This is a genomic window from Belliella aquatica (assembly GCF_014637795.1).
Classification (GTDB): Bacteria; Bacteroidota; Bacteroidia; order Cytophagales; family Cyclobacteriaceae; genus Belliella; species Belliella aquatica.
Genome location: NZ_BMFD01000005.1, coordinates 173,015 through 230,685, shown reverse-complemented (window position 1 = coordinate 230,685; position 57,671 = coordinate 173,015). Strand labels below are relative to the sequence as shown.

Below are 57,671 nucleotides of genomic sequence, written 5' to 3'. Positions count from 1 at the left end.
TTCTGTTTGCGAGAGCATGCAAGAGGTGAGTTGGAGTAGCTGCACTTCCATGAATGAATATTCTTTGATTACTTTTTACATGTTTGACAGCTTCTGCTGCGCTTGTGTACTGATACATAGCTATATAGTTTTGTAGTTTTTGATGTATTTATAAATTTCTCCTGCCCAAAGCGTAAGAGATGATAAAGCGATCCATTTGACAAATTCGATGAAATTGACAGGCCTAAAATCAAATAGTTGAGCAAAAATCGGAACTTCAATGATCAATACTTGAATAAGGATAGAGATGATCAAAGCATAATTTACCCATTTATTGCTGAAAAGCCCGATTTTGAAAATAGATTGATCAAGATTTCGCATATTGAAAACATTGAAAAGCTGGGTAAAAGCAATGACAATAAATACCATTGTCCTCGCTTTTTCTATACCCAAGGGCAAATAAATTTTGAAAGCGGCTATTGCCAAACCAGTCATGATCAAGGTATTGATTAATAGGAATGGGATAATATTTTTTGTGAGAATATTTTCTTTTGGATTGATCGGAGGTGATTCTAGTTCATAACCTTTTCCTTTTTCTGCGGCCAGGGCTTTGTCACAAAACCCATCAGTGACAATATTGATCCATAGAATCTGTGTTGCAGTCAAAGGAATAGGTAAGCCAAAGGATATAGAAGTAATCAATGTCAAAATTTCAGCAAAATTAGTAGTGACTAGGAAAAAGCTAGTTCTTCTCGCATTATTGAATACTATTCGCCCTTGCTCAATGGCTTGAACGATTGTGGAGAAGTTATCATCTGCCAACACCATCATAGAGGCATCTTTAGCAACATCTGTTCCCATGATCCCCATTGCAATCCCAATATTTGCCTGTTTGAGTGCGGGAGCATCATTCACACCATCCCCAGTCATAGCTACAAGCTCGCCTGCTTCTTGTAGTGCCTTGGCAATCTTCAACTTCATTAAAGGAGTCAGTCTCGAAAAAACATCAGCTTCCTGAACTGCTTTTTTGAATTTCTCTTTAGTCATTTGCTGAAGTTGGGTGTCTGTGTAGACTATCTCTCTTCCCGATTTGACGATTCCCACTTTTTTGGCAATTGACAGAGCAGTATCTGCGTGGTCACCTGTAGCCATGATTACCCGAATGCCTGCTTTGTGACAGGAAGCTACAGCATCGATTACCTCAGGTCTTGGTGGATCCATCATTCCTGCTATACCTACAAATTCTAAATATTCGTCTTTTTCTAAATCTGCTCCGATTTTCCTTGCCAGTGCCAACACCCGAAGGCTATCTCTAGACCAAGATTGAATTTTACTAAGAATTAATAATTTTGCATCACCATCTAAGGCATTCCCTTTTCCATTTTTGTCAAGAAAGGATGTGCATCTGTCTAATATTGGCTCAGTAGCTCCTATATAAAACCTCAATTCATCATTGTCTTTTAACAGTTGTGTAGATCTGTACTTAAGTTCAGAACTGAAAGCTATATCCTCGATTATACGTAGAGATTTTTTCTTTCCAGCTTTATTCCCCAATACTAAAAAAGCGGCTTCTGTAGGGTCTCCGATAACTTTGAGTAGATCGTTTTCACTAACTTCTATAGCAGATTGATGGCAATGTGCAGCGATTTCTAATAATATCTCAAGAGAATTAGCGTCTTTTTCATCACCCAAAAAAGTACCTTTGCTTTCCCAGCCTTCACCAGTCACTTCTACATCTGAAATACCATGTGTCCACACTTTTTTAATCGTCATGGTGTTTTGGGTGAGTGTCCCTGTTTTGTCAGTGATGATAGTACTCACAGACCCCAGACTCTCAGTAGCTGTCATTTCTCTAATAATGGCGTTTTTCTGAGACATTCTATAAGATCCCACTGCCAATACAATAGATAATACAGCAGGAAGCCCTTCTGGAATTGCAGATACTAAGGCTGCTATAGAAATCAACAATAATTCGCTTGTCTCTACTTCAAGCACCAAATAACCAATTATAAAAAGCAGAATAGCACTTCCTATTGCGATGAAAGCCATTTGCATGGCTAACTTATCCGTTTTCTTTTGAAAGTTTGTCTTCTTAGGAATGATACCCTTCAGACTGGAGGCAATTTGTCCAATTTGGGTTTGTAGCCCTGTGGCGGTGACTACAGCTCGGATACTCCCACTAGACACAAATGTGCTTTTCCAGACCATATTTTTCTGGTCTGAAAATCCACATGGGCCTTCGTGAACTTTTTCAGATTTCTGAACAGGGACTGATTCACCTGTTAGTGATGCTTCGGATGTTCTTCCGTTTTTTTCATAAATTATTCTTGCATCAGCAGGGATGTTATCTCCCTCTTCCAAGACAAGAATATCTCCTAGAACCAAATCTTCAGAATTGACCTTCAAGAGCTGTTTGTTTCTAATGACTTTACATTGGGGAACCAAAAGCCCTTTAAGCGCAGCTAGCGCCCCCTCGGCCTTGTATTCTTGGACAAATCCAATAATAGCATTGATTAGAATAATCCCCAAAATCACATAGACATCAACATAGTGCTGTGTCAGAAAAGATATTCCAGCAGCCACAAGGAGGATATAAACCATCAGGTTATTAAACTGCTTGATGATTAATTTGAAGAGTGATTTTTTATCCGGATCAGGAAGAGTATTCTTACCAAAATGTGCAAGTCTTCTCTTGACCTCCTCTTCAATCAGTCCATTTTGATCTGAGTTCAATTGCTTAAGTAGAACTTCAGATTGAATCAAATAAGGATCTTTGATTGGAGAGATCATTTCGATAAAGCTGATTTTACTAAAATAAATTCGGTAATGTTATCTTGGTCTAATATCCCCAAGAAATGCCCGTTTTCTATGACAAAAGCAACCTTTCTCTTTTTGATCATCATGTTTTTCCATGCCTCTTCCAATTCCATTTCGGTCTCGATTTTGTATGGGCTAAAATCAGCTACAACTTCAATTTTGGTGTTTTCATCACCATTCTGAAGTCCTTGGATAATTTGATCTTTACTCAATGTACCGACAGCGACGTCATCTCTGACTACGACAAAGTGTGTAGCTTGGCTATCCAGTAATTTTTGGATAGCTTTTGAAAGCGGAGCATCAAAAGCTAAGATCTGGAATTTCAGCATCATGGCATCTTTGACTTTGAAGCCCTTAAGGAAACTTGCCTGCTGCGTGTGATTGACTTCGGCTGCAGCACCAAGAAAAATAAAGATCCCAATTAGGACAAGGATTGGATTATTAAAAAGTCCATAAAAGATAAATGCTAAAGCGAGTACCTGCCCGATACCACCAGCTATTTTGGTAGCTTGGGCTCTTGGAAGTTTGATTGCTAATAAAGCTCTCAATACTCTACCTCCATCCATAGGAAATGCAGGAAGTAAATTAAAAAGCGCTAATATAAGGTTGGCTACAGCCAAATACATTAGAAAGGAATTTGCGTCAATATGCATAGCCTCAAAGTTTTGGAAATCGGTTCCAACAACTGTGAGTATGATGGCTAGAAATAGAAATATACCAACATTAACAAGCGGACCAGCTAGGGCAACCCAAAGTTCTTGTTTTGGGTCTTCAGGAAGTTTTTCGAGTCTTGCAACACCGCCAATGGGCAGTAGCGTGATATCTTGCGTACTGATTCCATATTTTTGTGCAGCGAGAGCATGACCGAATTCATGTAATATTACGCAGAAGAATAGTCCAAATACAAAGAGTAGTGTCCAGAGAATATCTTCAACTGGAGCATTAGCCCTAAGGTTAGAAATGACGATCCATAATAACAGCAAGGAAAAAGTCCAATGGATAAAAACTTTGACACGCTTGTAGGTTCCGAGATAGAGCGAAAGTTTCATGAGCTAATTTTTAATCATTTAAAGACTCCTTAATATAAGAATTGGAGCTTTCTTCTCACAAAGAACGGGTTAATCCTTTCCAAATTTCATGACAAAAATCAGTTAATAGGCTGATTTCACTTAATTTTAAAATATTGTATTTTATTTTGAATCAGGAGGGTATTATTATTCTGTTTGGGGAATAAGCAGAGAATGAATCATTTAATCAGAATAATATTTCGAAAACCTTACTTTTCATTACTGCTCAAATCTTCTATTTTTCTTATATTCGCAATCAGAAATTTAAGTATAAACTTAAATTGACTAATTTGGCTTTAACCTTCGTAGAAAGCATATAATATAAACCCAATTCATACATGTCAGTTGTAACAGAAATTTATAAACCTAAAAATCATATCCGACTTGTAACAGCCGCGTCACTTTTTGATGGACACGATGCTGCAATCAATATCATGCGTAGAATCATCCAATCTACTGGTTGCGAGGTGATACATTTAGGACACAATAGATCAGTTTTGGAGATTGTGGATTGCGCCATTCAAGAGGATGTCCAAGCTATTGCCATTACATCCTACCAAGGCGGACACGTTGAGTTTTTTAAATACATGTATGACTTGTTGAAAGAAAAAGGGGCGGGTCATATCAAAATTTTTGGAGGTGGAGGAGGAACTATCCTGCCCGAAGAGATCAAAGAACTTCATGAATACGGAATCACAAGAATCTACGCACCTGATGACGGAAGGTCAATGGGCTTGCAAGGTATGATCAATGACCTTGTAAAAAAATCTGATTTTCCGGTAGGAAAAAATCATAAAGGAGGAGAAGCACTGGATAAAGACAATAAGCAAGAACTCGCAAAATTGATTTCTGCTGCTGAAAATTTCCCAGAGGAAAGTAAATCGATCTTGGAAAAGGTGAGAAAACTCTCTTCGAAAAGTAAAACGCCAGTTTTGGGTATCACAGGGACAGGTGGATCAGGGAAATCCTCCTTGGTAGATGAATTAGTGCGAAGATTTTTAATTGATTTTAAGGAAAAAAATATTGCAATTATTTCTGTCGATCCATCAAAGAGAAAAACAGGAGGAGCTTTGCTTGGCGATAGAATCAGAATGAATGCGATTCATCACCCTAATGTGTACATGCGTTCTTTGGCTACGAGGCAGTCGAATCTGGCTTTGTCAAAGTATGTTCAGGATGCAGTAGATATCGTGAAAGCTGCAAATTTCGATTTGATTATATTAGAAACATCTGGAATTGGGCAATCAGATACGGAAATTATTGAACACTCTGACATGTCTCTATATGTAATGACGCCTGAGTACGGTGCAGCTACTCAGTTGGAGAAAATCGATATGTTGGATTTCGCTGATGTCATAGCTCTTAATAAGTTTGACAAAAGAGGAGCACAAGATGCGCTTCGAGATGTCAAAAAGCAGTACAAACGCAATCATAATCTCTGGGAAATTGCAGACGAGGATATCCCTGTGTTTGGCACGATAGCCTCGCAGTTCAATGATCCAGGAATGAATTCTTTGTACAAAGGGATTATTCAAAAGTTGGTAGAGAAAACAGGAGTTGACTTGAAGACTTCCTTTGAAGTGACAGGCGAAATGTCCGAGAAGATATATATTATCCCACCTTCAAGAACGAGATATTTATCTGAAATTTCTGAGAATAACAGAAATTATGGCAAGTGGGCAGAAGAGCAAAAAGAAGTCGCTCAGAAGCTTTTTAGCATTACGAAGTCCATTGAGGCGATTGCCATGACCAACATTGAAGACAAGGATCGATTGGTAAAAGAACTACAAGAAGTCTATGCTCAAGTAGAGTTGGAATTGGATCCGAAGAATAAAAAATGGCTTGAAGATTGGCCTGCGAAAGCGCAAAAATATAGAGATGAATACTATGTTTTTAAGGTAAGAGACAAAGAAATCAAAGTAAAAACCCATACTAAGTCACTTTCAGGGAGCAGTATTCCTAAAGTTTCCCTTCCGAGATATGAAGCTTGGGGAGATTTGTTGAAATGGGGTTTGACGGAAAATGTACCAGGAGAATTTCCATACACTTCAGGTGTATTTCCATTTAAGAGAGAGGGCGAAGATCCGACAAGGATGTTTGCAGGAGAAGGAGGACCTGAGCGAACGAACAAGCGTTTTCACTATGTGTCTAAAGGTTTGCCAGCAAAGAGGCTTTCAACAGCTTTTGACTCGGTGACACTTTACGGAGAAGACCCAGATTACAGACCTGATATTTATGGTAAAATCGGTAATTCTGGTGTAAATATCTGCTGTTTGGACGACGCAAAGAAGCTGTATTCGGGCTTCAATCTAGCAGATCCAATGACATCTGTATCGATGACTATCAATGGTCCTGCTGCGACGATGACGGCATTTTTCATGAATGCAGCCGTTGATCAACAATGTGAAGTTTACATCAAAGCCAATGGCTTGGAAGAAGAGGTAAATAAGAAAATAGATTCTATCTATAAGGATAAGGGCGTTCAGAGACCTCAATATCATGGTCAAATTCCAGAAGGAAATGATGGACTTGGGTTGATGCTACTCGGTGTAACAGGTGACGAAGTATTACCTGCTGATGTTTATGAAAAAATCAAAACTGAGACAGTTGCAAAGGTCAGGGGAACTGTTCAAGCGGATATCTTGAAAGAAGATCAAGCGCAAAATACTTGTATTTTCTCGACTGAATTTTCATTGAGATTGATGGGAGATGTGCAGCAGTATTTTATCGATCAGAATATTAGAAATTTCTATTCAGTTTCAATTTCGGGTTATCATATTGCAGAAGCTGGTGCAAATCCAATTACCCAATTGGCACTGACACTTTCTAATGGATTTACCTATGTGGAGTATTACGTTTCGAGAGGAATGGATATCAATAAGTTTGCTCCAAACCTTTCTTTCTTCTTTTCGAATGGCATTGATCCAGAATATTCTGTAATCGGAAGAGTAGCAAGAAGAATTTGGGCGAAAGCCATGAAATTGAAATATGCTGCCAATGAACGTTCGCAGATGTTGAAATATCATATTCAAACATCTGGGAGATCCCTTCATGCGCAGGAGATAGATTTCAATGATATCAGGACGACGCTTCAGGCACTTTATGCAATTTATGACAACTGTAATTCATTGCATACGAATGCTTATGACGAAGCCATCACTACCCCTACAGAAGCATCTGTAAGAAGAGCGATGGCAATTCAGTTGATCATCAATAAAGAACTCGGATTGACCAAAAATGAAAATCCACTTCAAGGTTCCTTCATCATCGAAGAACTCACTGAGTTGGTCGAAGAAGCTGTTTATGTAGAATTTGATAGAATTACTGAACGTGGCGGAGTATTGGGTGCGATGGAGACGATGTATCAGCGTGGTAAAATTCAAGAAGAAAGCTTGCATTATGAAATGCTCAAGCATACGGGTGAATATCCAATCATTGGTGTGAATACCTTCTTATCTTCTGAGGGATCACCAACGGTTACTCCAGGGGAAGTCATTCGAGCAAACGTAGAGGAAAAAGAAGCTCAAATTATTACGCTTCACAATCTTCATAAGAAAAATGAAGATAAATCCGAATCATGGATAACAGCACTTCAAGAAGCAGCAGTTCGCAATGAAAATATTTTCGAAAAATTAATGGATGCAGCAAAGTATTGCTCCTTGGGACAAATCACTCGTGCACTTTACGAAGTAGGAGGGCAGTACCGTAGGAATATGTAAGAGAAGGAGAGGCTAGATTTAAGATATAAGAAGTAAGATTCAAGACATAAGATTTCCATTTGCAGAGAGTATTCTATTTATAATTCTGAGTTCTTCATTTTAAATTTAAAAAATGGTGAATGCAGAACTCAGAATTATTGATAAGGGGATAATCTATCTATATGCCAAATCTTTAAGCTTTCAAACCTTCCAACTAATTTAAAAATTTCAATTCAAAAACCATGAGCAAAAGAAACGTAACTGTCCGAATGAAAGCGGATTACGAATATGAGGCTGTCAATCAGCAGGGAAATGTAGTAGAGATAGATATGTATGATGCTCCTAACAAAAAGGCTCAGTCACCTATGGATCTTTTGTTATCAGCTTTAGCAGGTTGCGGATCTGTGGATGCAGTAGGGATGATGAAGAAAAAGCGAAAAACTATTGTCGATTTTTATGTAGAAGCCGAAGGTGATAGAAATGATGGGATTCCAGCATTTTACAAATCGATTCATCTGAGATTTGTCTTAGTTTCTCCAGATGCTACGGAGGAAGAGTTTAAGAAAGTCGTTGCATTATCAGTAGAAAAATATTGTTCTGTAGCCTCTTCTTTAAAATCAGAAATTACATTTAGTGCTGAAGTGATAAGACCCTAATGAGAGTTGTAAAAGAGTTTGTAAAAGAGGATATCAGAATATCAATCTTTTCATGGAACAATAAGTACTTAATCAAATTCGAATTAGGTCCAATGGAACAAACTTTCAAAGTTCCTGAAATGGATATCTTAGAAGAAGCTGACTTAGATGTATTCTGTGAGGGGGAATTTTGGGATGCCGTGAATATTAGATTCAAAGAAATGGGTCAAAGTCTTCAAAAACAGCTTGAAAATCTTTAGCTTTAGGAAAACTCCTAGAGAAATATGAAGCGATTTGGTTTCCTACCTCTTTTTATTCTGATTTTTACATTTTCCTGTGGCTCAAAAGAAGAGAAGTTGTCTTCCGAGATGCCTATGGAAATTCAAACCTTTATTTCCCTAATTGAGTACGATTTTGAGCTTTTAGAACAAGAAATAGAGAAAATTGAGACAACGATTTTAGATCTTTTTTCAAACAAAGAGGATGTTTTAAAAAATGCTGATAGGTTAAAATATAAAATTGAGGGTACTTTTGCCAATGCAGCACCTAATGCTGATCCAAAGAAAAGTACGCTGTATATCCCTACAACTGGATTGGATAAAGAGGCTGTGGAGGAAATGATTTATTTGACCAATCCACTTGATGATGTTTTTAAGAAAGTTTTGAAGGATAATGATGTCATCACTCAAGTTTATTTTAATAGTGCAATACAGCTGAATAGACTTTATCCTCCTTATGACGCTCGAACCATGTTAGATCCTGACTTGGATGTTACATCTTTTAATTTTTACTATAAGGCAGACGAAAAGAATAACCCAAACAGAGATTTAGTATGGGTAGATGAAATTTATATAGATCCAGTAGGAAAGGGTTGGGTTTTATCTCTATTGAATCCAATATATTTTGAAGATCAATTAAAGATGGTTTTGGCTTTTGATATTTCGATAAACTCAATACTTGAAAATTACTTAGCAAAGACAAGTCGTCAATTGGTGATTATCGATCAAACGGGGACTGTGGTCGCAGGTAAGCCAAAAGCAATAGAAGCACTTTCTTTGCCACCTCTTAAAAATCACACTTATTTACAGACAATTACACTAGATAGTTTTCGACCTGAAGAATATAATTTATTCAAGAGTAAGAGCAGAGAAGTTAGGAAAATGATATCCCATTTGATGCTAGCAGGAGGAACTAACTATGATCTTGAAGAAGGATTAGAAATTTATGAAGTTAAATCCTATGATATGAAAAGGTTGAATTGGTTGATCCTAGATGTGGCAATTAAATGATAGAGTTTGATTCAAGATTTTCAAAAAGTTATAGCACCGCATATCGTTGGTTTGTAGCAACTGGTGTTGTTGTGGTGATGCTAATTTTCTTTTTAGCATTCAATTTTTTTAATGCGCTAACAGACAATCAGTTGGATGCGAGAGAGCAGTTTCTTAATAAACAGGTAGAACTTGCGGCAAAGGAAATTCAAAATAAGTTTGAGACAACCTACGAAGATTTAATCTTTTTCGTGAATAATCTCGAACCGTGGACCTATGAAAGAGGCGGGAATGAAGAATTAGCTTTTGAAATGCGTGCGAGAAGGATTTTCAATAACCATAGGAATATATTGGATACCCTAATTGTTTCTTTTCCAAACAAAACAGTATCCTTTCATTTTGATGAAAAGAATAATTTCAATAAGTCAATTTTAGACTCTGAAGATTTTATACTTGAAAGCAGGTCTAGTAAAATCAAATTTGAAAATCCATCAAAAGGAGTTGAAATCATTGGTATTTTTAATTTGGATAGATTTCTGGGTGATGAATTAGGAAATTACTATTTAGGATTGTCAAGTGAAAAGCTATTGTATAGAAATGGTGAGCTTTTTGGTTTATATGAATATCTCCCCAGGCCAGGGTATAAAATCCTACCATCTACATCTGAAAAATTAGACAAAGATGTGAAGAATGGTCTTAGAGGTGGTTATCAAGGTTTTTTGATCAATGAAATTGAAGGTAAACAATTTGAAGCCATTATTTTTCAATATCCTTTCAATTTATATCCACTGGAGGACACCTTATCTGTTGTTTTCATTCAAGATAAGCGGATAGCTACAGCGGGCATTTATAGTACCTACTTTTATCTTTTGATTGGATTAATGTTTTTACTGCTATTGGTAATTTTGATATTATATCGATTTATAAAAAATGCGAGGATTTCTAATGAAATATTAAAAGAGAATTCTGAAAAGATCAAGGGCCTATTCAAACAACAAAGCTTGCTACTTCAGGAATCCAAAGGATTTATCTATTTTCAAGATTCTCAGAGAAAAATGACTAGTGTAAGTTCTGAGGTCAAGGATGTCTTAGGGTATGAAGCGGATGGTTTTAGAACAAGTTTTCATAAATATATTTCTAAGGAGGATTTAAATAGGCTCAATAGTGTAATTACTGATTCTATAGAAAAGCGTTTAGATAACTTTTCTATTGAGTTTGACTTTTTACATAAAAACGGTGAATGGTTGAGAGTTAGAGTTTTTGAAAAATTATTTTTTGATGATCAGGGACAATTTACTGGAAATGTAGGGATTTGTACTGATTGTAATGATCGCTATTTGTCGGAGCAAGAGTTATTGAAGAGTAATAATAGATTGGTTTCTGTACTTAAAAGTCTACCCGACATCATTTTTATATATAGTAATGAAGGTGTTTTTTTAGATTATTTTGTACAAGATGATTCTTTGCTGATTAGTTCGGCACAAGATTCCATGGGTAAAACGATTATGGAAATTCTTCCGGAACCATTGAATCATAAGATCATGGAAGGTTTTGAAAAAGCTAGGAAAACTGGAAAGCTCGAAACAATTGAGTTTGAAGCTATTTCTAGGTCTGGAAAAAAAATCTATGAAACTAGACTTTTTAAATTGGATGAGGAAAGGATGATTTCTATAGCAAGAGATATCACGGGCCAAAAGCTTTGGGAAAAGGGTCTCCAAGAAGCAATGGAATCTGCAGAGCTTTCTAATCGGGCAAAGTCTGAATTTCTCGCAAATATGAGCCATGAAATCCGAACTCCTATGAACGGGCTTCTTGGGATCATAGGATTGATGGAAAAAACCGAGTTAAGTAAAAATCAAAAAGAATTTTTGCAAGTCATAAAAGATTCTGGGCAGTCTCTTTCAGGAATTATTAATGATATTTTGGATTATTCTAAAATTGAATCGGGCATGATGAAGCTTGAAGGTTCGGTATTTCATTTCAAAAAAGAAGTAGAGAAGATTTTAAAAATTTTTACTGCTTTGATTCAAGAAAAAAACATTAAGCTCAAATACCAATTTGGGCCTTTAATGCCAGAGTATATTGAGCTTGACAAAGAGAAGTTAGGACAGATTTTATTTAATTTAATTGGAAATGCAATCAAGTTCACTCCAAGAGATGGAGAAATATCAATACAAATGTTTGGAGAGGCATTTTTAGAAAGCAATGTTATTTTACATTTCTCAATTACTGATTCAGGAATAGGGATTCCTAAAGATAAAATTGATTCTTTAATAGAACCTTTTGTTCAGGTAGATGGAAGCGCTACTAGAGAATATAGAGGTACAGGTTTAGGTCTAGCAATATCGAACAAACTCATAGAATTAATGGGGGGTGAGTTGAAAATTGAGAGTAAAGAGGGCAAGGGATCTACATTTTCATTTAATATTTTTGGGAAAGTTTGGACAGAGGAAGAGCATGTTTTAGATAGCTCAAGTTCTATTGAGGAGGAGGATTTTATATGGGAACAAATGGCCAAATCTTATCCAATGTCTATTTTATTGGTTGAAGATAATGAGACCAATTTGAAATTTATGAAAATGTTGATGAAAGAATTGGGTTATGAAGTTACGATTGCAAACAATGGACTTGAAGCAGTGAACTTTGTAAAAGACAGAGATTTTGACTTGATTTTTATGGATATTCAGATGCCAAAAATGAATGGATTGGAAGCTACAAAAATCATCAAAGGTTTAGAAACTAAAAGAAATATTCCAATTGTCGGGTTGTCAGCAAATGCTTTTCAAGATGACATCAATGAAGCAATTGCGACTGGTATGGATTCCTATATCGCAAAGCCAGTGCAGGTAAAAGATATAGCCCTTATAATCAAAAAGTATTTTGAAAGTAAAATTAAAAAGGAGGTCAATTGACCTCCTTTTTAATTTTTATAACTCAGTATCTAAATTGAATTCTTCCAGGTAATCTGCTACTCTTTTTACAAACATTCCTCCTAATGAGCCATCTACGACACGATGATCGTAAGAATGTGAAAGGAACATTTTATGTCTTATAGCAATTACATCTCCTGTTGGAGTTTCTACGACAGCAGGTTTTTTGGTTATGGCTCCTACAGCAAGAATTGCAACTTGTGGTTGCATAATGATCGGAGTTCCCATCACGTTACCAAATGAACCTACATTCGAAATTGTATAGGTTCCTCCTCCTAGTTCGTCTGGTGAAAGCTTATTGTTTCTAGCTCTTAGAGCCAAATCATTTACTTTTTTAGATAATCCAGTTAGGTTAAACTGATCTGCGTTTTTGATATTTGGAACGATCAGATTTCCACTTGGCAATGCAACAGCAATACCAATATTGATGTCTTTTTTCTTAATAATCTTATCTCCGTCAACAGAAATATTGATCATTGGAAAATCCTTGATCGCTCTGGCAACAGCATGAACAAAAAATGGAGTGAAGGTTAATGCCTCACCTTCTTTTTTCTTATAAGCATCTTTCACCTTGTTTCTCCATAGAACTATATTGGTTACATCTGCTTCAACGAAGGACGTCACATGAGGAGAAATTCTTTTAGAATCTAACATTCTCTGCGCAATCATCTTACGCATTCGATCCATTTCGATAATTTCATCACTTGCAGAAATACTAACCTCAGCCTTAGGCATTGGCGCACTTGCGGATGGCTTAAGAGCGGGAACAGGTGCAGCAGATGTTTTCTGTCCTCTGTTTTTGATATATCCTAAAATATCATTTTTTGTAACTCTACCTTCTTTGCCAGTTCCAGAAATGGATGCCAATTCAGATTTTGAGATATTTTCTTCTTTAGCAATGCTCTGTACAAGCGGGGAATAAAATCTATCATCTCCTACAGAAGAGTCATTATTTGAAGCTTCTGATACAATTGCAGCAGTGTGAGCTGGAGCAGCCGCAATTAATGCTTCTTTTGGAGAAGAATCTTCTTTCACAGCTTTAGGACTTTCTCCATTAGAAACATCTCCATCAGTTTCAATGATTGCTATCGGTGCACCTACAGCAACGACATCGCCCTCTTTTACTAAAATTTGCTTCAATACCCCACCGTGGGTAGCGGGAACTTCCGTATCAACTTTATCTGTAGCAACTTCTAGAACAGATTCATCTTGCTCTATTGTATCACCTTCTTTTTTAAGCCAAGTTAGGATGGTTCCCTCTATAATGCTTTCACCCATTTTGGGCATTATCATTTCTACAGTTGCCATGTTCTTTTATTTAATTGGGTTTATTTCTAACTTTTAAAATTAAATTTTATTTTAGGTATTACAAAATCATTTAATAAAATTTTTATTCTGTTTTTCCACTAATGCACAATCTCAGCATATTGAGCGCCGCTACAGCTGTCAATTGGATATTGAGCATGCGATCTTGGGTAAGCTGGAGTTTTTTGGTAATTGTTTTTCCTTCCATTGCACAAGCTATCCAAACTGTACCAACTGGTTTTTCGGCCCATCCACCCTCAGGGCCTGCAATCCCACTACTTGCTAGGCCAAAATCTGCACCAAACATTTTTCTGACATTTTCTGACATTTGAATGATTGTCTGTTCACTGACAGCCCCATAGCTTTTCAAAGTGTCTTGATCTACATTTAAAACACTATTCTTGAATTCGTTGTGATACGGAACTAAGGCACCTTGGAAATATTTACTACTTCCCGGAATGCTGGTAATCAAATGAGAAATGTATCCACCGGAACAGCTTTCGGCTAAAGCTACTTTTTTGTCAGCTTGTTTCAAAAGTCTGCCGATAGACTCTTCCAGAGTTTCTTTATTGTAGCCAAAAATATATTTTTCAATGTATGGCTTCACCAAATCAATTTGAGTTTCTACAGCAGCCTGAAGTTCATCATAGTCATCTCCAAAGGCGGTAAGTCTTAACTTTACCTGTCCTAAAGATGGTAAATAAGCTAGTTTGATATTTTTAGGTAAATTATTTTCCCAATCTCTAATCAAATCTGCTAGCCAACTCTCACCAATTCCTACAGTTTTGATTACTTTATGATAAATAATGGGCAAAGGGAATATTTCCTTGATTTTTGGAAGGACGAAATCTGTCATCAGTTTCTTCATCTCGTGTGGAACGCCTGGCATGGACATCCATACAGTCTCGTTTTCTTCAAACCACATTCCAGGAGCAGTTCCTACTTCATTTGGTATGTACGTGCATTTGGTTGGAAGGTGAGCTTGAAGTCTGTTTAAATCGGTTAATTCCCTTCCTCTTTTTTCAAAGAAAGTCCTTACAGCTTCCAGTGCTTCTGGTACTAGCTTGATGTCACAATTGAAATATTCTGCTAAAAGCGGTTTGGTCAAGTCATCGTTTGTGGGGCCAAGACCGCCTGTCATCAAGACGATATCAGCACGTTTTTCTGCCTCTGCAAATGCTGCCATCATTGAAGCTTTGTTGTCTCCAACGGTAGTTCGTCTCACTACTCTTACTCCGATTTTGTCTAATTCCTGACTAATCCAATGACTATTGGTGTCGATAATCTGACCATAGAGCAATTCATCCCCGATAGCCAATATCTCTGCTTTTATTTCTTTATAGTTGGTCATTTATGAGGTCAATTTTTGTCATTCAATGAATTAAATAGATACTTGAACAGATTGTTTAAGAAGATCCATTTATCTCACTTTCGCTTTTCGAATCAATTTGGAGAATAGGCTAGGGAAGAATCTTTTTAAATATACAGCATAGGTCTCTTTTCCACCAATTAGTATTTCTTCCTTGTTGCTCTCAATTCCATTTCTAATGGCTTTTGCGCAAGATTCAGTTGACATTCCTTTGTTTTGAGCATCATCCATTTCGTTCAATGGAGTTCCGTCTCCCGTCAATGCGTTGATAGAGACGTTTGTTTTTATAAAGCCTGGGCAGATCATTGTTACCTTAATATTCTCTTTGAAATTCTCTGCACGAAGAGAATCAAAAAAGCCATGAAGTGCGTGTTTTGCACCTGCATAAGAAGAACGATATGGAGACCCGAATTTCCCGACCAGACTACTGACTACTCCAAAGTGGCCTTTTTTACGAGAAATAAAATGGGGTAGTAGTGCTTTACTTAATGCGATGGTTCCAAAATAATTGATTTCCATTATTTTACGATCCACATCTAAGCTTGTATCTGCTGCAAGTGATCTTTGGCTGATTCCACCGTTATTGATCAGTAAATCTATTTGACCAAAAGCTGATATGGCTTTTTCAACAGTAGCATCGAAACTTCCACTTTGTTCCAAATCTAATGGCAATACGAAAACATCTTCTGGATTTTTTGTTTTCAATCTTACACTTTCTAAAGCCTCTCTTTTCCTAGAAGAAATTATTACTTTATAATCAGCCTTTGTGAATTCATATACTAATGCTTCACCAATTCCCGAAGATGCTCCAGTGATCCAGACGACATTTTTTTTCATGATTTAACTCTTTTGTAAGTGACAAATTCAAAGTTGAATTCATTATTTTCATCTTTTGAAAATTGCTCACTTTGCTCTTTCTTCCATTCCAAAGAATTGAATTCAGGAAAGAAAGCATCTCCTTCTGGATTTGCATCCACTTCGGTGATCAGCATTTCATCACACATCGGGATAGATTCAGTATATATTTGAGCACCACCAATAATATAAACTTGGTCAAGGTTTTTGCTTATACAAAGTCTGATTGCTTCTTCTAAAGAATGAACGACATGATGTCCTTCAGGTATTTCAAAGTTCTTATTGCGGGTGATGACAATTGAAGTTCTATTAGGGAGGGGTTTACCCATGGATTCATAGGTTTTTCTTCCCATGATGATATGATGTCCAGTTGTTGTTTTCTTGAATAGCTTCAGATCAGACTGAAGTCTCCATATCAACTGATTGTCTTTTCCAATGACATTGTTGTGCGCCTTGGCAACGATTAAAGATATTTTCAATGCTCTCTTTGTAAGTTTAGCTTACAAGATACCAAGGAATTTCAAGTCAAAAAACCAAAATGAATAAAGTGTACAAAGAATTCAGAAAATGGTATAATCTTCTTCATCCTTCACATGGCAAAAGCCCATATTTAATGTAGATTATTGGTTTGATTTTAAGATGTTTGGATATGCTTCCATGTCAAAAGTGATTTCTGAAGATTCGTTGATTTCAGTGATTTTGATTTCAGATTTTGACTGATCGATTTTGCTCTCAAAGTACATTTCCATCATATGGCCATTTGGAATATTAGCCATTGATTTAGCTTGGTGATTAGAGGGGTTGATTAGAGGGTTACTGTCGCCCCAAAAAGCAGCACTGCCTTTGATAGGATCTTTTGTAATCCAATAAGTAGCTATTCCATCCTCAGAATCAGCAATATATTCCTCACAAACATAACCATGTATTGTTTTCGTATTTCCTGTTTTTCTCAATTCAAAATCATCTTTTCCCATCTCTTCTTCCCAATCTTCAAGATTCACACTTTCGGCCATTTTGGTGAAATCATAACCATAAGCTATACTGCTTTTTTCTCCATCAGAGTCTAACAGGAAAATCGAAGCATTCCTTTCCAAATCATAAATAAGAATCGTTTTATCCATTTTATTTTTGTCGCGATTCTCAAATTCCATTGCTACAGTTTTCCCACCTTGATCAATGAACGTTTTCATTTCAAAAGGTTCTTGAACTTTGCCTTTTTCATCAGTACTATTGATAAGCATAGTGGAGTACCCTTGAAAATTATATTGAGAAGCTGTTTCTACATCCATTGAAATCCCGCTCAGGATTTTTCCCATATCAAACCCACCTCCTGTAGGCAAATCTGAACCATAGATGTTTTCAAAAGCTTTCTCTAACTGCCTTTGTGCGATTTTCTCAGCTTCTTTCTCCACTCTTTTTTCCAATGCATTTCCCAGTCCTCGAGAAGCTGCCTGCTTGAGCCTATTTCCCAGTTGTGCCTGTGATTCTAGAGAAAATGAAATTATAAAAATGTAAACGAAAAATTTTATCAATTTATTCATAACAAATAGCTTTTAAATAACAAAATAAAGATAGTATTTACTGAGTATAAAATAAAAAAAATAATCGTAATCTATTATTATTCAAGGGAAAAGCCTTGAGTCAAAACTGATTGGTTCTATTGAAATGATTTTCACATTTTCAAATGCATAATGAGAAGGATTGATGATATAATTGCATTCGGAGTGCACTACAACAGAAGGGACTTCTAAGATAAAATGGCTCTTTTTCATCAAAAATGCATCACCGATGTCTTGTGTAAATTGAGATGGAGGTGATTCTCTCCATCCTGGGTTGAGTTCATCAACATTGACTTTTTGGATGAGAATAGGGGGGACTTGAATTCTAATTAATTTAAAATCTTTTGGGGCATTGTTGGGGTTGATATGAACTGCTACTTCTAGCATTGCTAGTGCAACAGATCCAGCAGTGTAAAGAGCAGCCTTCCCTTTGGTATTCCACCTGCCCCCATATAGCATAGAGCCTTGACCACTTAGATCATTGGCATAAGCTTCTCTCGTAATTCGGAAAACAATCATGCAAAAATACCATGCTGTATCCTCCCAAGCTCATCACGAACCAACTCCATCCCGAAAGTAGTATCTAATAATGAATATGGGCTCTGTGAACCTAGTGGAATACTACTCTCAAAAAGCCATGATTTGAAAAGCTGAAAATCACCGAAAACCTCTTCGCCAAATTTGAATAAAAGTCCAAGCTTTAATATTCGCTCGCTATGGATGGATTCAAATGATTTTTGATCTTTTTTGTACCGTTGAAGAGTCCTGTCTGATATGTGCAGCAGGTCAGCCCAGCTATCTTCGGGGACAGGACTCTCTTCCACTATTTTAGAAAAGTCATGATAGGATAGGCCGTTGCGACTGGTCTTTGCCATCCGTAAGGATAATCTATCTCCTGAAAATCCATAACTCGCTACAAAATCATTGACAATTCCCATAACATTATTCGCTTATAGGATAAATGTCGTAAATTTTAAGACAACTGTCAAGTTTTTTAATAATTATTTTTAGTCTAACTTATTGCCTCTCAGGAAGTCATCGATTTTCATTCTTTTCTTCCCTTCCAACTGTAGTTCAATAATGTCTAAAACTCCCTCTCCGCATTGGAATGTTAGATGGGTCTTTCCATCTGTCAGAAAGTCTCCTGACTTAAGATTCAGGGAATTGCTGTCTCTTAATTCAGTTTTATAAATTTTACAGGTTTTTTCATTTAAAGTAGTCCATGCAGCAGGGTAGGGAGATAAACCCCGAACCATATTATGGATTTCAGTGGCGGACTTATTCCAATCAATTTGACATGTTTCTTTGAAAATTTTAGGAGCATGATGCTTAGCTTGACTTTCATCCTGAGGAAGTGCTTTGATAGAGCCTTTTGCAATAGCTTCGATCGTTTTGAGAACTAGCTTGGATCCTCTTTTCATCAGTTTCTCGTACAAGGTTCCAATATTGTCATCTTCAAGAATTTCTTCCTTTTCTTGAAAAATAATGCTTCCCGTATCTATTTCATGCTTTAGAAAAAATGTCGTCACGCCAGTTTCTTTTTCACCATTGATGATGGCCCAATTGATCGGGGCTGCTCCTCGATAGTTAGGAAGGAGTGATGCATGAAGATTGAATGTCCCTTGTGGAGGCATATTCCAAACAGCTTCAGGTAACATCCTAAATGCCACTACCACTTGAATATCAGCACTGAAACTTGCAAGTTCTTCTAAAAATTCAGGAGATTTGAGATTTGTCGGTTGAAGAACGGGGATGTTTAGTTTAACTGCTGATTCTTTAACTGGAGAAGGGATCATTTTTTGACCTCTTCCTTTGGGTTTGTCAGGAGCTGTCACAACAGCCACAACATTCCAACCATTTTCAACTAATATTTCCAAAGAAGGAACCGCAAACTCAGGAGTTCCCATGTAGATAATTCTTAAATCTTTATTCTTCATTTTATATCGATATCTTCAATAGACAAAGGTAGAATTATCTATCAAAGTTGGTACAATGAGAAACTGACTTAAATGCAAAAGCTAACTTTACAATAATTTTTTAGGAGGATAAAAAAAAGTCTCTGTCAATGACGGAGACTTTTTTGTTTGTTGGATAAGATCCCACATAAAACTTAAACACCTAATAGATGAACTCTATAAAGTACTTCAAATATGGAGAAAAAAAATTCAACAAAAAATACCTACATATAGGTATTTTTTGTTGAATTGAATATGAATAATTATATATATAATATTTTTAATTATAAAAATACCTCAATTATTTAGTTGTTACCAAATACTCTCGTCTCCAAATGCTCCTCTAATTTGAGTTTGTCAACACCTGAGGCAATCCAATCTGGAGCATCTTTTTCCTTGAGATGATGATCAAAGAATTCCATCATTCTGACACTATAGTCCTTTCGATTCTCAAGTTTTGACAATCCATGATTTTCTCCTTGGTATTGAACCATAATCACAGGTTTTTTCAATCTTCTAAGCGCATTGTAATATTCAATGCCTTGTGTAAAATCTACTGCTCCATCTTTATCATTATGTAGCATTAGTAAAGGAGTTTTCACATTTTTCACATGGTAAACCGGTGAGTTTCGCTGATATGACTCCCAGTTTTCCCAAGGTGCACCTTTGAATCGGCCTTGAGAAGCTTCGAAAATAGACATGTTACCACCACCTGAATTCCAATAAATCAAATCATACATCGAGATCATATTCGTCAATGGTGCACCTGCCGCTGCTGCCTTGAACATGTCTGTTTGAGTAATTAAGAAGGATGTTTGGTATCCACCCCAAGAGTGACCATGAAGTCCCATTCGGCTTTCATCAATTACTCCTGATTTAATTGCTTCTTTCACACCCGGAAGCACGCACCATACAGCTGACATTCCTGGATCATCCATGGTGTAAACAATGTCTGGGATAAATACTGCATAACCATTACTTGTATAAATATTAGGATTCCAGCCAGTTCCACTAAATCCAGGAGCATTGTAATTATGTAGGGTCTGAGAAAGTTTCTCGTAATAATATATGATCGTTGGATATTTTTTACCTTCCTGATAATTGGCTGGTAAGAATAATGCACCTTGTAGCGAATCACCTTTATCAGAAATATAATCAATTAATTTTGCTCCCGAAGACCAAAGATATTTCCCTGCATCTGGTGTGTTTTCTGTTATTTGAGTCTGCTTGCTAATCTGAGAATCGGTCAAGAAAAATTCAGTTGGCTTGTTGAAGTTTTCTTTAGTGAAGTAAAAGACATCAGCAGATTTAGCTTTTGAGAACCTATTGATATTTGCATCTTCCCAAATCAGTGTTTTTACACCTGCTTGAAGTCCTGATTTACTAGGATCGATTTTTACAATACCGCTTTTCTTTGATTTTTCTCCATAGGTTCTGAAATACTGAGTTTTTTTCCAGTCATAACCTTTTTCTTCATCATCCAACACGAATCTTGACTGGTAACGAATTTTCTCTGATTTACCATTCTTAGTTAAGTTGATGGCTTTTTCTTTTGGGTTTAGTGGTACTTGCCAAATATCCCAACCATCTCTAAGCAAAACATAATTGCTATCATGACTCCACCCAAGGCTTCCATGGAGGGGTTTGGTTACATTATGATCATCCTCAACATCCACAAAAGTTGTTGGAAGTGATTCTGTAATGTTAGTTTTTGTTCCCTTTGCTAGGTCGTATATGTAATAGTGACCATCAAAACCATACATCATTTTAGTGCCATCAGGCGAAGATCTTGGGAAAGAAGAATAGGATGGGAGATAGAATTTTTCGAACAACATTTTCTTATCTCCAGTAGATAGGTCTACCAAATAAATATCTCTATAATTCTGTCCATCTAAGTTTATATCCAACTCATAAGCAGATAAATCAGCACCTAAAGCGTATTTCTCTTTTGGCATCAAAGTGAGTTCTTTCATGCTGCTATCTTGAAGAGCAGTATGTTTGGAGGATTTGATATCATACATGGCCCAGAAGCTGTAGTTTTTATCTTGATTCTCAAGTACCTGTTGTCTGGACTGCAACCTTGCATCTTGCCAATGCCAAATAGTCATGTCAGGTTTAGTCAGATCATCGTTTGAAGAACTTGGTTTTGACTTGGTGCTATCTGCCTTTGCAATAGCTTTCTGAAGATCTGAAATTGACTTGATGGATGTGTCCGCCATGATTTTAGCAAGTTTCTCTTCTTCAGCTTTTTTCACAGAATCTTCATTTACTTTTTTGCTGCTTTTTTCATCTTCTTTTTTTGCAAGAACTAATGGATGAATACCATAGAATAATTCGCTCAAATCCTCAGACCATTGAGGTCTTCTGTTTGGGCTAATGGTGTAAGCTTTTGCGAAATTGACCGAGTCTTTCAAAGGGTCATAGAGCGTCACTTGAGGGCTAGTTAAATTTTTAACACCAATTAATTTCCCTTGGTCTTGCTTGTATTTTTTGTCTTTGACTAATTTTAATAAAGCAAAAGCATCACCTTTTTCAGTCCAGTTGATAGACTTGTAAGAAGCGGCGTCGCTATCTAAAACCTGAGTAGTTCCGTTATTGACATTCATCAAATAAATTCCGTTTCCAGATTGATTTGCTGCATCTACAGTATAAGCGAGGTGAGTACCTGATTTATTAAAAGAAAATTCAAGTACATTACCCATGTTTTGTTTTACTCCGGTTGAAAGTTTTACCAAGAGTAAATCTGATCCTTTTGCATCTCCATTTGTTCCTTCTTTGGTAAGGTTCAAGGCAAGGTGACTTGACATTTCTCCATTGAAAGAAAAGTTAGACACTTTATCAAACTCTGTCTTTTTATCATCAGCTAAGTTCAATAAAATCACTTTTTCTGAGAGGGGTTTTTTAGCCTTTAAGTTTGCTTTTTTCTCTTTCTCTGTTGGATATTCTTTGAAAGCAATCCATTTACTATCTTGAGAAAAAGCCATACTTACAAAATTAGACGAGCCAACTTTGTAAGTTTTCTTATAACTAGGATCATCAGTTTTCTTTATGATCAATTCTCCGTCACCCTCGACTTGTAGCATGGCATAAGCCATCCATTTCCCATCAGGAGAGATATTTACACTATTAGTAGAGATAGATTTCCAAGATGGAATATCTTTCCAATCCATTGGTTTTGGAGCCTTCTCTTCTTGTGCGTAGCTGTTGAATATCAACAGGAATGCTACAAAGGCATAAATCATCTTTTGTTTCATCTTTTTCTTTTATTTGGTTTTATGGATGTGTGACATATCGTTCGAAAAATTCTACGATTCTTCCAATTCTATCTATTCTTCTATGTACTGCACCTGATCGTGACATTTCGTGACCTTCGTCTGGATATCTTACATATTCTACTGGTCTGCCCAATATTTTTAAGCTTTTATATAAAAGTTCGGACTGCCTTACACCTGTTCGGTAATCGACATCACCATGCTTGATCAGCAAGGGAGTTTTGATATTCTGAACATAAGTTTGAGGACTATTATAGTCCATGATTTCCTTTACTCCATCTTCCCAAGGATAGCCAAAATGATTAGGAACTAGCCTCCAAGCATTTCCTTCTCCTAAGAAGAAAGTCAATTCATAAACTCCTCTTTGTGAAAAGGCAGCTTTAAATCTATGATCATGACTTACTATCCATGCAGTCAAGTATCCAGCATAAGATCCGCCCGTTAAGAAATATTGGTCTTTATCAATCCAGTTGTATTTTTTAGCAGCATCGTCTAGCGAGCCAAGTACATCAGCTGATGGGCCATCTCCCCAATCTCTATAATTACCTTTCTGAAATACTTTTCCATAACCTCCACTTCCTCTTGGATTGGCATATACTACACCGTAGCCCATGGCAGTCATCACTTGGAATTCATGCCACATCGACCCTTCGCCAGGTCCCCACATCGCAGAAGGCCCACCATGCATTTGCAATACAGTCGGATATTTTACGCCCTCCTTTTTATTGACAGGTTCCATCACCCAGTAATCCACTTTGAATCCATCCGGCGTCTCAATTTGATGGGCTACAGGTTTAGAAATCTTCTTTCCTACTAGCCAACTTTCATTGAATTTACTGACTTGTTGTGGGTTTTTATTGGCTAAATCTGCAACATAAAATTCTGATGGGTTTTCGATCTTGATTAGACTGTAGACCATTTTCTGACCAACAATATGAAGATTGCCAACACCTACGGGACCTGTTATGATTGGGTCAATTTTCGCATTATTGATATTTACCTTCCAAAGGGAAGTTCCTCCTTCATTTCCACCTGTAAAGTAAATAGACTGACAGTCTGCCGTCCAATGACCGCTAGAAATACTTCGATCTAGAGATTCGGTGAGCCATTTGAAACCAGTTCCATCTGGTTTGATCAAGCCAATCATGCTTTGATTGTAACTTGGCTCTTCAATGTTCTGTCCATTGATAAGAATCCATTTTCCATCAGGGGAAAAAATCGGGTTGCCTACTCTGTGATTTTCTAATTTAAAAAATACACCTGACGCTTTTGTTTTCAAATCAATTTTCCAAATTTCAGCATGAGAAGTTAAGTCAGGGTGCTCTTCGTTTTTCAATGATGAAGCCAAAATATAATCAGCATTAGGTGCCCAAGTTGCTCCAAAATAACTTTGGAAACCTTGAGTTATCATCTCTGACTCCTGGCTTTCTAAGTCATAAATACCTAGATGCGAAAAATATAAATCGGGACTTAGGTCCTTTTCACCAAGGAAGTTCAATCGGTCTATTACTCTTGGATCACCTTTAGAAGCATTTTTTGCTAGCCAGGCACGAAGTTCTTCAAGATTTCCATCCGGATTTGGTTTAACTTCCTCCATTCCAATACCTGCATTGATGGCTTTGTAGTTAGGTTCATCACCATATTCTCTTCCAGGTCTTTGATGCTTCCATTCTGGCCTTCCATCAATTGCCCAAATTGGAAAAGTTGAGGAAAATAAAATTTTCTTTCCATCAGGAGACCATTGAGGATTGCTAGCACCGTTTTTTTCGTTGGTAAGTACTTGACTTTCTCCTCCGCTTAGCGGGAGAACCCAGATTTGAGCTTTACCATCTTTAGGTCTTACAAAAGCTATCTTCGAGCCATCAGGTGATAAAGCTATAGAAGAGACATTGTATTCACTTGAAGTAAGCGCTCGGCTTTCGAAAGGACTTTTAAGATCACTGATCCATACTTGACTTTTATAATCGTATTGATCTTTTCCTTTGTCTTCAACAAAGTTTTTGACAAAGACTACTTTTTTTCCATCAGGGAGGATTTGATGAGAAGAAGTACTGACTATATGAGTCAAATCTGTCAGTTGAATTAGATCACTTTTCTGTGCTATGGATAGGTTCCAGAACAGAAAGAATATGAATAACAAACTTTTTGTTTTATGTGACATTATTTTAATTTTAGTTGCAAATATGATTTAAAAGAATTTGTTGTAGTTTTAGATGCGAGAGCTAATGTTATCCTCTAATTTAAGATAAGAATATAAAATCGAAAATGAGTCTATTCACTAAATATGATATTTCTAATTTTTTTGATGAAATCAATGAACCTCTTTTAGTATTCAATCAGGAAGAGGTCATTTATTTTAATAAATATTACAGAGAGAATTTTATTGAACAACCTGATGATTGGAGATTGATTTTTGATGATTCTCAAATTCAGGTAGAAATTAACGATTTTTTTGATAAAGGTGAATTACCGAAAATGGAATATATCAAATCCCTTCAAAATAATCAGGGGGGAATTATAAGTTTTCAATGGAAGTTCACTAATCTTCCATCAAGTTACCAAGAAAGAATTTTTGTAGCGCAAGGAAGATTACATACAAACCCTAAAGGATTGACGCATCATTATGAGTTAGGTCGCGAGTCTGATAGAGATCTAAATTTAATTAAAAGCATTTTGAGATATAGTCATGATATGGTTGCCATTCTTGACAAAAATGGTATCTACAAATTTTTAAGTTCATCGATTATAGACAAACTTGGTGTTGATCCTCAAAAAATAATTGGTAAAAGTTACTTAGATTTTGCTAAAGAAGGCATAATTAAGATTCAGGAAGGTAGTTTTCAAGATATTTTGAAAACAAAAGAAGAGGTAAACTTGGACTTTATTGTTTGCCTACCAGGAAAGAAGAATATTTACATTGAAAGTTATGCAAGAAATTTAATAGATGATCCTCAGATTGGAGGGGTCCTGTTTTCCGCTAGAGATATTACGGATTATAAAAAGGCCGAAAAATCACTTCAAAAACGGTACGAACTCGAAAAACTAATCAATAGAATTTCCAAGAAATTCGTGAATGCTTCAGTAGATCAGATTGATTATGTATTCAATCAATCTTTGAAAATGTTAGGGGAATTCGAAAAAGCTGATCGTGCCTATATATTTTTATTACATGAATATAAAAGTGAAATCGAATATGCTTATGAATGGACTGCCGAAGGGATAGATCCACAGATAGAAGATTTAAAAAATATACCCATTACTGATGATTTATTGACCATCTCTTTTTTGAAAAAAGGAAAGATTTTCATTATTCCAGATGTATCCAAAATGGATCCTGAGTATGCTTATGAAAGAGATATTTATCTCCAACAGGGTATTGTTTCGGTAATTTTAATTCCAATTTTTTCTGAGAATAGATTGATAGGTTTTTTTGGTTTGGATGCTGTAGGTGAGAACCGGGAGTGGCATGAAAAGGATGAATATGTTCTTGGCCAGCTTGGTGATGTTTATGCAGGTACATTCATCAATCGATCTATCAAGAATAGACTTGAGAGAAATGAGAATCTATTGGCTTCAACTGAGATTTTAGCAAAATCAGGTTCATGGAGGTTTAGTAACTCTAAGAAAGTGCTGTTTTTCTCCAAAGGATTAAATAAAATTTTTGGATTAGATGAATTTATATCTTCTGCTACGATCTCAGAACTCCTTCATAAGATTGAAAAGAAAGATAGACGAGAATTACTTGAGCAAGTCAATAAAGCCATCAATTCAGGAAGCTCGATTTCTGGAGAATTCAGTTTAAATGAATCTAATAAGAATAAATTCATCAGTTATAGTGTTCAGGTTAGACCGATTTCAGGGACTTCGAATTTTCAGATTTATGGTTATTGTACTGACATCACTGATAAAAAAGATGCCGAAAAATATCTGAGGCTCCAGTCCCAAATATTAGCTCAAGTAAACGATCCCGTGTTTGTGACGGATAATCATCTCAAGATAATTTACATGAATAAGGCAGCTTCTAACGAAGTTCAATTATCGCTCGATGAAAAATATGAAGGGAAGATTTCTGATTTGTTTGAATTCCAATTGTCTGATAGTAGTGATCTCAATAAAGTTATCGAAAACTTAAAGGAGGGAGATGAATACCGCGAAGAAATTCATCTCAAAACATCAAGGGGGAAAATTGAGCCGTACGAATTGTCAGTTCAGGTGTTTTCTAATGAAATTGAAGAGAAACTAGGATATTCATTTTTGATTAGAAATCTCTCTCAGCAGTACAAGCAGGAAGCTTTGGCCAAAAAAGCTCGGATGATTGTAGAAAATAGTTCTGCGGTATTATTTACGGTAGACCCAAATGATAATTTTAGAATTATTTATATCACCGACAACATCAAGCAGTTTGGGTACAACGCGGATGTTTTGATCAACTCTGGAAAGAGTATTTTGGATATTGTGCATCCTGATGATGCGGCTAGTCTTTTAAATTACCATCATGAAAAACAAAATAAATCAGGTATTCCTGCATTTTCGGGAGAGTATCGACTAAGAAAATCTGATGGAACATACAGATGGGTGGAAGACAAAACACAAGAGGTTTATGATATCAATGGTGAGATTACCCTTCACGAAGGGATTTTGCAGGACATAACTGAGAAAAAGCTAAGTAGGGAGGAAATGATCCGCTCACAAAAGCGCTATCGTGTTTTGGCTGCAAATATTCCATTAACAAATGTATTTTTGATTGACAAAAATCTAAAATATATCGTTGCTGAGGGGACCAATTTCGCTAATTGGGGCATGACCTCTTCAGACTTTGAGGGGAAAACGCTTGAGGAGATTCATAGGTATAATTTGCATGAAATTAAACCAGCTGTCATCAGATCGCTTCAAAATAAGGAGTTTGTTCAAAAGATTCTAATTTACAGAAAGAGGGTTTACGAGATGACTGTAAGACCCATTATATATGAAGGTGAAGTAGAATATGCACTTGGAATCGTAAGGGATATCAATGAAGAATTTGAAGCGAAAGAAAACCTTAGGGCAAATGAAGAAAAGTATAGAACATTAGTAGAAGAATCAACAGAAATCATCTTTTCGATTTCTTTGGATTTGAATTTGACTTATGTCTCGCCTAATGTCAAGCAGTTTTTAGGTTACGAGCATCAAGAAGTTACCTCAAGAAAATTAACTGATTTTTTACATCCAGATGATATGTTAGTTTTTGCAGAAATGCTGAATCAGACTGTATCCGAGGTTTTCGAGAATCATCAATATTTAGAATATCGTCTCAGACACAAAAATGGATTGTATAAGGTATTCAGTTCTAACGGTCGATTGATCAGGGACGAACTGGGCAATGTACGTCATTATACAGGGATTGCTAGAGATATTACCAAGCTAAAAGAAGCGCAGCGAGAGCTCTTCTATGCGAAGGAACGAGCAGAACAAGCGTCAACTATTAAGTCACAATTTTTATCCATCATGAGTCATGAGATTAGAACTCCGATGAATGCGGTGATAGGAATGGCGCATTTGTTAATAGAAGATGAGCCTCGCCCAGACCAATTAGAGAATCTCAAGACTTTACAGTTTTCTGCGGAGAATCTTCTTGGATTGATCAATGATATATTAGACTATAATAAAATTGATTCTGGAAAGATCGAATTAGAAAAAGTAGCTTTTGATATTGATGTGCTCTTCAACAGAATTATTCATTCATATACGTATCAAGCAAGAGAGAAAAAGTTGGATGTTAGTTTTGAGCTAGATAGTGAGTTGCCCAAAATCATGACAGGCGATCCTGTGAGATTGGCGCAAGTTGCTAATAATCTAATTTCTAATGCTATAAAATTCACAGAACGAGGTTTTGTCAAGATTTATTTAAAGAAAGTTTACGAAAAAAAGGACTCTGTAAAAATACGTTTCGAATTTGAGGATAGTGGGATTGGAATACCAGATGATAAAATTGTAACTATTTTTGAAGCCTTTACGCAAGCAAGCACCGATACCACTAGAAAATATGGTGGGACAGGTTTAGGATTAGCGATTGTAAAGCGATTAGTAGAATTATTTGGTGGGACGATTGCTGTAAATAGAACTTCTAATGGAGGGACAATATTTAGCTTTGAAATTGAATTTGATAAACCAGAAATAGCTACAATTGAGAGTAAGGAGAATTATGTGAACACACAGAAGAATCTTTCTCATGCATCTATTTTGGTAGCTGAGGATAACTTGGTCAATCAGATTATGATCAAGAAATTTTTAAATAAGTGGGGTGTCAAAGAAGTCGTGATGGCCAATGATGGCAACGAAGCCATTGAGGCACTTGAAAAGCAAGAATTCAATCTTATCCTTCTAGATCTCCAAATGCCTGAAAAAGATGGATACGAGGTAGGAGCGTATATCCGAGCGCACGAGGATGAAAAAATCCGATCACTTCCGATAATTGCATTGACGGCATCTTCCTTGCTAGAAGTCAGAGATCAACTTGATGCCGTGGGTATGAATGATTATATTCCCAAACCATTCAACCCTGACAATCTTTATGCGAAAATTATAAAATACATCCAAGTTTAAATGATAATTGATCGTTTTTACTTGGGTTATTTCAATTAATTTTACAGCACAAAACTTATCTATGAGAATCGCTCTTCTTCTATTTCTTGTTTTTTCTTCTAGTTTTTCTTTTGCTCAAAGCAACAAAGCAAATAGATCTACTATTTATGCGACTTACGGCAGAACTGGAGCTAATATGCGCTTGTTCAATGAAATGTTGGCAAATAAAGGGCTGACTCCGATGAGAAAAGGTTATTCCAATTTGGGTTTGGGTTATCAAACTCGCTACAATGATTTTGTTTTAGGTTTTGAATTGTACCAAAACTCGGGCTTAAAGTCAACTTTTAATGGTTATGACTTAGATTATAGAACCACACGTGTATTACTCAATGTAGGATATTCCTTGACGGAAGAAGGTAATTTTCAATTTATTCATTACATGTCAGTTGGCTCAGGATTTTTGAATTTTCAAATGCTACGAGAAAATCCAGCTCAAACAGTCAATCAATTTTTGGAAAGTCCCGCACATGGATTTGTGCTACGAGACGGAAATATTCATAAAGGGAGTCGGTATTTTACTGGTTTGTTAACGGAGATCGGATTTCAAGCTTCTTTTGATCTAGAGATTCCCGGCCGTGAAGAAGTTCTCGAAATCATGACCAAATTCGGTTATGCTTTTAGTCCTTTTGAAAATTCTTGGGAGTTAAATGGAATACAGTTTGACAATGCACAGAGCGGTGCTTTCATCAGAGCTGGAGTTGGGATTTCACTTCCTGATCATAACTTTTTTTATAAAGATGCTTCTCTTGGTATTCACTTGATCAGCGGATTGCATTTCACAAGTCCTGATGAATTCAATACACTTTTGGAAGAAAATGGATTTGAACCCTTTGAAGACAGACCAAATAATTGGGGAGTAAAAGTATTGGGTGAAAGTAAAGGGTGGCTATATGGTGCTGACATATACAATGTCGCTTTGAAAGGTTCGGCAAAAGAAAATGTTTCTCACACGCTAAATAGTATTAGACTTTATGGTAATCTTGGTCGAAAGCTTTTTGAAAGAAAAAACCTCGAATTTGGTGGAGTTGCCGGTCTCGGTTATGCTAATCTACGATACTCACTTATAGACAATTCAAAACCAGACTTTCCAATGCTTTTTGAAGAACCAGATTATGATGGTTATCTCAGGAAATCTGGAATGATGCTCAAGCCTGAAATTTACATGATGTACTCAGTTCCCTTTAGCTCTGAAAGAGGGATTAATTTGGTTTTTGGAGTCCATGGAGGTTACGAGGCGCCATTGAGCAGATTTAGATTATTGGATACAGCTATGTATAAATATATGGCAAATCCATACCTGCATTTTTCGGTTGGGATAAGACCGTAGAAAATCTAGGTAGCTATCCAATTATATTATTGATTAAGATGTTATTTCTTCTATTCATTGCTGAATTGTGTTCATTGGTAAACAATTTTTAAAAATATGGATATAATTAAATTATAGAACTTACATTTGTACTTGCTTATCGAGAAAGACCGAGGGAAGGGCCCTGCGACGTCTTAGCAACCTGAATCAACAAGGTGCTAACTCCCATTCTGAAATAGTTCAGAAATAGATGAGCGGTAGATTAGATTAACAATCTTTTTTCTTCCGGTTCTTGCTCGCATAAGCTTTTGAATAGATACTGAGCAATATGAATAGAACCGAGTTACTTCTCACCCAATCAAAAAAACGAATCTTGATCCTTGATGGTGCCATGGGAACCATGATTCAGCGTTACAAGCTTTCTGAGGAAGATTTCAGAACTACAGAGCTAAAAAATCATCCCAAGCCGCTCAAAGGTAATAATGATTTATTGTCTCTGAGCCGACCTGATATTATCAAAGCAATTCATGCAGCCTATTTGGAAGTGGGTGCTGACATCATAGAGACCAATACTTTTAGTGGAACCACAATCGCTCAAGCAGATTATGGATTAGAGCGACTTGCCTATCAGATCAATTTCGAGTCAGCGAAAATTGCCAAAGAAGTAGCTTTAGAATATTCTCAAAAAACTCCAGACAAACCTAGATTTGTTGCTGGAGCAGTTGGACCTACAAATAGAACAGCCTCTATTTCACCAGATGTCAATGATCCTGGATATAGAGCAGTTTCTTTTGACGATCTAGCACTCGCTTACAAACAACAAGTGGAAGGTCTATTAGATGGGGGTTCAGATATCATTTTGGTCGAAACTATCTTTGATACACTCAATGCAAAAGCAGCGATTTATGCCATTCAAGAAGTATTTGAAGAAAGAAGTTTGCCACTAGACCCGCAAGAAGGTGGTATTCCTGTTATGATTTCAGGCACCATTACAGATGCTTCAGGCAGAACACTTTCTGGACAGACCACAGAAGCATTTTTGATTTCTGTTTCTCATATTCCACTGTTCAGCGTAGGACTTAACTGCGCTTTGGGGGCAAAGGAACTTAGACCTTACCTGAAAGTGCTTTCTGAAAACGCACCTTTCAATATCAGTGCATATCCAAATGCTGGTTTGCCCAATGAATTCGGTCAGTATGATCAGGATTCAGAAGAGATGTCAAATCAAGTTGAGGAATTTCTCAAGGATGGATTGATAAATATTTTGGGAGGTTGCTGCGGTACTACGCCAGACCATATTGCAGCTTTAGCTAAAACTGCTGCTAAATACAGTCCAAGAAAATTAGAATTTGTAAACGAATCAGATGACTAAGATTAAAAATAGAGGAGTGATGAAGCTTTCAGGGTTGGAGCCTTTGGTTTTTACTCCTGAAATCAACTTCGTCAATATTGGAGAGAGAACCAATGTCACAGGGTCGAAGAAATTTGCTCGGTTGATCTTAAATGGGCAATACGATGAAGCTTTGGAGGTGGCACTGGATCAAGTGAGAGGTGGTGCACAGGTGTTGGATGTCTGCATGGACGAGGGGATGCTTGATGGTGTAGCTGCTATGCAGAAATTTCTCAATCTAATAGCTTCGGAACCAGAAATCAGTCGTATTCCGATTATGATTGATAGCAGCCGTTGGGAAATCATCTTGGCTGGTCTAAAGTGTATCCAAGGAAAAGGAATTGTTAACTCTATCAGTTTAAAAAATGGGGAACAGGAATTTATTCAGCAAGCCAAAACTATCAAAAAGTTTGGTGCTGCTGTGGTTGTCATGGCATTTGATGAAGATGGACAAGCAGACACTTATCAAAGAAGAATTGATATCTGCAAGCGGAGTTATGATGTCCTTGTCGACCTAGTTAAATTCAATCCTGAGGATATTATTTTTGATCCGAATATTTTTCCTGTGGCTACAGGAATGGACGAACATCGAAAAAATGCTATTGACTTTTTCCACGCCACCCAATGGATCAAGCAAAATCTACCTGGAGCCAAAGTCAGTGGAGGTGTAAGTAATGTGAGTTTTTCTTTTAGAGGAAATGATCCTGTGAGAGAAGCGATGCATGCTTCTTTTCTTTATCATGCAATTCGTCACGGTATGGATATGGGAATCGTCAATCCAACGATGTTGGAGATTTATGATGATATCCCGAAAGACCTTCTTGAAAAAGTGGAGGATGTGCTTTTTGATAGAAATGAAGAAGCTACAGAGACACTCCTTAATTTTGCCGAGACCGTCAAAGCTTCTGATAAAAAAGAAGTAGCTGCCGAGGCCTGGAGAGACGAGCCTGTATCTAAGAGAATCGAACATGCCTTGGTTAAAGGAATCATTGACCACATCATAGATGATACCGAGGCAGCTAGAATTGAGTTGAAAAATCCACTCAAGGTGATTGAAGGCCCATTGATGGATGGAATGAATGTGGTTGGTGATCTTTTTGGCGAAGGGAAAATGTTCCTTCCTCAGGTGGTGAAGTCTGCTCGAGTGATGAAAAAGGCAGTAGCTTACTTGGAGCCATTTATGCCTCAGATAGGTGATTTAGATTACAACGAAGAACAAAGCAGCATTAAGAAAATCCTTTTGGCTACTGTAAAAGGAGATGTTCACGATATCGGGAAAAATATAGTAGGTGTTGTCCTTGCCTGCAATAGCTACCAAATTATCGACTTGGGAGTGATGGTGGATGCACAAAAAATCATAGACGAAGCGATTAGAAATAAGGTGGACATCATCGGTCTGAGTGGCTTGATTACACCATCATTGGATGAAATGGTAAATGTGGCATCCGAAATGGAAAAGCAAGGTTTACAAATTCCATTGCTTATCGGTGGAGCAACGACCTCAAGAATTCACACAGCAGTGAAAATTGATCCTGTTTATTCGGGTACAGTAATCCATGTGACTGATGCATCGAAGTCAGTTCCTATTGCTGGAGAATCCATTTCTGAGGAAACGAAGGAAAGCTATCACAAGCAAATCAAAGAAACCTACAGACAGCTTAGAATTGAGCACGAGGCTAAGCAACAAGTGAAGCAAATGGCAACTTATGAAGAAGCCAAGGCAAACCCAGTTTTTATAGATTGGGAACATTATACTCCTGTGGTGCCTGCAAAACTCGGAAATATAACATTGGAGCATTTAGATCTAGGTATTTTAAGAAAGTACATCGATTGGACACCTTTCTTTAGTACATGGATGCTTTCGGGAAAATATCCTAAGATCCTCCAAGATGAAGTTGTGGGTAAAGAAGCTCAGCGGCTATTCAAGGAAGCCAATGAAATGTTGGATAAGATTATTGAAGAGCAATGGCTTCAGGCCAAAGCAGTGGTTGGTTTATTCCCTGTTGAGCGCCTTGAGGATGATTTGGTTTTGCCAGATCAGGGATATAGTTTCCATTGTTTGAGACAACAAGGCAAAAAAGGCAAAGGAGTTCCTAATCGTTCCTTGGCCGATTATATTCATCCACAAAAGACAGATTATCTCGGTGGCTTTGCTGTGACAGCAGGCTGGGGGATAGAAGCAAAACTGAAGGAGTTTCAGGAAAACGGAGATGATTATAATGATATTATGCTCAAGTCTTTGGCAGATCGATTGGCAGAAGCAGGTGCCGAGTATTTACATGAATTGGTAAGAAAGGAGATTTGGGGATATGCTAAGGAGGAAAGCTTGGATAATGATGCTTTGATCAAAGAATCATATGCAGGTATTCGCCCAGCACCAGGCTATCCAGCTTGTCCAGAGCATTCTGAGAAAAGAACCTTATTTGATCTCCTTGAGGTGGAAAAAAATATCGGTATTACGCTCACAGATAGTTATGCCATGTATCCGACTTCTTCAGTGAGTGGTTTTTATTTTGGTCATCCAGAAAGCAAGTATTTTGGACTTGGAAAAATAGGTGAGGATCAAGTCAAAGATTATGCAAGAAGAAAAGGAGTAAGCTTAGCACAGGCAGAGAAATGGCTTTCACCGAATTTAGCTTATACCCCATCATTTAATGTTCAAGAATCTTAAATATGAAAATTACCCAATATATATCATCAGCGGAGAAAACTCTTTTTTCTTTTGAAATTCTTCCTCCATTAAAAGGACAAAGCCTTAAAGACCTCTGTGAAGGAATCGAACCCTTGATGGAATTCAATCCACCATTCGTAGATGTAACCTATCACAGGGAAGAGTTTATTTATAAAAAGCATCCAAATGGTCTTCTTGAAAAAGTGAGTACTAAAAAACGTCCGGGAACTGTTGGGATTTGTGCGGCGATCATGAATAGGTTTAAAGTAGCAGCAGTACCCCATTTACTTTGCGGAGGTTTTACCAAAGAGGAAACCGAAAATGCGCTGATTGACCTGAATTTCATAGGGGTCCAAAATGTATTGGCACTCAGAGGAGATGCGCCAAAAAGTGAGAATAAATTTGTCCCTGAGCCAGACGGACATACTTATACCAAAGACCTTGTCACACAAATTGTGGGGATGAATCATGGTAGATACTTGCATGAGGAGACAGAAACAGGCTTTCAGACGGATTTCTGTGTGGGAGTAGCTGGATATCCTGAAAAGCATTTTGAGGCTCCAAGTTTAAAATTTGACCTCAAACACCTCAAAGAAAAGGTAGATGCTGGAGCAGAATATATCGTCACACAGATGTTTTTTGACAATGAAAAGTATTTCGAATTTGTAAAAAAAGTAAGAGAAATAGGGATTACAGTACCGATCATCCCTGGACTGAAGCCTATTACTACTTTAGGACAAATTTCTATGCTTCCAAGAACATTTTTCCTTGATCTTCCTGATGCCTTGATGGATGAATTGGAGAAATGCAAAACCAATGCAGACGTGAAGGAAGTTGGCATAGAATGGGCCATTCAACAAAGTAAAGAGTTGATTGAGGCAGGTACTCCTTGTTTGCATTATTACACGATGAGTAAGGCTGATGCTACATATAAAATTGCTAAAGAAGTATTTTAGAAACTTTTGAGTGCAACTAATTGCACTCAAAGGATTTTTTCCTCTGCTTTTTCCTTCAAAAAACTTGTGTCTCCAAGTCCGCAGGTCTATCTTCAAGGCATGATAAAACTGATAGAATGTCCAAGGGATGCGATGCAAGGTCTCCCGCAATTTATCGATACAGCGATTAAGGCAGCTTATATCAATCAATTGCTTCAAGTTGGGTTTGATACCATAGATTTTGGGAGTTTTGTAAGTCCTAAGGCCATTCCTCAAATGCGAGATACAGCAGAAGTCCTTGACCTTTTAGACCTTTTTGACAGTAAGTCGAAGTTACTTGCAATCGTAGCCAACACCCGTGGTGCGGAAGATGCACTACATTTTCAAGAAATTGATTATCTAGGTTTTCCTCTCTCAGTATCTGAAACTTTCCAACAACGCAATACAAATAAATCCATAAAAGAAGCCCTACAGACCGTAGAGGAAATACAGAACCTTGCAGAAGTAAAAGGAAAGGTCTTGGTAACATATCTGAGTATGGGCTTTGGGAATCCGTACGGCGATCCCTTTTCACCTGATTTGATAGCGGGATTTGTCAAGCAGCTAGACGAGCTTGGGGTGAAGATTATATCTTTTTCCGATACTGTCGGGACAGCGAGTCCGGAATTGATTACAGAACTTTTTGAGGTAAATATTCAGGCATATCCAAAAATTGAATTTGGTGCGCACTTGCATACTAGGCCAGAAGATTTAGAGTCAAAAATCAAGGCTGCCATGCGAGCGGGCTGTCAAAGGTTTGATGGTGCACTAAAAGGTTATGGTGGATGCCCAATGGCAAAGGATGATTTGGTGGGAAATGTAGCCACAGAATCAATGATTAAGGTTTTGGAAAAATGTGGTCAGCAAACAGGCCTCAATATGACTGAATTCAATGAAGCGATGAAGATGGCTAATGTTGTTTTCGCTTGATTGAGAATCTAATATCACCGTTGGTATGAATGTTTTGTGAAAAGGAAGCTGCTTCTTGTACCTTTGAAGAAAGGTTATCTTTATGTCCAAAATCCCTAAACTAGTCAATCAAACAAGAATATCGAGGAGGATCCACAAGTGGATTGGTGTTCCTGTTGCTATTTTTTTGATTTTAGTTTCTGTTACAGCTATCATGCTAGCTTGGAAAAAAGAGATGCGCCTCATTCCTAAAACGCAAAATAGTAGAGTGGAGGTAGCATCCAATTGGGTTCCTGTGGAACAAATCATAGACTCAGCGATTCTTCATATGAAAGACAGCGTGGGGAAAAGCAGCGAAATCGATAGAGTAGACATTCGTCCTGAAAAGGGGATTGCTAAGGTAGTTTTTAAGAGGCATTTTACAGAAATTCAAGTAGATGGCTATTCTGGCGCCATTCTTTCCGTTAGTCAACGCAATTCGGATCTAATTGAGAAAATTCACGATGGGAGCATTTTAGATTTTATTGTCGGCAGAGATGGTGGAGTTAAACACATTTATTCTACCATAACCTCAGTTTTTTTAATCTTTCTTTGTGTTACGGGTCTGATTCTTTGGTACAATCCTAAGGCTATCAAAAAGGAGAAAAGTCAAAAATAAATTAACCTGCTTTTACCAAAATAGAACGCGGATAATACAGATTTGGCGGATAGATGCGGATAAAATAAAAGATCAGTAAAAATCTGCTTGCTTTCTCAACTTTTAATTTTGGACATATTCTCCTTATCTTAGTTAGGCGCATCATTCGAGATTATGGAACAAGAGATATTTGACTTTTGGAAGTTTTTAGCTGGAATCGGACTTTTCCTGTGGGGGATGAATCAGCTTGAGGGATCTATCAAAGAACTGGCTGGTAAATCCTTTCGCAATCTCCTTCAAAAATCCACAAATACAGCATGGAAAGGCATTTTGATAGGAGCCTTGATTACTGCCGTTTTACAAAGTAGCTCCTTAGTCACATTGATGGTACTAGCCTTTTTAGGAGCAGGAGTAATCAATCTCAAGAATGCCATTGGAGTAATTTTAGGAGCCAATCTTGGTACTACAGTCACCGCTTGGATCGTCGCAACTCTCGGGTTTAAGTTTAGTGTAGCAGCTTTTTCCATGCCCTTTTTAGGGATTGGGAGTTTGATGTTTATCTTTTTCTCTAGCCGTCCCATGCTCAAAAATCTAGGAGCGTTTACCGTTGGTTTTGGTCTTTTATTTCTTGGGCTTGATTTTATGAAGTCAGCCATTGAAGCAGTTGCCGATCAGATTGATTTAAGCCAGTTTGATAAATATGGACTTTGGATTTATTTGGTTATTGGGCTAGTAGTGACTGCTTTGATTCAGTCAAGTTCGGCAATGGTTGTGATTATCCTCTCTGCTATGAGTGCGCGAGTGATTGGATTGGTCGAAGGTGCAGTCTTAATCATAGGAGCTAATATTGGTACGACTGTGACTGTAGGGATTGGATCATTAAATGGACCGGCAGACAAAAAACGTCTGGCACTTGCTCACTTTCTTTTCAATATGATTACTGGCCTGTTGGTTTTTGCATTTATCAGGCCTCTGATTGATCTGACTATGACTGTTTTTTCCATACATGACCCATTAATGGAGTTGGTTTTATTAAATACCTTAATTAATCTAATTGGTATCGTGGTTTTTTATCCTTTTATCAATAAACTTGAAGGCTGGCTAAAACATAGGTTTGGTGAAGAGCAACAAACAGGTATTGCTACATATATTGGAAAAGTAAAGCCAGATGTTCCTGAGGCCGCAGTCGCTGCTTTAGAAAAAGATATTCATTTGGCTTTTGAGCTCACAGCGGACTTTATTTTTAAGATTTGGGAAGGAGATGCGCTAGGTAATAAAAGAGATATTTCGATTTGGAGAAAGTTGGTACAGCAGCCGTACGATTTGCTTTTTCAGTACAAAAGAATCAAACAATTGGAAGATGAACTGACTGCTTATCATATCACGCTTCAAGTGGTTAATTTGGATCAAACTTCTGCACAAAAAGCTACCTCTTTGATGCTTGCTTTGAGGACGATGGTCTATGCTGCCAAGGATATCAAAGACGTCATGCACAATATCAAAGAGATGCAAGAGTCAGAAGATAATCAAGTTCAGGAATTGCTCGAATTTTTAAGGTCCTTCACCTTCGAACAATTGAATAAAATGAAGGCTTTTATTGATCATCAAGAAGACTTAGTGAGGCCAGATTGGATCGGTCAACATGATGAGGTATATCAGAATACGATTGCTGAATTATATCAAAAAGTGCGCAAACGACAACCTGAAGTGGCTATTTCTACGCTTACCAATGTGATCAAACAAGTAGTTTCTAGCTTAGATAACTTAGGTAGCTCACTAATCCATTGGAGGTTTATGGAGAAAGTGGTGATCGATCAGAAAGTTAGGGAGAATTAGTATGATGTTATATTACTTGGTGGGGAATTGGAAATACATATGAAATAATGTAGAAATAGGAGAAAAATACGATAGAAATAAAGCAGTAATACTGTTGATATATTGTAGAAATATGATGGAAATATTGAAGAAATGAGATAGAAATATAGTGCAATAGAAATCTTTGATCGTGTGCTCAATCACAGGTATCATTGGGTTATCAAAAAAAGCAGAAGCTTTTGAGCTCCTGCTTTAGGTTAAAAAGGGTGGTTTTGCAATTTTTTTATTCAAATTTCACACTCAATACAGGAATGTCTGACTTGAACAGTACTGTTTCGGTTGCGCCTATCATATAGGTGTTGGCAGATTTTCTTTTATTGGAAGCCATGGCGATGAAGCCGATGTTGTTTCTAGTAGCGAATTCTACGATGCCATTTTCTGCTTCATGATGATTATATATATGTTTATGTATAATTAACTCTTCCTGTCCGATGGCATATTTTTGCATTTTGTGCTCAGATTCCATAGAAGTACTAAATTTCTCAGGAGTATTTACAAAAAGAAAGTGTACTGCGCATCTTAGCTGCTTGATCAATGGCTTCATTCTGGTAAAAGCAGGTTTTGACTCTTCGTTAAAAAGTGAGGCAAAAGCCATTTTCCGCAAATCATTTCCATTGAGTAGCTTTTTGACAGCTAAGACAGGACATTGTGCGTTTCTCATCACTTTTTGGAGAGTAGACCCAATAAATTTTCCTTCAATATGTCCTTTACCATATGCACCAATGACAATCAGGTCAGCTGCTTGTTTTTCAGCGAGATGAATGATTTCATCATTGGGAATACCTACCTCTACTACACCTTCAACTGGAACACCAGGGGATTTGTGGTCGAGAATAAAAGCCTTAAGTTTATCCTTACTCTCAGCTTCTAGATCTAGAATATCTTGATTTTTCATCTTTTCTTTATCTGTAAGCTTGGACCAATTTAGTGTAGAAGCGACCACATTGACACAGGTGATGCTGCTATTGCCTTTTGAAGCAATCTTCATAGCGCTGAGGAAAGCATTCTCAGAGTAACTCGAGAAGTCTATTGGAACGATGATTCTTTTCATGGCTAGGGTTATTTTTGTTTCAACACCTCAAAATTCGCTAATTTCTCTTTTTTAAATCATGACATAAGTCAGCTAAAGAGCTGATTATATTCTGTTTAAATCAATATTTGATTTTGTATCTTTGAATTACAGCAAAATAACAAGATCATGACTTTAAAAGGAAAAACAGCAATTATCACCGGTGGGAGTGGAGGAATTGGATTGGCTACAGCCAAGACATTCTTAGATTTGGGAGCGGCAGGTGTATTCTTGGTAGATCTTCGTGAGGAAGACTTGAAGGAAGCTCAAAAAACTTTAAAATCTGAGTTGGTTTACACCTATGCTGCTGATGTAAGTAAAGCCGATCAAGTAGCGGCTTATACCAAAAAGGCAATTGAGATGATGGGAAAAATAGATATTCTCTTTCTCAATGCAGGAATAGAAGGAGTAGTAAAACCACTTACCGATTATCCTGAAGAAGTGTTTGACAAAGTTCTCGCAGTTAATGTAAAAGGTGTGTGGCTTGGAATGAAATATGCATTCCCGTTGATGAAAAATGGGGGATCGGTAATTATTACTTCCTCTGTTGCTGGTCTACGAGGTACAGCCCAAATGATGGCTTATACGACAAGTAAGCATGCCACTATTGGAGCAATGAAAGTGGCTGCGCTAGAAGGTGCGCCTTTAAAAATAAGAGTGAATTCTGTTCATCCTTCCCCTGTAGACAACAGGATGATGCGCTCTCTCGAGGAAGGTTTTGCCCCTGGAGCAGGTGCGGAAGTCAAAAAAGGTTTCGAGCAGATGATTCCACTTGGAAGATACGCAGTCAATCAAGATATAGCTGACTTGGTCACATTTCTTGCCTCTGATCAAAGTAAATTTGTCACTGGTGCGACTTATGTGATCGACGGAGGCTTCACGACTTGAGTGTGTGGTTGGTTTACTATTTTAACAAAGGGTTGGGTATTTTATCCAACCCTTTTTCTTTTGTGACATTTATCACTAAATTGATTTATCTTTAGTTGTTTATTTAATTGTTAATCATTGAATAGACAAATGGCCCATTGATTTAGTAAAAAGCATGATGCATATCCGTTTTCTTATCAGTAGGCAAACAAAATGACGTGTTTAAATCAATTGATGTACTGATAAAAATCTACTAATAGCCCTTGTGCGCCCTGACGTAAATAACGATTATCCCTATCAGTATAAGAGAAATTTTCTCGACGGTGCTATTTTGGATAATCATCATATAAAATAAGTAAAGATGGAATTAACATATCTAAAGCAGATATTACCAAATATAACTGACCCGAATCTCCTTTCAGCAATGATCAATCTGGGGAATGTTCACAAATTTGATTACGGTAAAGTGATCACCGAGCCAGGTCAGTTTGTCAAAATGGTGCCCATCGTTTTAGAAGGTGCGATTAAGATTATGCGAATGGATGAAGATGGCAGGGAGCTTTTTCTTTATTATTTGGAGCCAGGAGAAACATGTGCTTTATCGCTCACTTGCTGTACTACTTCCAAACCATCCGAAATCAAGGCAGTTGCGGAGGAAAATACTGTTATTTTAGGGATTCCAATCCAACTGCATGAACAGTGGACAGATAAATATAAGCAATGGAAAGATTTTGTAGCGAGCACCTATCAGAATAGATTTCAAGAATTGCTTATCGCATTAGATGCAGTAGCATTCAAGCGAATGGATGAGCGATTGATGCGCTACATTGTGACCAAGATGAAGCAGTACAAATCCAATGAGTTACACACCACCCATCAAGAAATCGCCAACGAACTGGGAACTTCCCGGGAAGTGATCTCTAGATTGCTGAAGCAATTGGAAAAGAAAAAATGGATAGAGTTGGGCAGGAATGTGATTTATATTAGGGATGATTTTGAGGAGTTGGTTGGATAAAGGTTTCTCGCAAAGGGATCAGAGGTGCAAAGAGACGCAAAGAAAGAATTACAAATAGGAATACATTTGAATCGTATCATGTCCTCTGCATTTTTTCAAGCCGCTGAGGATCGCGGAGAGCCGCAAAGGATGACTTAATCCTAACATAGCTCCAAAAAGTCCGAGAGGTACGAGCGATCTATTAACGGTAGGTTTCAACCTACCGACAAAAAGTCTCGCTACCACCCTAAAGTCCCATGGGACGAAAGATAAAATTGCTATAAAGGTCAAAATATCTCAATTCTAATTTTCAGGTATTTAAAAACCCATCCAAATTTTTTTAACTAAGATTATTGAGTATAGACAAACATAATAATATTATAAACAGTTTATATATGTAAATAACCTGTTTTTATCTTAAAAAAACACTTAAAGTTCTTTAAAATATTTTAAACTAAAAATTTGCTTCTTTCTTTCTTTCTTTCTTTAAAGTACCTTTATTAGTAGTCATACTTTTAGAGTCATTTAAATCTTATTTCAAATCAACTAAAAAAAAATGTTAACAAAAAATTAATTTTAGGTGTGTTTTTAGCTTTTGGGCTTTCGTTTACTTCAAGTGGAAGTACCTTTGAATGCACAGTTTCCTCTGATGCTTCCCAAAATGTAGGTACTTGTATATTATTATCATCTGGAAACGGTGATATGTGTATAAAAATGAACCTTGATGGTCCTGGTTGCAATAAAACAATTTGTATTGATTGCATTCTTCCAGTTTAATTAATGTAAATTATTGAAACTCGATCAACATTAATAAGGACAGAGAATGTCCTTATTTTAATTGCTTTGTAATTTCCATGAAAAATCTACTTTATACATTTTTATCATTTTTAATCTTGTTAGTTTGTTCTTGTTCAAAAGATTTTGAAAATAAGGTTGATGATTCTAGCTTATTAGATAAAATCCAATTTGAGTCAATAGGAATAAAAAAATTTCCCACTGACGGAAGACTTTCAAGCTTTATAAATTCTACCTTTTATAAAAATGGAGAATTGAGTTTTTTAAATTCAATTTACAATGAACTTTACATATTTAATTATAAAAACGAAGAATTGATTGATAAACTCCATTTTGAAGAGGAAGGTCCGAATGGAATTAGTTTTTTAGGCGAAGTATCTTCTCATGCAATAATAAATAGTGACTCAATTATTATTTACAATATGAATTTGGGGTATTTGTTCTTATTAAATAGCAATGCGCAATTGCTAAAGAAAATTCCCATTTCAGATTACAAAGATCCTAATAATTTGCCAGTGCCATTTCCGAGTACTCTTAGACCAATCCAATATGCGAATGGTAAAGTATACTTAGCTGCTGGAACTAATGGTAGGTTAAAAAATTATAATGATTATCCCTCAACAGTGCAAGTCGATATTCAAAGTTCTAAAGTTTCCTTTAAAACACTATACCCTGAGATCTATAGCAATGCGTACTGGGCAAGTCGATTTAAATATGATCCCGCTATTGGGATAATAAACGATAAATTAATTATCAATTATCCAGTAGATTTTAACCTTCATATCTATAATTTGGAGAATTTTCAAGATTTTAATGTTATTCAAATGGGAAGTAAATATTTCAATGAAATACCTCCTCTTAACTTAGATATGAAATACTACGAGAAAAAAAGATATGTGGAAGAAGGTGATTATTCATTATCAACTTCAGACTTTGCGGGATTGCTAATAGATTCTTTTAAACAATATGTTGTCAGGATAGCCTACATTAGACCTTCATTATTTCAAGTACAAGAGGGAAACAAAATTCCTGATTTTTCTATAATTATCTCAGATAATGAACTTAATCGATTAGGAGAGTTTAAGTTTGATGGAAAAATTTATGATTGTGTAAATATTTTCATTACCGAAGAAGGTATAAATATTTTCAGGAAAGATTTGTACAAAGAAGATGAAAACTATTTGTTCTTTGAGACATTTAAGTATTCTCACATTGACTAACACGACTATGTAAGTTTTCTCGCATATATTATCAAACTTAGATAAACCTATAGACAAAAAGTCTCACTACCACCCTAAAGTACCATCGGGACGAGCGATATAATTGCTATAAAGGTCAAAATATCTCACTTCTAATTTTCAGGTACTTGAAAATGCATTCAAATTATTTAAGTAATGTTGAATATTGTCCAGTTCAAACCACCACTTCTTCCTTCAAATTCCTCACCAAGCCAGTAGAAAAATCAAATACCCAAGCATGTAAATTAAGTTCAATGTCATTTGAAATTGCTTTTTTGTAGACAGATGTTTGCTTGATATTTTCAATCTGCTCTAGGACATTCAATTCCACCAATCTATTTAGCCTTTCATTTTCATCTTCTATAGCCTCCAAGTCTTTTTTATAATGCCTGATCACATCCTTGATGTTGGCGAGCCAATTATCGATAAGTCCGTTTGCTTTATTTTCATAAGCTGCTTTAATGCCGCCACAGCCATAATGACCATAGACGATAATGTCTCTCACTCCTAAAACCTCCACCGCATATTGCATGACAGATAGGAAATTGAGGTCTGTATGGGAGACGACATTAGCGATATTTCTGTGAATAAAAAACTCGCCCAATTCTGTCCCAAAGACCTGAGAGGGACTTACCCGACTATCTGAACAGCCAAGCAGCAGTGCTTTTGGATTTTGACCTACTTTTAATTCTTTGAAAAATTCTGGATTTTTTGCCAAAACTTCCTTTGCCCAATTTTGATTTTTGGAGAGGTATCGATCGACATTAAACTGACACATTATTTCTTCAAGTTAGATTGGATAGCGTAAGGAGTATATTTTTCCAATGTCTCTGAATCCATCGTATGGTCAAATGAAGAGACTGCTGAATTGTCATCCACAAATACGTGGTCTGCACCCACAGCCTCTAAAATTGCCCACCTGTTGAGCACATCTCTTACTGGGCCTTTGATGCTTGTCATACAAATATCTATATCCGATTTTCTCCAAGCATTGATCCATTCATTGAGTTCGTGAGCGCCCGTACTGTCGATATTGGTGACAGATTCCATGTTGAACACGATCATTTTCACCTGATCATTGCGCTCTTGAATCCATTTGTCTAGTTTGTCTTTGATAAACTCTACATTGGCAAAATAGATTGGGCCATCGATTCTGACCATCAAGAGATTTTCCTTAACATCCAAATCGGTAAACCTATCAATATTTCGATAGATATTGGAGCCTGGAACTCTTCCTAACTGTGCCATGTGAGGTCTTGAGGCTTTGTAGATCACTACTAAAAGTGATAAAACCATCCCAGAAATAATTCCTGTCTCAATGCCCAAAGTCAGTGTTATGATAAATGTCGCCACAAGCATGGTGAAGTCAAACTTATCTTTGTGCCACAAGTGAACAGGTTCTTTGAAATCAATCAATCCTGATACAGCTACCAATACCACCGCAGCTAGGATTGCACTTGGTAAATTGTAGAATAGACCTGTAAAGAATAAAAGTGTCAAGACAATCAATACTGCACTGACAATTGATGATAATGTTGTCTTAGCACCTGCATCGTTATTTACAGCTGTTCTAGAAAATCCACCTGTTACTGGATAACCTTTAAAGAAGGCAGATCCAAAGTTGGCCATTCCCAAAGCGATTAATTCCTGATTGGCGTTTAATCTATAATTTTTATGTTTGGCTTGAATCGTCTTGGCCACTGCAAAACTCTCTGCAAATCCAACCAATGAAATCGTCAATGCAATAGGGAAGAGTGTTTTCCAAGATTGCATGTCAAATGATGGAGAAGAAAATGTTGGTAATCCACTTGGTACATCACCTACGATTTTGACGCCATATTGTGTTAGGTCAAAACCTGCTACTAAAGCAATTCCAACAACTACGGCAACCAGAGGAGCAGGAAAACTTTTATGGATTTTCTTACCGTACTTGATGATGATGATACCAATTACGCCAATTCCAAAAGTGATCCAGTGGATGTCTTCAATATTTTGGAATATGGCTACAGCCATTTCTTGAATATGCTCAGAATTAGGCAGGTTGATTCTGAAAAGGTGCTTGATCTGACTCAGACCAATAATGATAGCAGCAGCGGAAGTAAAGCCACTGATTACGGGGTGGGAGAGGAAGTTGACTACAAAACCAAGTTTGAGTGCTCCCATTCCAAATTGAATCAAGCCAACCAAAAAGGCGAGTGTTAGTGCATAAATCAAATATTGTTCGGGAGATCCAGCATTCAAACTCGCTATACCCGATGCTGTCAAAAGTGATACCATCGCCACAGGGCCAACTGCGAGTTGCCTTGAAGTTCCGAAAATTGCATAGAGTAGAAGCGGAACTGTCACTGCATACAATCCATGTATGGGTTCCAAACCTGCAAGCATGGCATAAGCCATTCCCTGAGGAATCAACATGATACCTACAGTCAGACCCGCTGAAAGGTCACCCTGCAGATCTGTTTTTTTATAATTGGGCAACCACTCTAAAATAGGAAGGTAGCTTTTCAATTTATTGGAAATCGTATTATTCATAATCTAATTGCTGTTTGAAGTTAGCAAAAATCAGGATAGGTCACACCATTTTCTGTTTTCACTCCACAAAAGTCATAACTATTGAGATTAGGTTTGGTGATGTTTGTTACATCCAAGATAAGTTGATATAGATTGAGAATTTTTTTTATTTCTCTATTTGTAACAATTATCACTTCATTGCTTTCAGGATTTTTACATTTTTGCTTTGTGACTTATTGAATATTCAAACTACCTTACAACTAACGAGTAGCTTGAAATAACCGCTAATACCCAAACATGAAAAAATCTAGAAGAAGTTTTATTGCAAAGCTCGGCGCTTTGAGTGCTGGAACAGGTTTGATTTCCCTCGCACCCGGCTGTGCAAGTGATTCTAAAAATCAAACTGCTGAACTTGACGATACCATCAAAGAAAACTTTAAACTGACCATATTTCAAACAACTGACGTCCATTGTCAGATTCATCCGCATGATGAACTATACTGGGAAAACGGAGAGTCTATTTTCAAAAAAGCAGGTGGATATGCAAACCTTCATACTTTTATTCAGCAAGAAAGAGTAAAAGCTGAAAACTCTTTTCTGATAGATACAGGAGATATGTTTCAGGGCTCTATGCTTTCTGTAAAAACGGAAGGTCAAGCAATGGTTCCAATTCTGAATGGCATGAGCTATGATCTCTATCTACCGGGCAACTGGGAAGTAGTCTATTATAAAAAGGCCATGCAGGATTTAATGGGTTCCTTGAATGCTCCAAAGGTATGTGCCAATATGTATCATGATCTTGGAAATGGCCAAAAAGGAGAACTGATTTTTCCGCCTTACTATATTTGGAGAGTGAATGGTGTGAAAATTGGTTTCTTGGGCTACAATGATCACCTTGTTCCCAACAGACAATCTCCAAATTACAGTGAAGGAATTATTTTTACCAAACCCGAAGACAATGTAGCACATTATGTAGATGTGTTGAAAAATCAGGAAAAATGTGCTTTTGTAGCCATCGTTTCACATATAGGACTTTCTCAAGAAATCGCTTTAGCTAACAATCCTGCAGCAGAAGGTGTGGATTATATTTTGGGAGCTGATACACATGAGAGAGTAAGAAAACCAATTCAAGGAAAATATGCAAAAGTGGTTCAGCCAGGAGCATTTGGCTCTTTCTTAGGCAAACTTGAATTGACTTTTGAAAAAGGGAAAGTTGTGGCTGATTCCTATGAATTGATGGATGTGTTATCAGATGAAATTAAAGCTTCTGAGAAAATTGAAAAAATTATAGAGACCGTTGAAGCTCCTTTTAAGGCTGATATTGAGACGGTAATTGGGTATAGTACAATTCCGCTTTACAGGTACTTTGTGATAGAAAACCCGATTGATCAGATGGTTTTGGATGCTTTGGAATGGAACATGCCTGATATAGATATTGTCTTATCGAATGGCTTTAGATTTTGTCCACCAAATGCCACACCTGACCAAACAGGAAATATCCCAATCACGAGAGGAAATGTTTATGACATGTTGCCTGTAGATAGTATAGTGAGAACAGGGAAGGTTACAGGACTTCAGCTGATGAATTGGTTGGAAAAAGAGCTCAACAATGTTTTTGCAGAAGACGCTTCCAAGCGTTTTGGTGGATGGGTGATCAAATTCAAAGGAATGGAAGTGGAATTCAATGCTTTTGGAAATGAAGGAGAGAGGGTTAAATCTGTAAAAGTAGCAGGGCAGCCTCTTGACTTAGACAAACTCTACTCAATAAGCGCTTGTGAAAGAGATGGAGATCCAGCTGATGTTGTTTGTCGAATGAACAATGTCAAAGATGTTGTGAACAAAGACTTGACTTTACACCAAGTTATGCTGAGCTATTTAGAGAATAATTCACCAGTCACACCGACACCAAGGGGTGCAGCAAAGGCATTGGATGCTCCTGCTACATTACTCACGCAGGTATCTGGAGTGGATTATAATTTTAGATAAAAATAAAATTTTCAACATAAAAAAAGCCGTCAGATAATTTCTGACGGCTTTTTTTATGTTAGTTTCTTCCTTTATGATGTGGCTTGCTGTGTGGCTTTCTGCCTTGAGTTTTAGCCTTTACTTTTTGCAACAAACTTCCTCCTGCAGGCATTTTGGAAGGATAAGGTTGGTCAGTGACCACCGGGATATCTTTACCAATCAATTTCTCAATATCTTTCAATTCCTTTCTTTGCTCTTCATCACAGATGGAGATGGCAATCCCAGTGTTTCCTGCTCTACCAGTTCTACCGATTCTGTGCACATAAGTTTCAGAGACGTTTGGCAAATCATAATTGATTACGTGAGCCAATTCATCTATATCAATTCCTCTTGCTGCAATGTCAGTAGCTACCAAAACCTGCAATTTTCCAGCTTTGAAGTCTTTCAACGCATTTTGACGTGCATTTTGACTTTTATTTCCATGGATTGCAGCTGCTCTTACACCATCTTTGGCTAAGAATTTCACAACTTTATCTGCACCATGTTTTGTTCTGGTAAAGACTAAAGCTGTTCTGATTCTATATGCATCAAGTAAATGCTGAAGTAGTTTTGGCTTGTCGCTTTTATTGGTATAGTAGAGTCTCTGATCGATTTTGTCAACCGTAGAAGAAGGTGGTGTCACCTCCACTTTCGATGGGTTTTTCAAGAGAACATCTGCCAGTTTCTGGATTTCAGGTGGCATAGTTGCTGAGAAAAAGAGCGTTTGTCTTTTTGCTGGAAGCAAAGCGATGATTTTCCGTACATCATGGATAAATCCCATATCCAACATTCTATCAGCTTCATCAAGGACAAAGAATTGAAGTTGTTTCAAATCAATGAATTTCTGATTGATCAAATCCAATAGCCTGCCTGGAGTAGCGACAAGAATATCGATTCCTCTTTTGAGGGCATTGGTTTGGTGAAGTTGAGAAACTCCTCCAAAAATCACAGTATGTTTGATATCTGTGAATTTCCCATAAGCTGCGATACTCTCATCTATTTGAATAGCAAGCTCTCTGGTAGGTGTAAGTATTAGCGCCTTAATTCCCGGTCTTCTCTGTTTTTGCAAAGCAAGAAGCTGAATGATAGGAATTGAAAATGCGGCTGTTTTCCCTGTACCTGTTTGCGCGCAACCTAGAAGGTCTCTTTTTTCCAAGACCAAAGGAATTGCTTTTTGCTGAATAGGTGTGGGTGTGGTGTATCCTTCATTGGCGAGCGCCTTTAGGATAGGTTCAATTAAATCTAAATTTTCGAATGCCATGAGGCTGTGTGAAATTGTGGCTGTAGGAGATGTTGTATGATCTGCGTCAGCGGAAATATTATTTAAAAGCGGCTTACAACTTGCCGTTCTTCTTACAAAGTGTCACAAAGATAAGATAAATAAATTTAGAACGCTTGTGAATAGGTTATTCCAGAATTTCATTAAATTGAAAATCTGATTTAAAGATTTTTGACATGTATGTAAAAAGATATTATAGTCTTTGGATGACTGTGAGGTGGTCCAAGAAACCACTTTTCTACGGCTTACTTTATTCTGCAATTATTATTGCTATTTATGAACTTACAGCCATTCCGTTTACCCTACCGTGGGAACCGATTAGCGTCATCGGTATAGCAGTTGCATTTTATCTGGGTTTCAAAAATAACAGCTCCTATGACCGTACATGGGAAGCTCGAAAAATCTGGGGAGCGATCGTCAACGATAGTAGGAAGTTTGCTACTGCCATCCTAACCATGATTGATTCTAAAGAGGGTCAAAAGCATCAAGTATTAAAAAAAGAAATAGTTTATAGGCACATTGCTTGGATGCTGGCTTTAAAGCATGTTTTGAGAATTAAAAAATCTTGGGAACACGATGAAGATCCTGAAAAACTGGTTTTCGCACCGTCTTTTTGTGGCGAATTTGCGGCAGGTTTAACAGCTGAAGTGAAGAAATACCTCAGTGACGAGGAGTTTGTTTATTTTCAATCAAAGGGAAATATTCCATCTCAAATCCTCAAAAGGCAAAGTGAAGAAATAGAAAGATTGAAGAATGATGGACTTATTTCTGACTATAAGCAAGTTTGGCTCCATCAAATTATAAGTAAGCTCTATGATGATCAAGGAATGTGTGAACGGATCAAAAATTTCCCTCTTCCTCGGCAATATGCATCTACAGCACTCTGGATGAATTATGTTTTTTGTGCGCTAATTCCATTCGGTTTGTTGAATATTTTTGATCAATCGACCGCGTTACATGTTTGGTTGACGATTCCTTTTTCTGGATTAATAATTTGGATTTTCTTCTTGATGGACAAAATCGGTGATTACTCAGAAAATCCTTTTGAAGCAGCATACAATGATGTTCCTATATCTTCAATTGCTAGAGCAGTTGAAATCGATCTCAGAGAAATGCTAGATGATACAGATATTCCTGGTGCTTACCCTGTTGAGAATGGGTTTATGATGTAATTTACTTTTGCATTAGATTTAGACCTAAAATAGGCTCGATAAGTTGACCATTTAGTTTGTTTTGATTGGAACTGACCACATCCCAAGGTTCTAAGGCGGGTTCGTCAGACAAGTCAAAAGTCCCGTAATGCATGGGAATAAAATATTCTCCTCCCATAGAATTAAATGCATCTATAGCATCAAGCGGGCTGATGTGAGATTGGTACATAAACCATTCAGGTTTGTAGGCTCCTATTCCCAAGATGCAATATTGAGGATTTCCGAGCGTATTTTTGATGTCTTCAAAATGTTGTCCTTGACCACTATCACTCATGAAATAGATGGACTTTTCTCCTGATTTGAGATAAAATCCACCCCAAAGACTTTTGTTATCATCGTTCAACCATCTCTTTGACCAATGTCTGCTAGGGACAAAATGAATTTCTAATTCCTCAATAGGGAGATTATAGGATTGATACCAACCAGCTTCTTGTATTTCTTGATTATCAATCCAAGAGGAGATTACTTCTTCCATTCCTAATCCTGTCAAGATTTTCACTTGTGGATTTTGTTCGATCAGCCATTTTAGACTGGATTCATCACAATGATCACGGTGATTATGCGACAAGAGGAGATAATTAATTTTAGGGAAATCTTCCAAAGGAAAAGGTAATTCACTTCGTCTTTTTAAGAAAAGATTGTCCATCAACATGGGGTCTGTAATAAATGTAAGACCTTCGATTTGAATCAAATAGCTTGCATGTCCCAACCAAATGATGTAATCTTCCTTTGTGTTAAAGTCAAATTTTTCCTTGGAGCTTGGTAAAATCCTAGTATCATCGTTCTTTTCTTCTTTCTGAGGATTTTTGCTCAATTTCCATTTCAATAAATCTTTGATAGAAGCTTCGAATGGATGATATAAATTTGAAAATCTACCTTTTGAATCTATTGGGGTCCCTTTCCAGTTTGGACTTGGGGATGTGGTTTTCAAAGAGGAATTGGAAGTAAAGTTCATTTCAAGTTGATCTACTGGTTTTACTATCATGTAAATCATAATAGCAGGGACTAAAAGTGCAAAAAGGTATTTAGGTTTCATGAAAGGCTTAACAAGTGAGTATGTTTAATAGTTTTTACTTTAAATATCTTTCCTTTCCAGTAGCCACTTACAATAATATATTCATTTCAATTCTTTCAGCAGTTGATCATTGACAATTCTCCGTATAATTCCGATTATTTCCCTTACTGAAACAATAAAGGAAAGGCATGTTACTTTTTATATTGATCATTAAGTCCTTTTCCTGCGATAATCAAGGGTTTAATTTTATCGAGTCTAGTGATTTGAGTTGCTTCTCGTTTGGCTTCGCTGATGTAATCAACATACTCCTTTTGTTTGGAGAGGCTTAGTTTATTGAAAGCTGTTTCGAGATCATGATTTTCTGATAACGCATCTGCTAAAGTCCCTGCTACAACAACATTATCGATCTTTTCTGCAACCCACCTTTTTCCTTGTTTTTCATTTTCAATCGCCTCCTCTATGTAGGCAATCAATGTTAATTCATCGATTTCTTCTATAGAATTAAGTCGCCATTGCCTTAGTGCTTTTGTTTTTCCTTCTTGTGCATTGATAAAGACATTTTTTGGGTCTTTGAGAAAAACTCCATTATAAAACCATATTCCAAAATAGTTTTTGAAGCCACAGATTCCGATCACATTATGTCCTGCAAAAGTATAGACATCAATTCCCCATTTAATAGAGTGTTTCAATGGAGTTTTTTGAATGATCTCGTTGAGCAGTTGTAGCTCTTTTACCCACGTTTTATCCTTTTGCATAGTTTATGGTTTTGGGTTTTCTTGAAATGTACATTGCCATCAATCCAAATATAGGTCCTAGTGCCAATATTAGAAATAAATAAGAATTTGGAATATGATTCATCATCAAATTGAGTAGCTGAATGCTGATGATGGTGATACCAAACCCGATGCAATTGACAATGGTAAGTGAAGTTCCTTTTGAATCCGATGGTGCATTTTGTGCTACAAGGGTAGAAAACATTGGAGAATCAGCTGTGACGGCCAATCCCCAAATCAGAAGGAAAAGAATAAGAATAGGGAAAGAATGCTGAATGATCAGAAGGGGAGAAAGTAAACAGCAAATCCCAGAAATAGACAAAGCTACAGTAGCTATGGTTTTTGGGGAGATTCTTTGTGAAATCAATCCACCCAGAGCACATGATATTCCTCCTACAGCAATGATCAAGAATGACCAAAATGAAACGTTAATTTCTAAATTATTAAGTGTTTGGAAATTGATCAAGATGATAGGGATAAAGGCCCAAAAGGCATACAATTCCCACATATGACCAAAATATCCAAAAGCTGCTGATCTGAATTTTTGGATTTGAAAAACCTTGAAAAACGCAGAGGGATTGAAAGATGGACTGGCTTTTCTGTATGGACCGTCAGGCACAAGAACAAGAATCAGCAATCCACCTAAAACAGCCAGAGTACTGGTAGAGTAAATGGCAAATTCCCAGGGTAGCTGATCTGTTAAGCTCCTGACTAAATGAGGGAAAGCTGTCCCCAAAACCAATGCACCAACTAGAAAACCTAAGGATTTCCCTAGTCCTTTATCAAAATAATCTGCGGCTATTTTCATTCCAACAGGATAAATTCCAGCTAGAAAAAATCCCAATCCAAATCGCACTAAAAGAATTTGAAAACTCGAAATTCCTTCAAATACAATCGCTAGATTAAGTAAGGCAGCAATCAGAGAGGAAAAGAAAAACACTTTTGACGGCGAAAACTTATCAGCAATGGTAAGGATTGCAAAAATCAATGTACCTGTAATAAATCCAAATTGAACAGCACTGGTCAGGTGTCCTAGATACTCCTTAGGGAGGTCAAGTGCAAGAGCCAATTCTGGAATTACGGCATTCCCAGCAAACCATAAGGAAGTGCTCAAAAATTGAGAAATGACAATTAGAGGAAGAATTCTTTTCATTTAGCCTTCAAAGCTAATCTTTTTATGTGTACCATCACAAAATGGCTTTTTCTGGGAAGACCCACATCTGCAGAATGCAGAAGATTTGCTTATTTGTTCTTTACGGCCATCTGCAAATTTCACTTCAATATTTCCATATACCATCAAAGGGCCGTTTGGTATAATTTCAACAATTTGCTCTTGTGAATCTGTTTCAATTTTCTTTGAATCATCATCCGAATAATAACCTAGTGCACCAGTCGGACATTTTTTCACTTGTTCTACAAGCACATCACTTGAGGCAGCATCGATTTTTATCCATGGCTTTTCTTTAGGTTGGAAAACCTTGCCAAGTCCCTTGACGCAGACACCTGAATGAACACATTTCTCAGGTTCCCATGTTATTGTGACTTCTCCATTTGAATATTCCTTCATATGTGTAATTTAAGTTATAACGTCTTGAATTTCCTCATTTTTTGTAAAAATGCGCTTTGCAAAGCCACAGTGAGGAGAGATTTTGAGCTTTTCCTTTCTTGCATAATCTACTGCTTCATAAACCAATTTTTCTCCAAGGCCTTCTCCTTTATAATCAGGACTAACCTCAGTATGTTCTATAATCATCTTTTGATTACCTGATAATGAATAAGTCATCAATCCGATTTCCTTATTTTCAATGATGAGTGTGAACTGACCTTTATTCTCAGATTTTTCATGTTTGATATTTGTCATATTATAATAATTTACTTTTAATCACCATCAATTTTTCTCTTGTCATTTCGTGCATAGAGTAGGGGATTCCTCCCATGCCTTCACCTGAAGCATCTCTACCGCCGAATGGCATCCAATCTACTCGGAATGCCGTGTGGTCATTGACCATGACTGCTGTTGCATTGAGTTTTTGAACGGTGTCTAGAGCTATTTCCAATTCTTGCGTAAAGACTGCCGCTTGGAAATGATAGGGGAGTGCGTTTGCAAGCTCGATCGCTTTTTCTCTATCGCTGTAAGGATAAATACAAACCACGGGACCAAAAATCTCTTCCTTGGATACTGAAACATCTTGCGAAGGATTCCATAAGACGGTTGGTTCGAAACAGGTGTCGGATATTCTTTTTCCACCACAAAGGACTTCAGCACCACTTTCTTTGGCTTCATTCACCCATTTTTCAATTCGATCAACTTCTTTAGGTAAAATCAATGGACCAACTTCTGTATTTTTGTCCAAAGGATCACCAACAACTAATTTTTTGGCCTCTGTAGCAATTTTCTCAGCCACATCTCTGGCAATGTCTTCATGAACAAAAACTTTCTGTACAGAAACACAAACTTGTCCTGCATGATAGAATCCTCCCTTTGTCAGTGCAGGAATCATATCTTCTAAAACTGCATCTTTTTCTACAATTACAGGTGCCGCTCCACCATGTTCCATCGCCACACGGGTACCATCTGCTACTTTTGATTTCAGATACCACCCAACTTTGGCCGATCCGATAAAGGAAAGAAAATTCACTCGTTTGTCTGTGACTAAAGCTTCTGCGGATTCATTATCTGTAAGAATCGATTGTACCCATCCTTCAGGAACGCCGGCTTCTTTTAAAATTTCAATAAAGGCCAAGCAAGAAAGCGGAGTAGTAGATGCAGGTTTCACAATAACTGGACATCCTGCTGCAAAAGCGGTTACTGTTTGATGAATGATCAAGTTTAGTGGATGATTAAAAGCAGATATGGAAGCTACCACTCCGATTGGTTCTCGTGTCGTAAAAGCAATTCTATTGATGGAAGCCTCAGTCAAACCCATTGGGATTTGTTTTCCCGCAAGTTGGCTAATTTCTTGAGCGGCTAATTTTACTCCATTGATGGCACGCAGAACTTCCACTTTAGAATCTTGGTACGGTTTTCCACCTTCTTCTGCTGCCGTTTTTGTAAGTTCTTCAATTTTGCTTTTCATGATTTCCTGGACTTTCTCCAAGATTTCAATTTTTTTGAAAGCAGGGATCCAATTTTTTCTATCCTGAAAAAGATCATAGGCAATTTCCAGTGCTTTCAGCACTTCTTTTTTGCCCATTTTAGGGATTTCTTTGATCAGTTTTTGATTGTATGGGTTATATACTTTTAGCGTGGTTGTATTGCTCATAGGTTGTTTACTTTTTCTTTTAACATAACATTAAGGATGGGATGATTCAGCGAATAATCCACTGGAAGGTCTATCAAATGAACACCATCTGAATTTAGACAATGGTCTAAGATTCTTTGAAAATCCTGATCACTTTCAGGTCTGTAGCCGTTAGCTCCATAGCTTTCTGCATATTTGACAAAATCAGGGTTTTTATAATCCAAACCGAAATTGTCAAAGCCCATGTCCTCCTGTTTCCACTTGATCATGCCATAAGCCGAATCATTCAAAATGATTACAGTAAGATTAAGATTCAGTCTTACAGCAGTCTCCATTTCTTGTGAATTCATCATAAAACCACCATCTCCGCAAACAGAAACGACTCTTTTATTTGGGTTTAATATTTTTACCATCATGGCAGAGGGTAAACCGGCTCCCATTGAGGCAAGTGCATTGTCAAGAATTAAAGTGTTTGGTTGATGACAAATGTAATTTCGAGCAAACCAAAGCTTATAGACTCCATTATCTAATGTGATGATATCTTCAGAGGCTAATTTATTTCTCAAGAGATTGACTAATCTTTGAGGAAGCATCGGAAATCTCTCATCTTCAAAATATTTGCTCAGATGCGATGAAACTTCTTCCTTTACTTTTTTGAAGAAATTAAAATCCCAGTGATCCTGTGGTTCGAGTTGCGCAGTAATCTTATTGACTGCACTTGTGATATCGCCTACCACATTGAGTTGAGGAAAATAGACAGGGTCAACTTCTGCGGGAGAAAAATTCACATGAATGACTTTTTTTCCGCCTTGTTTCATAAAAAATGGTGGCTTTTCGATTACATCATGCCCTACATTGACGATCAAATCAGCAGCTTCAATGGCTGCATGAAGAAAATCATTGCTTGAAAGGGCTGCTGTCCCCAGATATTTTGGATGTCTTTCGTCTATGACTCCTTTGCCCATCTGTGTATTGAAAAAGTAGATACCTGAGTGATCTACAAACCTTTTCAAAGCATCACAAGTGACTTTCCTATTTGCTCCGGCACCGATCAATAAAAGTGGCATTTTGGAAGATTGAATCATCTCTACTGCTTTATCAATCGCTAGTTCATCTGGATTGGGGATGATATGTCCAGTTACCTCAAATATCGTGTCATCACAATCCTCTTGAGCTATGTCTTCTGGAAATTCTAGATGAACAGTTCCCGGTTTTTCTTCAATAGCAATCCTAAAAGCCTCTCTTACTTGGGAAGCGATGTTATTGCTATTGACGATTTGTTTGGTGTATTTGGTGACAGGTCTCATCATGTCTACCACATCGATGATTTGAAATCTAGCCTGCTTACTTTTTTTAATTGGTTTCTGTCCTGTAATCATCATCATTGGCATTCCACCGAGTTGAGCGTAAGCAGCTGGAGTTACTAGATTGGTTGCTCCTGGGCCTAAGGTTGCCATACAGACTCCAGGTTTCCCAGTAAGTCTACCGTAAGTAGCTGCCATAAATCCAGCGCCTTGCTCGTGACGATTCAGGATCAGTTTGATAGATGATTTTTTAAGTGATTGAAGAAGGTCTAAATTC

General features: G+C 37.1%; 42 protein-coding genes and 1 riboswitch (2 of these 43 running past the window's edge). Of the genes, 18 read left to right on the top strand and 24 right to left on the bottom strand.

The annotated features are described in order from the left end of the window. The 3 genes in view from IEV57_RS09365 to IEV57_RS09355 are tightly spaced (at most 2 nt apart) and all read right to left on the bottom strand, a layout consistent with a single transcriptional unit that may run on beyond the window. Nucleotides 1-118 carry the 5' end (the start) of an acetyl-CoA hydrolase/transferase family protein gene (locus IEV57_RS09365; RefSeq protein WP_188442019.1) on the bottom strand. Its footprint begins 1,175 nt before the window's first position, so the window shows 118 of its 1,293 coding nt (coding positions 1-118); it begins with the start codon at nt 116-118; the stop codon falls past the left edge of the window. 2 nt (nt 119-120) lie between these two features. Next, nucleotides 121-2,769 carry a cation-translocating P-type ATPase gene (locus tag IEV57_RS09360; protein WP_188442017.1) on the bottom strand — a complete coding sequence of 883 codons (2,649 nt, stop codon included), beginning with the start codon at nt 2,767-2,769 and terminating at the stop codon, nt 121-123. Continuing rightward, on the bottom strand, nt 2,766-3,845 hold the full coding sequence (locus IEV57_RS09355) for a site-2 protease family protein (protein WP_188442015.1): 1,080 nt from the start codon (nt 3,843-3,845) through the stop codon (nt 2,766-2,768). Before IEV57_RS09355 ends, IEV57_RS09360 begins: the two co-directional genes overlap by 4 nt. A gap of 356 nt (nt 3,846-4,201) precedes the next feature. Here IEV57_RS09355 and IEV57_RS09350 point away from each other — a divergent pair, with 356 nt between their 5' ends. From IEV57_RS09350 to IEV57_RS09330, 5 genes are all read left to right on the top strand, one after another. Beyond that, nucleotides 4,202-7,582 carry a methylmalonyl-CoA mutase family protein gene (locus IEV57_RS09350; protein ID WP_188442013.1) on the top strand — a complete coding sequence of 1,127 codons (3,381 nt, stop codon included), beginning with the start codon at nt 4,202-4,204 and terminating at the stop codon, nt 7,580-7,582. A 221-nt stretch (nt 7,583-7,803) separates the two neighbouring features. Next, nucleotides 7,804-8,217 (top strand): OsmC family protein, encoded by a 414-nt coding sequence (locus IEV57_RS09345; protein WP_188442011.1) that lies wholly within the window; start codon nt 7,804-7,806, stop codon nt 8,215-8,217. After that, nucleotides 8,217-8,456 carry a hypothetical protein gene (locus tag IEV57_RS09340; protein ID WP_188442009.1) on the top strand — a complete coding sequence of 80 codons (240 nt, stop codon included), beginning with the start codon at nt 8,217-8,219 and terminating at the stop codon, nt 8,454-8,456. The genes IEV57_RS09345 and IEV57_RS09340 overlap by 1 nt, the downstream gene beginning before the upstream one ends. 24 nt (nt 8,457-8,480) lie before the next feature. Then, nucleotides 8,481-9,485, top strand: coding sequence for a PDC sensor domain-containing protein (locus tag IEV57_RS09335; protein WP_188442007.1), 1,005 nt, complete (start codon nt 8,481-8,483; stop codon nt 9,483-9,485). Continuing rightward, nucleotides 9,482-12,376, top strand: a complete 2,895-nt coding sequence (locus tag IEV57_RS09330; protein WP_188442005.1) for a hybrid sensor histidine kinase/response regulator — start codon at nt 9,482-9,484, stop codon at nt 12,374-12,376. Before IEV57_RS09335 ends, IEV57_RS09330 begins: the two co-directional genes overlap by 4 nt. A gap of 15 nt (nt 12,377-12,391) precedes the next feature. Here IEV57_RS09330 and IEV57_RS09325 read toward each other — a convergent pair whose 3' ends face one another. The 10 genes from IEV57_RS09325 to IEV57_RS09280 form a co-directional block, all read right to left on the bottom strand. Beyond that, nucleotides 12,392-13,702, bottom strand: a complete 1,311-nt coding sequence (locus IEV57_RS09325) for a dihydrolipoamide acetyltransferase family protein (RefSeq protein WP_188442003.1) — start codon at nt 13,700-13,702, stop codon at nt 12,392-12,394. An 82-nt stretch (nt 13,703-13,784) separates the two neighbouring features. After that, nucleotides 13,785-15,050 carry a competence/damage-inducible protein A gene (locus IEV57_RS09320; protein WP_188442002.1) on the bottom strand — a complete coding sequence of 422 codons (1,266 nt, stop codon included), beginning with the start codon at nt 15,048-15,050 and terminating at the stop codon, nt 13,785-13,787. 69 nt (nt 15,051-15,119) lie between these two features. Then, nucleotides 15,120-15,905 (bottom strand): SDR family oxidoreductase, encoded by a 786-nt coding sequence (locus IEV57_RS09315; RefSeq protein ID WP_188442000.1) that lies wholly within the window; start codon nt 15,903-15,905, stop codon nt 15,120-15,122. Beyond that, nucleotides 15,902-16,402 carry a dihydrofolate reductase gene (locus IEV57_RS09310; RefSeq protein ID WP_188441998.1) on the bottom strand — a complete coding sequence of 167 codons (501 nt, stop codon included), beginning with the start codon at nt 16,400-16,402 and terminating at the stop codon, nt 15,902-15,904. Before IEV57_RS09310 ends, IEV57_RS09315 begins: the two co-directional genes overlap by 4 nt. Nucleotides 16,403-16,543: 141 nt before the next feature. Further along, nucleotides 16,544-17,464 carry a DUF4412 domain-containing protein gene (locus IEV57_RS09305; protein WP_188441996.1) on the bottom strand — a complete coding sequence of 307 codons (921 nt, stop codon included), beginning with the start codon at nt 17,462-17,464 and terminating at the stop codon, nt 16,544-16,546. 81 nt (nt 17,465-17,545) lie between these two features. After that, nucleotides 17,546-18,001 carry an RES family NAD+ phosphorylase gene (locus tag IEV57_RS09300; protein ID WP_188441994.1) on the bottom strand — a complete coding sequence of 152 codons (456 nt, stop codon included), beginning with the start codon at nt 17,999-18,001 and terminating at the stop codon, nt 17,546-17,548. Beyond that, nucleotides 17,998-18,420: an Xre family toxin-antitoxin system antitoxin gene (locus tag IEV57_RS09295; RefSeq protein ID WP_188441992.1), complete on the bottom strand. Its 423-nt coding sequence runs from the start codon at nt 18,418-18,420 to the stop codon at nt 17,998-18,000. Before IEV57_RS09295 ends, IEV57_RS09300 begins: the two co-directional genes overlap by 4 nt. A gap of 69 nt (nt 18,421-18,489) precedes the next feature. Then, nucleotides 18,490-19,419 carry a methionyl-tRNA formyltransferase gene (gene fmt, locus IEV57_RS09290; protein ID WP_229744290.1) on the bottom strand — a complete coding sequence of 310 codons (930 nt, stop codon included), beginning with the start codon at nt 19,417-19,419 and terminating at the stop codon, nt 18,490-18,492. A 323-nt stretch (nt 19,420-19,742) separates the two neighbouring features. Further along, nucleotides 19,743-22,691: a S9 family peptidase gene (locus tag IEV57_RS09285; RefSeq protein WP_188441990.1), complete on the bottom strand. Its 2,949-nt coding sequence runs from the start codon at nt 22,689-22,691 to the stop codon at nt 19,743-19,745. 19 nt (nt 22,692-22,710) lie between these two features. Next, nucleotides 22,711-24,870 carry a S9 family peptidase gene (locus tag IEV57_RS09280; protein ID WP_188441988.1) on the bottom strand — a complete coding sequence of 720 codons (2,160 nt, stop codon included), beginning with the start codon at nt 24,868-24,870 and terminating at the stop codon, nt 22,711-22,713. A gap of 104 nt (nt 24,871-24,974) precedes the next feature. Between IEV57_RS09280 and IEV57_RS09275 the strand changes: the two genes are divergently transcribed. The 8 genes from IEV57_RS09275 to IEV57_RS09240 all read left to right on the top strand — a co-directional run bounded on the left by IEV57_RS09275 (nt 24,975) and on the right by IEV57_RS09240 (nt 39,053). Further along, the gene (locus IEV57_RS09275) at nt 24,975-29,291 is read left to right on the top strand and encodes a PAS domain S-box protein (RefSeq protein WP_188441986.1); all 4,317 of its coding nucleotides are present in this window, start codon (nt 24,975-24,977) and stop codon (nt 29,289-29,291) included. A gap of 61 nt (nt 29,292-29,352) precedes the next feature. Next, on the top strand, nt 29,353-30,657 hold the full coding sequence (locus IEV57_RS09270; protein ID WP_188441984.1) for a hypothetical protein: 1,305 nt from the start codon (nt 29,353-29,355) through the stop codon (nt 30,655-30,657). 133 nt (nt 30,658-30,790) lie between these two features. Further along, nucleotides 30,791-30,893: riboswitch (SAM riboswitch) on the top strand. Between the two features lie 71 nt (nt 30,894-30,964). Then, the gene (locus IEV57_RS09265) at nt 30,965-32,008 is read left to right on the top strand and encodes a homocysteine S-methyltransferase family protein (RefSeq protein WP_188441982.1); all 1,044 of its coding nucleotides are present in this window, start codon (nt 30,965-30,967) and stop codon (nt 32,006-32,008) included. Next, the gene (metH, locus tag IEV57_RS09260; protein WP_188441979.1) at nt 32,001-34,697 is read left to right on the top strand and encodes a methionine synthase; all 2,697 of its coding nucleotides are present in this window, start codon (nt 32,001-32,003) and stop codon (nt 34,695-34,697) included. The genes IEV57_RS09265 and metH overlap by 8 nt, the downstream gene beginning before the upstream one ends. Nucleotides 34,698-34,699: 2 nt before the next feature. Beyond that, on the top strand, nt 34,700-35,653 hold the full coding sequence (gene metF, locus IEV57_RS09255; protein WP_188441977.1) for a methylenetetrahydrofolate reductase [NAD(P)H]: 954 nt from the start codon (nt 34,700-34,702) through the stop codon (nt 35,651-35,653). Between the two features lie 99 nt (nt 35,654-35,752). After that, nucleotides 35,753-36,601, top strand: coding sequence for a hydroxymethylglutaryl-CoA lyase (locus tag IEV57_RS09250; RefSeq protein ID WP_188441975.1), 849 nt, complete (start codon nt 35,753-35,755; stop codon nt 36,599-36,601). An 82-nt stretch (nt 36,602-36,683) separates the two neighbouring features. Next, the gene (locus IEV57_RS09245) at nt 36,684-37,238 is read left to right on the top strand and encodes a PepSY domain-containing protein (protein WP_188441973.1); all 555 of its coding nucleotides are present in this window, start codon (nt 36,684-36,686) and stop codon (nt 37,236-37,238) included. Nucleotides 37,239-37,391: 153 nt separating this feature from the next. Beyond that, complete coding sequence (locus IEV57_RS09240; RefSeq protein ID WP_188441972.1) at nt 37,392-39,053, top strand: Na/Pi cotransporter family protein; 1,662 nt, start codon at nt 37,392-37,394, stop codon at nt 39,051-39,053. Nucleotides 39,054-39,315: 262 nt separating this feature from the next. On the opposite strand, the gene IEV57_RS09235 is transcribed toward IEV57_RS09240, so the two are convergent. Beyond that, nucleotides 39,316-40,143, bottom strand: coding sequence for a universal stress protein (locus tag IEV57_RS09235; RefSeq protein WP_188441970.1), 828 nt, complete (start codon nt 40,141-40,143; stop codon nt 39,316-39,318). Nucleotides 40,144-40,290: 147 nt separating this feature from the next. On the opposite strand from IEV57_RS09235, the gene IEV57_RS09230 reads away from it, so the two are divergent. The 3 genes from IEV57_RS09230 to IEV57_RS09220 all read left to right on the top strand — a co-directional run bounded on the left by IEV57_RS09230 (nt 40,291) and on the right by IEV57_RS09220 (nt 44,037). Continuing rightward, on the top strand, nt 40,291-41,049 hold the full coding sequence (locus IEV57_RS09230) for an SDR family NAD(P)-dependent oxidoreductase (RefSeq protein WP_188441968.1): 759 nt from the start codon (nt 40,291-40,293) through the stop codon (nt 41,047-41,049). A 340-nt stretch (nt 41,050-41,389) separates the two neighbouring features. Beyond that, on the top strand, nt 41,390-42,043 hold the full coding sequence (locus tag IEV57_RS09225) for a Crp/Fnr family transcriptional regulator (protein ID WP_188441966.1): 654 nt from the start codon (nt 41,390-41,392) through the stop codon (nt 42,041-42,043). Nucleotides 42,044-42,876: 833 nt separating this feature from the next. Then, on the top strand, nt 42,877-44,037 hold the full coding sequence (locus tag IEV57_RS09220) for a DUF4221 family protein (RefSeq protein ID WP_188441964.1): 1,161 nt from the start codon (nt 42,877-42,879) through the stop codon (nt 44,035-44,037). A 193-nt stretch (nt 44,038-44,230) separates the two neighbouring features. On the opposite strand, the gene IEV57_RS09215 is transcribed toward IEV57_RS09220, so the two are convergent. Together IEV57_RS09215 and IEV57_RS09210 are read right to left on the bottom strand one after the other, a co-directional pair. Further along, the gene (locus IEV57_RS09215; RefSeq protein ID WP_188441962.1) at nt 44,231-44,833 is read right to left on the bottom strand and encodes a carbonic anhydrase; all 603 of its coding nucleotides are present in this window, start codon (nt 44,831-44,833) and stop codon (nt 44,231-44,233) included. Further along, a complete protein-coding gene (locus tag IEV57_RS09210; protein WP_188441960.1) occupies nt 44,833-46,587 on the bottom strand; it encodes a SulP family inorganic anion transporter in 1,755 nt (584 codons plus the stop codon). Before IEV57_RS09210 ends, IEV57_RS09215 begins: the two co-directional genes overlap by 1 nt. A 276-nt stretch (nt 46,588-46,863) precedes the next feature. Here IEV57_RS09210 and IEV57_RS09205 point away from each other — a divergent pair, with 276 nt between their 5' ends. Continuing rightward, nucleotides 46,864-48,552 (top strand): bifunctional metallophosphatase/5'-nucleotidase, encoded by a 1,689-nt coding sequence (locus IEV57_RS09205; protein WP_188441958.1) that lies wholly within the window; start codon nt 46,864-46,866, stop codon nt 48,550-48,552. 58 nt (nt 48,553-48,610) lie between these two features. Here IEV57_RS09205 and IEV57_RS09200 read toward each other — a convergent pair whose 3' ends face one another. Further along, a complete protein-coding gene (locus IEV57_RS09200) occupies nt 48,611-49,831 on the bottom strand; it encodes a DEAD/DEAH box helicase (protein ID WP_188441957.1) in 1,221 nt (406 codons plus the stop codon). Nucleotides 49,832-50,025: 194 nt separating this feature from the next. On the opposite strand from IEV57_RS09200, the gene IEV57_RS09195 reads away from it, so the two are divergent. Next, nucleotides 50,026-51,021 carry a bestrophin family protein gene (locus IEV57_RS09195; protein ID WP_229744283.1) on the top strand — a complete coding sequence of 332 codons (996 nt, stop codon included), beginning with the start codon at nt 50,026-50,028 and terminating at the stop codon, nt 51,019-51,021. Between the two features lies 1 nt (nt 51,022). On the opposite strand, the gene IEV57_RS09190 is transcribed toward IEV57_RS09195, so the two are convergent. The 7 genes from IEV57_RS09190 to IEV57_RS09160 all read right to left on the bottom strand — a co-directional run. Further along, the gene (locus tag IEV57_RS09190; protein ID WP_188441955.1) at nt 51,023-52,096 is read right to left on the bottom strand and encodes an MBL fold metallo-hydrolase; all 1,074 of its coding nucleotides are present in this window, start codon (nt 52,094-52,096) and stop codon (nt 51,023-51,025) included. 170 nt (nt 52,097-52,266) lie between these two features. Then, nucleotides 52,267-52,830, bottom strand: coding sequence for a YdeI/OmpD-associated family protein (locus IEV57_RS09185; RefSeq protein ID WP_188441953.1), 564 nt, complete (start codon nt 52,828-52,830; stop codon nt 52,267-52,269). Then, on the bottom strand, nt 52,817-54,001 hold the full coding sequence (locus tag IEV57_RS09180; RefSeq protein WP_188441951.1) for an MFS transporter: 1,185 nt from the start codon (nt 53,999-54,001) through the stop codon (nt 52,817-52,819). The genes IEV57_RS09185 and IEV57_RS09180 overlap by 14 nt, the downstream gene beginning before the upstream one ends. Beyond that, nucleotides 54,002-54,415: a (4Fe-4S)-binding protein gene (locus IEV57_RS09175; protein WP_188441949.1), complete on the bottom strand. Its 414-nt coding sequence runs from the start codon at nt 54,413-54,415 to the stop codon at nt 54,002-54,004. Nucleotides 54,416-54,424: 9 nt separating this feature from the next. Beyond that, on the bottom strand, nt 54,425-54,709 hold the full coding sequence (locus IEV57_RS09170) for a GNAT family N-acetyltransferase (RefSeq protein ID WP_188441947.1): 285 nt from the start codon (nt 54,707-54,709) through the stop codon (nt 54,425-54,427). A 1-nt stretch (nt 54,710) separates the two neighbouring features. Further along, a complete protein-coding gene (locus IEV57_RS09165) occupies nt 54,711-56,111 on the bottom strand; it encodes an aldehyde dehydrogenase family protein (RefSeq protein WP_188441945.1) in 1,401 nt (466 codons plus the stop codon). Beyond that, nucleotides 56,108-57,671: the 3' portion of an acetolactate synthase large subunit gene (locus IEV57_RS09160; protein WP_188441943.1), read on the bottom strand. It continues 77 nt past the right edge of the window; 1,564 of the gene's 1,641 nt are visible here — the last part of the coding sequence; its start codon lies off the right edge, out of view; its stop codon occupies nt 56,108-56,110. The genes IEV57_RS09165 and IEV57_RS09160 overlap by 4 nt, the downstream gene beginning before the upstream one ends.

Bases quoted from the DNA above. Each gene is read 5' to 3' on its own strand.
- IEV57_RS09175 (WP_188441949.1), bottom strand. From the start codon at position 54,415: ATGAAGGAATATTCAAATGGAGAAGTCACAATAACATGGGAACCTGAG.
- IEV57_RS09285 (WP_188441990.1), bottom strand. From the start codon at position 22,691: ATGAAACAAAAGATGATTTATGCCTTTGTAGCATTCCTGTTGATATTC.
- IEV57_RS09345 (WP_188442011.1), top strand. From the start codon at position 7,804: ATGAGCAAAAGAAACGTAACTGTCCGAATGAAAGCGGATTACGAATAT.
- IEV57_RS09270 (WP_188441984.1), top strand. From the start codon at position 29,353: ATGAGAATCGCTCTTCTTCTATTTCTTGTTTTTTCTTCTAGTTTTTCT.
- IEV57_RS09205 (WP_188441958.1), top strand. From the start codon at position 46,864: ATGAAAAAATCTAGAAGAAGTTTTATTGCAAAGCTCGGCGCTTTGAGT.
- IEV57_RS09185 (WP_188441953.1), bottom strand. From the start codon at position 52,830: ATGCAAAAGGATAAAACGTGGGTAAAAGAGCTACAACTGCTCAACGAG.
- IEV57_RS09350 (WP_188442013.1), top strand. From the start codon at position 4,202: ATGTCAGTTGTAACAGAAATTTATAAACCTAAAAATCATATCCGACTT.
- IEV57_RS09280 (WP_188441988.1), bottom strand. From the start codon at position 24,870: ATGTCACATAAAACAAAAAGTTTGTTATTCATATTCTTTCTGTTCTGG.
- IEV57_RS09360 (WP_188442017.1), bottom strand. From the start codon at position 2,769: ATGATCTCTCCAATCAAAGATCCTTATTTGATTCAATCTGAAGTTCTA.
- IEV57_RS09210 (WP_188441960.1), bottom strand. From the start codon at position 46,587: ATGAATAATACGATTTCCAATAAATTGAAAAGCTACCTTCCTATTTTA.
- IEV57_RS09355 (WP_188442015.1), bottom strand. From the start codon at position 3,845: ATGAAACTTTCGCTCTATCTCGGAACCTACAAGCGTGTCAAAGTTTTT.
- metH (WP_188441979.1), top strand. From the start codon at position 32,001: ATGACTAAGATTAAAAATAGAGGAGTGATGAAGCTTTCAGGGTTGGAG.
- IEV57_RS09330 (WP_188442005.1), top strand. From the start codon at position 9,482: ATGATAGAGTTTGATTCAAGATTTTCAAAAAGTTATAGCACCGCATAT.
- IEV57_RS09215 (WP_188441962.1), bottom strand. From the start codon at position 44,833: ATGTGTCAGTTTAATGTCGATCGATACCTCTCCAAAAATCAAAATTGG.
- IEV57_RS09275 (WP_188441986.1), top strand. From the start codon at position 24,975: ATGAGTCTATTCACTAAATATGATATTTCTAATTTTTTTGATGAAATC.
- IEV57_RS09315 (WP_188442000.1), bottom strand. From the start codon at position 15,905: ATGAAAAAAAATGTCGTCTGGATCACTGGAGCATCTTCGGGAATTGGT.
- IEV57_RS09245 (WP_188441973.1), top strand. From the start codon at position 36,684: ATGTCCAAAATCCCTAAACTAGTCAATCAAACAAGAATATCGAGGAGG.
- IEV57_RS09225 (WP_188441966.1), top strand. From the start codon at position 41,390: ATGGAATTAACATATCTAAAGCAGATATTACCAAATATAACTGACCCG.
- IEV57_RS09305 (WP_188441996.1), bottom strand. From the start codon at position 17,464: ATGAATAAATTGATAAAATTTTTCGTTTACATTTTTATAATTTCATTT.
- IEV57_RS09320 (WP_188442002.1), bottom strand. From the start codon at position 15,050: ATGACCAACTATAAAGAAATAAAAGCAGAGATATTGGCTATCGGGGAT.
- IEV57_RS09170 (WP_188441947.1), bottom strand. From the start codon at position 54,709: ATGACAAATATCAAACATGAAAAATCTGAGAATAAAGGTCAGTTCACA.
- IEV57_RS09200 (WP_188441957.1), bottom strand. From the start codon at position 49,831: ATGGCATTCGAAAATTTAGATTTAATTGAACCTATCCTAAAGGCGCTC.
- IEV57_RS09240 (WP_188441972.1), top strand. From the start codon at position 37,392: ATGGAACAAGAGATATTTGACTTTTGGAAGTTTTTAGCTGGAATCGGA.
- IEV57_RS09220 (WP_188441964.1), top strand. From the start codon at position 42,877: ATGAAAAATCTACTTTATACATTTTTATCATTTTTAATCTTGTTAGTT.
- IEV57_RS09300 (WP_188441994.1), bottom strand. From the start codon at position 18,001: ATGATTGTTTTCCGAATTACGAGAGAAGCTTATGCCAATGATCTAAGT.
- IEV57_RS09325 (WP_188442003.1), bottom strand. From the start codon at position 13,702: ATGGCAACTGTAGAAATGATAATGCCCAAAATGGGTGAAAGCATTATA.
- IEV57_RS09335 (WP_188442007.1), top strand. From the start codon at position 8,481: ATGAAGCGATTTGGTTTCCTACCTCTTTTTATTCTGATTTTTACATTT.
- IEV57_RS09195 (WP_229744283.1), top strand. From the start codon at position 50,026: ATGTATGTAAAAAGATATTATAGTCTTTGGATGACTGTGAGGTGGTCC.
- IEV57_RS09165 (WP_188441945.1), bottom strand. From the start codon at position 56,111: ATGAGCAATACAACCACGCTAAAAGTATATAACCCATACAATCAAAAA.
- IEV57_RS09265 (WP_188441982.1), top strand. From the start codon at position 30,965: ATGAATAGAACCGAGTTACTTCTCACCCAATCAAAAAAACGAATCTTG.
- IEV57_RS09235 (WP_188441970.1), bottom strand. From the start codon at position 40,143: ATGAAAAGAATCATCGTTCCAATAGACTTCTCGAGTTACTCTGAGAAT.
- metF (WP_188441977.1), top strand. From the start codon at position 34,700: ATGAAAATTACCCAATATATATCATCAGCGGAGAAAACTCTTTTTTCT.
- IEV57_RS09295 (WP_188441992.1), bottom strand. From the start codon at position 18,420: ATGGGAATTGTCAATGATTTTGTAGCGAGTTATGGATTTTCAGGAGAT.
- IEV57_RS09340 (WP_188442009.1), top strand. From the start codon at position 8,217: ATGAGAGTTGTAAAAGAGTTTGTAAAAGAGGATATCAGAATATCAATC.
- IEV57_RS09230 (WP_188441968.1), top strand. From the start codon at position 40,291: ATGACTTTAAAAGGAAAAACAGCAATTATCACCGGTGGGAGTGGAGGA.
- IEV57_RS09250 (WP_188441975.1), top strand. From the start codon at position 35,753: ATGATAAAACTGATAGAATGTCCAAGGGATGCGATGCAAGGTCTCCCG.
- IEV57_RS09180 (WP_188441951.1), bottom strand. From the start codon at position 54,001: ATGAAAAGAATTCTTCCTCTAATTGTCATTTCTCAATTTTTGAGCACT.
- fmt (WP_229744290.1), bottom strand. From the start codon at position 19,419: ATGAAGAATAAAGATTTAAGAATTATCTACATGGGAACTCCTGAGTTT.
- IEV57_RS09190 (WP_188441955.1), bottom strand. From the start codon at position 52,096: ATGAAACCTAAATACCTTTTTGCACTTTTAGTCCCTGCTATTATGATT.